The sequence below is a fragment of the Orrella daihaiensis genome, assembly GCF_022811525.1.
GTDB classification, from domain to species: Bacteria; Pseudomonadota; Gammaproteobacteria; order Burkholderiales; family Burkholderiaceae_B; genus Algicoccus; species Algicoccus daihaiensis.
The window spans coordinates 2703274-2759282 of the sequence record NZ_CP063982.1; the positions used below are offsets into that span (position 1 = coordinate 2703274).

59 protein-coding genes, 1 pseudogene and 1 riboswitch (2 of these 61 only partly in view) are annotated in these 56009 nt (G+C 53.0%); of the genes and pseudogenes, 39 read left to right on the forward strand and 21 right to left on the reverse strand.

Annotation, left to right across the window (positions count from 1 at the left end; translation table 11 throughout):
• Together DHf2319_RS12490 and DHf2319_RS12495 are read right to left on the reverse strand one after the other, a co-directional pair.
• Nucleotides 1-1073, reverse strand: the start of a protein-coding gene (locus DHf2319_RS12490; protein ID WP_243478683.1) for a putative bifunctional diguanylate cyclase/phosphodiesterase. The gene continues 1573 nt to the left of window position 1, outside the view; only the first 1073 of its 2646 coding nucleotides appear in the window; its start codon is at nt 1071-1073; the stop codon falls past the left edge of the window.
• Nucleotides 1070-2296, reverse strand: a complete 1227-nt coding sequence (locus DHf2319_RS12495) for an ABC transporter substrate-binding protein (RefSeq protein WP_243478684.1) — start codon at nt 2294-2296, stop codon at nt 1070-1072. The genes DHf2319_RS12490 and DHf2319_RS12495 overlap by 4 nt, the downstream gene beginning before the upstream one ends.
• A gap of 204 nt (nt 2297-2500) precedes the next feature.
• Here DHf2319_RS12495 and DHf2319_RS12500 point away from each other — a divergent pair, with 204 nt between their 5' ends.
• The 6 genes from DHf2319_RS12500 to DHf2319_RS12525 are packed head-to-tail and all read left to right on the forward strand — an operon-like array spanning nt 2501 to nt 6519.
• The gene (locus DHf2319_RS12500; protein WP_243478685.1) at nt 2501-3028 is read left to right on the forward strand and encodes a GNAT family N-acetyltransferase; all 528 of its coding nucleotides are present in this window, start codon (nt 2501-2503) and stop codon (nt 3026-3028) included.
• 55 nt (nt 3029-3083) lie between these two features.
• The gene (locus DHf2319_RS12505) at nt 3084-3791 is read left to right on the forward strand and encodes a Crp/Fnr family transcriptional regulator (protein ID WP_243478686.1); all 708 of its coding nucleotides are present in this window, start codon (nt 3084-3086) and stop codon (nt 3789-3791) included.
• Nucleotides 3792-3806: 15 nt separating this feature from the next.
• Nucleotides 3807-4409: a hypothetical protein gene (locus DHf2319_RS12510; RefSeq protein ID WP_243478687.1), complete on the forward strand. Its 603-nt coding sequence runs from the start codon at nt 3807-3809 to the stop codon at nt 4407-4409.
• A gap of 18 nt (nt 4410-4427) precedes the next feature.
• Nucleotides 4428-5120, forward strand: a complete 693-nt coding sequence (can, locus tag DHf2319_RS12515; RefSeq protein ID WP_243478688.1) for a carbonate dehydratase — start codon at nt 4428-4430, stop codon at nt 5118-5120.
• A gap of 21 nt (nt 5121-5141) precedes the next feature.
• Nucleotides 5142-5951, forward strand: a complete 810-nt coding sequence (locus DHf2319_RS12520) for a DUF3750 domain-containing protein (RefSeq protein ID WP_243478689.1) — start codon at nt 5142-5144, stop codon at nt 5949-5951.
• A 1-nt stretch (nt 5952) separates the two neighbouring features.
• Nucleotides 5953-6519: a cytochrome b gene (locus tag DHf2319_RS12525; protein ID WP_243478690.1), complete on the forward strand. Its 567-nt coding sequence runs from the start codon at nt 5953-5955 to the stop codon at nt 6517-6519.
• A 16-nt stretch (nt 6520-6535) separates the two neighbouring features.
• Here the strand turns inward: DHf2319_RS12525 and DHf2319_RS12530 are convergent, their stop codons facing one another.
• Together DHf2319_RS12530 and DHf2319_RS12535 are read right to left on the reverse strand one after the other, a co-directional pair.
• Nucleotides 6536-7234 (reverse strand): haloacid dehalogenase type II, encoded by a 699-nt coding sequence (locus DHf2319_RS12530; RefSeq protein ID WP_243478691.1) that lies wholly within the window; start codon nt 7232-7234, stop codon nt 6536-6538.
• 45 nt (nt 7235-7279) lie between these two features.
• The gene (locus DHf2319_RS12535; RefSeq protein WP_243478692.1) at nt 7280-7981 is read right to left on the reverse strand and encodes a glutathione binding-like protein; all 702 of its coding nucleotides are present in this window, start codon (nt 7979-7981) and stop codon (nt 7280-7282) included.
• 158 nt (nt 7982-8139) lie between these two features.
• Here DHf2319_RS12535 and DHf2319_RS12540 point away from each other — a divergent pair, with 158 nt between their 5' ends.
• Entirely contained in the window at nt 8140-9216 is a 1077-nt protein-coding gene (locus DHf2319_RS12540; protein WP_243478693.1) for a YeeE/YedE family protein, read from the forward strand.
• On the opposite strand, the gene DHf2319_RS12545 is transcribed toward DHf2319_RS12540, so the two are convergent.
• A complete protein-coding gene (locus tag DHf2319_RS12545; protein WP_243478694.1) occupies nt 9148-10182 on the reverse strand; it encodes a VWA domain-containing protein in 1035 nt (344 codons plus the stop codon). The two genes, DHf2319_RS12540 and DHf2319_RS12545, sit on opposite strands and share 69 nt — an antisense overlap.
• A gap of 63 nt (nt 10183-10245) precedes the next feature.
• On the opposite strand from DHf2319_RS12545, the gene DHf2319_RS12550 reads away from it, so the two are divergent.
• From DHf2319_RS12550 to DHf2319_RS12580, 7 genes are all read left to right on the forward strand, one after another.
• Nucleotides 10246-11160 (forward strand): S1C family serine protease, encoded by a 915-nt coding sequence (locus DHf2319_RS12550; protein WP_243478695.1) that lies wholly within the window; start codon nt 10246-10248, stop codon nt 11158-11160.
• 18 nt (nt 11161-11178) lie between these two features.
• Nucleotides 11179-12213 (forward strand): AAA family ATPase, encoded by a 1035-nt coding sequence (locus DHf2319_RS12555; protein WP_243478696.1) that lies wholly within the window; start codon nt 11179-11181, stop codon nt 12211-12213.
• A complete protein-coding gene (locus DHf2319_RS12560; RefSeq protein WP_243478697.1) occupies nt 12197-13195 on the forward strand; it encodes a DUF58 domain-containing protein in 999 nt (332 codons plus the stop codon). The genes DHf2319_RS12555 and DHf2319_RS12560 overlap by 17 nt, the downstream gene beginning before the upstream one ends.
• Nucleotides 13188-14207 (forward strand): vWA domain-containing protein, encoded by a 1020-nt coding sequence (locus DHf2319_RS12565; RefSeq protein ID WP_243478698.1) that lies wholly within the window; start codon nt 13188-13190, stop codon nt 14205-14207. Before DHf2319_RS12560 ends, DHf2319_RS12565 begins: the two co-directional genes overlap by 8 nt.
• A gap of 107 nt (nt 14208-14314) precedes the next feature.
• Nucleotides 14315-15175, forward strand: a complete 861-nt coding sequence (locus DHf2319_RS12570) for a DUF6279 family lipoprotein (RefSeq protein ID WP_243478699.1) — start codon at nt 14315-14317, stop codon at nt 15173-15175.
• A gap of 172 nt (nt 15176-15347) precedes the next feature.
• Complete coding sequence (locus DHf2319_RS12575) at nt 15348-15917, forward strand: TRAP transporter small permease subunit (protein ID WP_243478700.1); 570 nt, start codon at nt 15348-15350, stop codon at nt 15915-15917.
• 3 nt (nt 15918-15920) lie between these two features.
• Entirely contained in the window at nt 15921-17312 is a 1392-nt protein-coding gene (locus DHf2319_RS12580) for a TRAP transporter large permease (protein WP_243478701.1), read from the forward strand.
• Nucleotides 17313-17379: 67 nt separating this feature from the next.
• On the opposite strand, the gene DHf2319_RS12585 is transcribed toward DHf2319_RS12580, so the two are convergent.
• Complete coding sequence (locus DHf2319_RS12585) at nt 17380-18480, reverse strand: TRAP transporter substrate-binding protein (protein ID WP_243478702.1); 1101 nt, start codon at nt 18478-18480, stop codon at nt 17380-17382.
• A 302-nt stretch (nt 18481-18782) separates the two neighbouring features.
• Here DHf2319_RS12585 and DHf2319_RS12590 point away from each other — a divergent pair, with 302 nt between their 5' ends.
• The 6 genes from DHf2319_RS12590 to DHf2319_RS12615 are packed head-to-tail and all read left to right on the forward strand — an operon-like array spanning nt 18783 to nt 25954.
• Entirely contained in the window at nt 18783-19733 is a 951-nt protein-coding gene (locus DHf2319_RS12590; RefSeq protein ID WP_243478703.1) for a TAXI family TRAP transporter solute-binding subunit, read from the forward strand.
• 57 nt (nt 19734-19790) lie between these two features.
• On the forward strand, nt 19791-21692 hold the full coding sequence (locus DHf2319_RS12595; protein ID WP_243478704.1) for a TRAP transporter permease: 1902 nt from the start codon (nt 19791-19793) through the stop codon (nt 21690-21692).
• A gap of 21 nt (nt 21693-21713) precedes the next feature.
• Nucleotides 21714-22871, forward strand: coding sequence for an alpha-hydroxy acid oxidase (locus DHf2319_RS12600; RefSeq protein WP_243478705.1), 1158 nt, complete (start codon nt 21714-21716; stop codon nt 22869-22871).
• 21 nt (nt 22872-22892) lie between these two features.
• A complete protein-coding gene (locus DHf2319_RS12605; RefSeq protein WP_243478706.1) occupies nt 22893-24047 on the forward strand; it encodes an efflux RND transporter periplasmic adaptor subunit in 1155 nt (384 codons plus the stop codon).
• Nucleotides 24037-25239 carry an ABC transporter permease gene (locus tag DHf2319_RS12610; RefSeq protein ID WP_243480107.1) on the forward strand — a complete coding sequence of 401 codons (1203 nt, stop codon included), beginning with the start codon at nt 24037-24039 and terminating at the stop codon, nt 25237-25239. The genes DHf2319_RS12605 and DHf2319_RS12610 overlap by 11 nt, the downstream gene beginning before the upstream one ends.
• Nucleotides 25232-25954, forward strand: coding sequence for an ABC transporter ATP-binding protein (locus tag DHf2319_RS12615; RefSeq protein ID WP_243478707.1), 723 nt, complete (start codon nt 25232-25234; stop codon nt 25952-25954). Before DHf2319_RS12610 ends, DHf2319_RS12615 begins: the two co-directional genes overlap by 8 nt.
• 317 nt (nt 25955-26271) lie before the next feature.
• Here DHf2319_RS12615 and DHf2319_RS12620 read toward each other — a convergent pair whose 3' ends face one another.
• From DHf2319_RS12620 to apaG, 5 genes are all read right to left on the reverse strand, one after another.
• Nucleotides 26272-27360: an AI-2E family transporter gene (locus DHf2319_RS12620; protein WP_243478708.1), complete on the reverse strand. Its 1089-nt coding sequence runs from the start codon at nt 27358-27360 to the stop codon at nt 26272-26274.
• Nucleotides 27361-27474: 114 nt separating this feature from the next.
• Complete coding sequence (locus DHf2319_RS12625; protein WP_243478709.1) at nt 27475-28242, reverse strand: DsbC family protein; 768 nt, start codon at nt 28240-28242, stop codon at nt 27475-27477.
• A gap of 31 nt (nt 28243-28273) precedes the next feature.
• Nucleotides 28274-29449 (reverse strand): FAD-dependent monooxygenase, encoded by a 1176-nt coding sequence (locus tag DHf2319_RS12630; RefSeq protein WP_243478710.1) that lies wholly within the window; start codon nt 29447-29449, stop codon nt 28274-28276.
• 10 nt (nt 29450-29459) lie between these two features.
• On the reverse strand, nt 29460-30767 hold the full coding sequence (mltA, locus tag DHf2319_RS12635; RefSeq protein ID WP_243478711.1) for a murein transglycosylase A: 1308 nt from the start codon (nt 30765-30767) through the stop codon (nt 29460-29462).
• A gap of 20 nt (nt 30768-30787) precedes the next feature.
• Nucleotides 30788-31162, reverse strand: a complete 375-nt coding sequence (apaG, locus tag DHf2319_RS12640; RefSeq protein WP_243478712.1) for a Co2+/Mg2+ efflux facilitator ApaG/CorD — start codon at nt 31160-31162, stop codon at nt 30788-30790.
• Between the two features lie 103 nt (nt 31163-31265).
• Here apaG and rpe point away from each other — a divergent pair, with 103 nt between their 5' ends.
• From rpe to trpC, 6 genes are all read left to right on the forward strand, one after another.
• A complete protein-coding gene (rpe, locus tag DHf2319_RS12645; RefSeq protein WP_243478713.1) occupies nt 31266-31976 on the forward strand; it encodes a ribulose-phosphate 3-epimerase in 711 nt (236 codons plus the stop codon).
• Nucleotides 31973-32692: a phosphoglycolate phosphatase gene (locus DHf2319_RS12650; RefSeq protein WP_243478714.1), complete on the forward strand. Its 720-nt coding sequence runs from the start codon at nt 31973-31975 to the stop codon at nt 32690-32692. The genes rpe and DHf2319_RS12650 overlap by 4 nt, the downstream gene beginning before the upstream one ends.
• Nucleotides 32693-32934: 242 nt before the next feature.
• Nucleotides 32935-34461, forward strand: a complete 1527-nt coding sequence (gene trpE, locus DHf2319_RS12655; RefSeq protein WP_243478715.1) for an anthranilate synthase component I — start codon at nt 32935-32937, stop codon at nt 34459-34461.
• Between the two features lie 26 nt (nt 34462-34487).
• Nucleotides 34488-35075 carry an anthranilate synthase component II gene (locus tag DHf2319_RS12660; RefSeq protein ID WP_243478716.1) on the forward strand — a complete coding sequence of 196 codons (588 nt, stop codon included), beginning with the start codon at nt 34488-34490 and terminating at the stop codon, nt 35073-35075.
• A 13-nt stretch (nt 35076-35088) separates the two neighbouring features.
• Entirely contained in the window at nt 35089-36120 is a 1032-nt protein-coding gene (gene trpD / locus DHf2319_RS12665; RefSeq protein ID WP_243478717.1) for an anthranilate phosphoribosyltransferase, read from the forward strand.
• Nucleotides 36117-36905 (forward strand): indole-3-glycerol phosphate synthase TrpC, encoded by a 789-nt coding sequence (gene trpC, locus DHf2319_RS12670; protein WP_243478718.1) that lies wholly within the window; start codon nt 36117-36119, stop codon nt 36903-36905. Before trpD ends, trpC begins: the two co-directional genes overlap by 4 nt.
• Nucleotides 36906-36999: 94 nt before the next feature.
• On the opposite strand, the gene DHf2319_RS12675 is transcribed toward trpC, so the two are convergent.
• Together DHf2319_RS12675 and DHf2319_RS12680 are read right to left on the reverse strand one after the other, a co-directional pair.
• On the reverse strand, nt 37000-37194 hold the full coding sequence (locus DHf2319_RS12675; protein WP_243478719.1) for a YgaP family membrane protein: 195 nt from the start codon (nt 37192-37194) through the stop codon (nt 37000-37002).
• 39 nt (nt 37195-37233) lie between these two features.
• Nucleotides 37234-37560, reverse strand: a complete 327-nt coding sequence (locus DHf2319_RS12680; protein ID WP_243478720.1) for an ArsR/SmtB family transcription factor — start codon at nt 37558-37560, stop codon at nt 37234-37236.
• A gap of 97 nt (nt 37561-37657) precedes the next feature.
• On the opposite strand from DHf2319_RS12680, the gene DHf2319_RS12685 reads away from it, so the two are divergent.
• The 10 genes and pseudogenes from DHf2319_RS12685 (at nt 37658) to DHf2319_RS12730 (ending at nt 45991) form a co-directional block, all read left to right on the forward strand.
• Entirely contained in the window at nt 37658-38515 is an 858-nt protein-coding gene (locus DHf2319_RS12685; protein WP_243478721.1) for an MBL fold metallo-hydrolase, read from the forward strand.
• 9 nt (nt 38516-38524) lie between these two features.
• The gene (pap, locus tag DHf2319_RS12690; protein ID WP_243478722.1) at nt 38525-40009 is read left to right on the forward strand and encodes a polyphosphate:AMP phosphotransferase; all 1485 of its coding nucleotides are present in this window, start codon (nt 38525-38527) and stop codon (nt 40007-40009) included.
• A complete protein-coding gene (locus tag DHf2319_RS12695) occupies nt 39996-40451 on the forward strand; it encodes an HIT family protein (protein WP_243478723.1) in 456 nt (151 codons plus the stop codon). The genes pap and DHf2319_RS12695 overlap by 14 nt, the downstream gene beginning before the upstream one ends.
• A 2-nt stretch (nt 40452-40453) precedes the next feature.
• The gene (locus DHf2319_RS12700) at nt 40454-41368 is read left to right on the forward strand and encodes an HpcH/HpaI aldolase/citrate lyase family protein (protein WP_243478724.1); all 915 of its coding nucleotides are present in this window, start codon (nt 40454-40456) and stop codon (nt 41366-41368) included.
• Nucleotide 41369: 1 nt separating this feature from the next.
• Complete coding sequence (locus tag DHf2319_RS12705; RefSeq protein ID WP_369810254.1) at nt 41370-42110, forward strand: uracil-DNA glycosylase; 741 nt, start codon at nt 41370-41372, stop codon at nt 42108-42110.
• A 223-nt stretch (nt 42111-42333) separates the two neighbouring features.
• Entirely contained in the window at nt 42334-42558 is a 225-nt protein-coding gene (locus DHf2319_RS12710; RefSeq protein WP_243478726.1) for a ParD-like family protein, read from the forward strand.
• Entirely contained in the window at nt 42558-42839 is a 282-nt protein-coding gene (locus tag DHf2319_RS12715; protein WP_243478727.1) for a type II toxin-antitoxin system RelE/ParE family toxin, read from the forward strand. Before DHf2319_RS12710 ends, DHf2319_RS12715 begins: the two co-directional genes overlap by 1 nt.
• A 170-nt stretch (nt 42840-43009) precedes the next feature.
• Nucleotides 43010-44356, forward strand: a pseudogene (locus DHf2319_RS12720) (DEAD/DEAH box helicase); the annotation flags it as partial.
• The gene (locus tag DHf2319_RS12725) at nt 44304-45482 is read left to right on the forward strand and encodes a class I SAM-dependent methyltransferase (RefSeq protein ID WP_243478728.1); all 1179 of its coding nucleotides are present in this window, start codon (nt 44304-44306) and stop codon (nt 45480-45482) included. The pseudogene DHf2319_RS12720 and the gene DHf2319_RS12725, both read left to right, overlap by 53 nt.
• A 68-nt stretch (nt 45483-45550) precedes the next feature.
• Entirely contained in the window at nt 45551-45991 is a 441-nt protein-coding gene (locus DHf2319_RS12730; RefSeq protein WP_243478729.1) for an acyl-CoA thioesterase, read from the forward strand.
• On the opposite strand, the gene xth is transcribed toward DHf2319_RS12730, so the two are convergent.
• The 3 genes from xth to DHf2319_RS12745 form a co-directional block, all read right to left on the reverse strand.
• Complete coding sequence (xth, locus tag DHf2319_RS12735; RefSeq protein ID WP_243478730.1) at nt 45992-46771, reverse strand: exodeoxyribonuclease III; 780 nt, start codon at nt 46769-46771, stop codon at nt 45992-45994.
• 92 nt (nt 46772-46863) lie between these two features.
• A complete protein-coding gene (locus DHf2319_RS13120; RefSeq protein WP_305802160.1) occupies nt 46864-47988 on the reverse strand; it encodes a tRNA nucleotidyltransferase/poly(A) polymerase-related protein in 1125 nt (374 codons plus the stop codon).
• A gap of 9 nt (nt 47989-47997) precedes the next feature.
• Nucleotides 47998-49968: a lytic transglycosylase domain-containing protein gene (locus tag DHf2319_RS12745; protein WP_243478731.1), complete on the reverse strand. Its 1971-nt coding sequence runs from the start codon at nt 49966-49968 to the stop codon at nt 47998-48000.
• Between the two features lie 71 nt (nt 49969-50039).
• On the opposite strand from DHf2319_RS12745, the gene DHf2319_RS12750 reads away from it, so the two are divergent.
• Nucleotides 50040-50681, forward strand: a complete 642-nt coding sequence (locus DHf2319_RS12750; RefSeq protein WP_243478732.1) for a 5-formyltetrahydrofolate cyclo-ligase — start codon at nt 50040-50042, stop codon at nt 50679-50681.
• On the opposite strand, the gene metF is transcribed toward DHf2319_RS12750, so the two are convergent.
• Genes metF through ahcY form a run of 3 tightly spaced genes read right to left on the reverse strand, consistent with a single transcriptional unit; the run spans nt 50673 to nt 53326 of the window.
• A complete protein-coding gene (gene metF / locus DHf2319_RS12755) occupies nt 50673-51521 on the reverse strand; it encodes a methylenetetrahydrofolate reductase [NAD(P)H] (RefSeq protein ID WP_243478733.1) in 849 nt (282 codons plus the stop codon). The genes DHf2319_RS12750 and metF overlap by 9 nt on opposite strands.
• On the reverse strand, nt 51518-51856 hold the full coding sequence (locus tag DHf2319_RS12760) for a phage holin family protein (protein WP_243478734.1): 339 nt from the start codon (nt 51854-51856) through the stop codon (nt 51518-51520). The genes metF and DHf2319_RS12760 overlap by 4 nt, the downstream gene beginning before the upstream one ends.
• 54 nt (nt 51857-51910) lie before the next feature.
• Nucleotides 51911-53326, reverse strand: coding sequence for an adenosylhomocysteinase (gene ahcY / locus DHf2319_RS12765; protein WP_243478735.1), 1416 nt, complete (start codon nt 53324-53326; stop codon nt 51911-51913).
• A gap of 78 nt (nt 53327-53404) precedes the next feature.
• A riboswitch (S-adenosyl-L-homocysteine riboswitch) is annotated at nt 53405-53510 on the reverse strand.
• A gap of 164 nt (nt 53511-53674) precedes the next feature.
• On the opposite strand from ahcY, the gene DHf2319_RS12770 reads away from it, so the two are divergent.
• Nucleotides 53675-54082 carry a carboxymuconolactone decarboxylase family protein gene (locus DHf2319_RS12770; protein WP_243478736.1) on the forward strand — a complete coding sequence of 136 codons (408 nt, stop codon included), beginning with the start codon at nt 53675-53677 and terminating at the stop codon, nt 54080-54082.
• Nucleotides 54082-55002 (forward strand): NAD(P)-dependent oxidoreductase, encoded by a 921-nt coding sequence (locus tag DHf2319_RS12775; RefSeq protein WP_243478737.1) that lies wholly within the window; start codon nt 54082-54084, stop codon nt 55000-55002. The genes DHf2319_RS12770 and DHf2319_RS12775 overlap by 1 nt, the downstream gene beginning before the upstream one ends.
• A 43-nt stretch (nt 55003-55045) precedes the next feature.
• Here DHf2319_RS12775 and DHf2319_RS12780 read toward each other — a convergent pair whose 3' ends face one another.
• A complete protein-coding gene (locus tag DHf2319_RS12780; RefSeq protein ID WP_243478738.1) occupies nt 55046-55264 on the reverse strand; it encodes a DUF1289 domain-containing protein in 219 nt (72 codons plus the stop codon).
• Nucleotides 55265-55385: 121 nt separating this feature from the next.
• Nucleotides 55386-56009, reverse strand: the 3' portion of a protein-coding gene (gene metK / locus DHf2319_RS12785; protein ID WP_243480108.1) for a methionine adenosyltransferase. Its footprint extends 540 nt past the window's final position; only the last 624 of its 1164 coding nucleotides appear in the window; the start codon falls outside the window, past its right edge; the stop codon is at nt 55386-55388.

Consider the following 56009-nt stretch of genomic DNA (forward strand, 5'->3'; position numbering starts at 1 on the left):
AGCAACGCAGTGTTGACATCGACAACGACACCTTTGACGTCAGTAACCATAATGGCTTCACCTGCCGTCTCGTATACGCTGGCCGCTGTTTTTAACTGATCCAGCGTGGTGCGCTGATCTGTGAGCAGCTTAACCAGCGTATTCTGGATCTCGGAAATCTCATCAGAGGCTTGCTCTGACTGCAAGGACACACTCTCGCCCCGCACCACTGACCTCGATTGTGTCACTAGGGTCTCTAGTCGAGCCAAGGTACGTTTTGCAAACCCTGTTGACCAGGCCAGGCCAAGCCGACGGGCGTACAGCCCCACTAGCGCCACGGCGCACAACAGCAATATCAAAGTAAGCAACTGCTGCTGAAAGGAATCGGTAACAGTGAGATAAAAAACAAATTCGCCATTTGGAGTGTTAATCGTTTGTCGGCTTGTAGTGGACACTGTCAAGAGTCCAAAGTCGTACGTACCAAGAGCAGCCGGCCTGCGGAAATTAACTTTAATTGCAGTCTCTAGCCCAAATTGCAGCTGCATCAGCGAGCGATCAATTCCATAAGCACCGATGGCGTAACCCACAACACTGCGACTCATGGGAGAGACAATGGGCGCCACCATTAATACATGCAGACCAGACGACTCATTTTGTATGACTTCGAAATGCAACTGTGGACCTTCAAGCCAAGTAGTGTGGCTTTTTTGATACTCATGCTCTGTCAAAAAGAAGTCATCCGGGACAAGATATTCACGTCCCCGATAATCAAGCACACCGAAACGGAAGGTATCGGTACGATTCAGCCCGGCAAGCAGGGGTGCCAGATAGGCGTTGCGGTCAGTGGTATCGGTCAACGCGGTCCACAATACAGGCGAGTTTGCCAAACCCTCAAGGGCACTAGAAATCGTTGAAATTTCAGCACTGATACGGGCACCGATAATGTCTTGCTTGGATTTCAGATCTGAGGTCAATGCATAGAATCCACCGCCGACAGCGACCACAAACAACAAAGCTAGTGTGAAGGCCAATTGCAACCCGATCACCTTGGCAACGCCTTGTCCGACTTCAGATCGCAAAGATCTTTGTGTCATTTGCTTGGCCCATTCTCAGGAACCGGCAACAAAGCGCCATCAGGCTCAATATGGACAAACAACACTTGTTTTGCCGTCAATCCATCGTGATTGGTATCAGTGAATGGTCGGTCATAATCCCGAATGGCACCTGCAAATGGTGGCAATGTCTGTAAGGCAGCCTGAACCGCTGCTCTATCCGTTGAACCAGCCTGCTCTACACCGAGCGCCAGTAAATGCGTCATGTCATAGGCCTGTGCCACACCGACGGGGCTGGAGATTAGCGCAACATTCAGCACGCCGGTACGCTGCATCACCTCCCTTGCAAGCGCTTGAGCTGTAGGTCTGGGATTGTCCACAAAACTGAAGGTTTGAATAATATCGACATCTACCAGACCGGCACTTGGCTTAATGAGCTGATGTAACAGCCCACCAGTCACACCCCAGTGTGAGACGATTGGCAGGCGCTCCTTGTCAGGCAGGGTGGCCATGCTATTAATAATGGCAGCACCCTCACCTTCATTGGCGACCATAATGACCGCTTGACCACCGGCATCAATGCAATTTTGTAAGTCTGCAGCAAAATCAGTCTGACCCCACTGATACCATTTTGAGTGCACTAACTGCTGAGCAGTTTGAGCCAGATTCAGGTCTAAGGCATTAGCGCCAGACCGCCCCCAAGCAGTATTCGGAAAGAGGGCACATAATCGAGTGGCCGAATGAGCATCAAGCGCCTGCCTCATCATGGCCGGAATGGCCCAGCTATCCTTTAGAGAAAGCCGGTACACGTAGGGGTTTTTCAAAGGGTCATCCGTAATGGGATTGGCTGACCCCCACAAGCTAACAGAGACAACCTTCAGCTCGTTGGCCAGTGGCATCGTTTCCATAATGGTTGGACTGAACTTGCCACCATATATGGCAACCAAGTCAGGCATCACTGCCAAGGACTTGAAGTTGTCACGTGCCCGCGCAGAAATGCCATGATTGTCTTCGGTCACCAGCTTCAATGGGCGTCCATTCAGCACGCCGCCACGAGCGTTGATTTCATCGATAGCGATCTGTGCACCGAGCGTAATTGAAGCAGCTGATGTGCTTGACGGTTGTGTGAAGGCCCCATCAAAACCAATCAATACTGGCTGCTGTACTGCGCTAGTCGATTGCGCTAATACGAATGGCGCGACGAGGGCTGCACAAACCGCCGCAAACTGTTTTATGAACCAATTCGTCAGGTGCTGAGGTATCACATTACCCTCGCTTTCAAATTTCAGTGGGGCACCAAGCACCTCTGGTACGATCCTAGGGTACCCTTGTGTTCCCTTAGTGTAGCAGTCACCGCAAACATCAGAGCCGCGACTATCGCCATGATTTGGCTGACGTCTGATATTCTTGACGCGTGCTTGATAATCACAACATTTAACCAAACTTCGCGCCGTTGCCTGAGACAGCCTATGCCAATTTCCATTCAAAACTGCCGGATTGAAAGCGACATCGGCGAGATTCAAGCTATTCTGAATCACGTTATCGCGACCTCGACAGCGCTTTATGACTACCAGCCCCGATCACTTGACAACGTTCGCATCTGGGCCGAACAAAAGCTTGCCAACGGATTACCTTTACGCTGTGCATTTGACGCCACGGGGATACTCGTAGGGTTCGCAACATACGGCGCATTTCGCCCTCAGCCGGCATATAAGTACACGGTAGAGCACTCTATTTACGTCAGGGATGGATACCATGGACGCGGCATCGCCTCTGATTTGATGATGGATTTACTCAATCAGGCGACTATTGGCCAGTATCATGTGATGGTTGGGTGTATCGATGCTCAAAATGTAGGGAGCATTTCTTTGCACAAAAAATTTGGGTTCGAGTATTGCGGTACAGTCAAGCAAGCCGGTTTCAAGTTTGGCCGCTGGCTAGATGCATCTTTTTACCAAAAGGTGCTTGCGACACCTTACAACCCTGTTGATGGTTAAACAGCAGTTGTCTATGCTCGAGTGTTAATTGTGTAGTTGCGCTAGATTCAGACATATGATTCCTATCCAAATAGAATCCGCCTGGCGCGGCACTTCGGATTGCCGCCATTGTGGCATCCGCGACATGGTGCTGTTTGCAGATCTCAACGAATCAGATTTTGCGTCGATTCACGCACCCATCGACGACCTTGTATTTCACGCTGGCGACACTCTATTTCTGGAGGGTGATTCGGCTGAACATGTTTTCACGATCCGCAAGGGGCTAGTGAAAGTTGTGCGCAACACCCCTGATGGGCGCGTCCGAATTGTCAGGATCTTAAGAGCGGGTGATGTTGCAGGCCTGGAGGGACTATTTGCCCCGAGCTACGAAAGCGATGTAGTTGCAGCTAGCGAGGCGAGCGTCTGTCGCATCCCGATATCGATCATCAAAAATCTTTCAACCACTTCGCCGCGTTTGCATATGCGACTGATGGAGCGCTGGCACAAGGCTGTCAAAGATTCTGAAGACTGGCTGGCTGACCTGAATTTTGGAACAGCCCGACAACGTGTGGCCAACATCATTCTTAAAATGCGTCATGATGAAGACCCCTCATTGACATCGCTGTTCTCACGCGAGGACATGGGGGCAATGTCTGACCTAAAGCTCGAAACGGTTAGCCGGGAAGTTAGCCGCTGGGTGAAAGAGGGCGCTATTGAACCCATGGATCGGATTGGCCGCCTGTACCGAATCATCGACCTGCCGAAACTGAAGCGGGCCGACTGAGATGGTCACATCCACGTGATCGACAAAGCCTGGCTATCAGCCATTGCGACAGCGATCATGGTGCTCGCGATTTTTCCGTATTTGTTATCTACAGTTCGTGGCATCATCCGTCCGCATGTCATGTCTTGGACCATCTGGGGCATTACCACGTCAATCGTATTTTGGGCTCAACGAGAGGCCGGTGGTGGCGTGGGTGCATGGCCTGTCGGTTTTTCTGCGTTAGTCGCATTTCTAATTGCCGCGACAGCCTATACCAAGCGCGGTGACGTGCGAATTGTACGCAGCGACTGGGTTTTTTTCCTGACCGCACTGGCTGCCGTTCCGCTCTGGTATGCCACCAACAATCCTTTGCTGGCTGTGCTGTTAGTCACAACGGTCGACATCCTAGGATTCGGCCCCACATTGCGCAAAGCATATGATCGCCCCGAGTCGGAATCGCTATTGTTCTTTAGCCTGATCGTAGTGCGTAACGTGCTCGTGTTGATGGCACTTGAAAGCTACTCGGTGACCACGGCATTATTTCCTGCAGCCATCGGTACGATGGCTGCTACTGTTGCCGCCGTAGTAGTCACTCGACGACTTAAACTGAGACAGCGCAAAATCAGTCGTACTCATTAAATTCCTGGAACTTTGAGCATGCTCACTTCGACGACAACATCTGGCTCAAACAGTAGTTTGGCAAAACTATTTGAAAGCAACCGCCGTTGGGTTGCGGATGTAACCCAAAATGACAAAGACTATTTCACCCGCCTAGCGAACCAGCAGTCACCGGAATATCTATGGATTGGTTGCTCGGACTCGCGCGTACCGGCTAACCAGATCACGGGACTCGCGCCTGGCGAGGTGTTTGTCCACCGAAACATTGGTAATGTTGTGGTGCACACGGACTTGAATGTGCTGTCCGTCATTCAATTCGCCATCGAGGAACTTAAAGTCAGACATATCATTGTGGTTGGACACTATGGATGCTCGGGCGTGAAGGCGGCCATGCTAAACCGTAGGGTCGGTCTTGCTGACAACTGGATACGCCATATCCGCGATGTCCAACAAAAGCACTCGAACTACCTCGGGCATATTGTCAGAGACGATCAAAAACTCGATAGGCTCTGTGAACTAAATGTCATCGAGCAAGTCATACACGTTTGCCAAACCAGCAGTGTTCAACAAGCTTGGGCTGATGGTCAACCTGTGACTGTTCACGGCTGGGTATATGGTCTGCATGACGGCTTGGTGCGTGATTTGGACATCAGCATCACGTCTTCAGAAGAACTCACTGAACGGTACGAGTCTGTTCTTTCCATGCAATATCAACCTTTTGTTCGGCCGTAGTTTCGGAATTAGACTTTTTGCATGAAACTACTTTATCGAATCCTGCTGATTTTTTTGCTACTCGTGACTGCAGCTGCTGCGATCAAGTGGTGGCAAGACGGTGAGCGCATCGCGCATGCCCAGACACTGGGCTGGTATCAGCTACCAAGAGAGGCAACCAACCTATTGCCCGCCCCTGAAACGACGAAAGACGCAGTGGTGGCAGTATTGGCTGCCCCAACCTACGGTTGGCGTGGATACTTTGCAGTTCATCCATGGCTTGTTTATAAGCGCGCCGGCGAGACGACATACACCCGGCATGAAGTCATTGGCTGGGGCCGTACCAACGTCGTGCGGCGCAACCATGCCAGAGCTGATGGTCAATGGTACGGTGCAACCCCTAAGCTGCTGGTATTGCATCGGGGGCCTGTTGCTGAAAACATGATCCCGGACATCGAACGAGCGATTGCCAGCTATCCCTATGCCCAAACCTATCGAAGCTATCCTGGGCCAAACAGCAACACGTTTTTGGCTCATATCGGCCGTTCGGTTCCCGCTTTAGATCTGGACTTGCCGCCCACCGCCATCGGGAAGGACTATCGTCCTTTAGACGACCCATTCGGTTCCCCCCCCTCTGGCCGTGGCATTCAGTTATCGCTCGAAGGGCTACTGGGCTTGATTGCCAGCCCACAAGAGGGGTTTGAATTCAACCTGCTCGGCTTGGGGGTTGGAGTGGACTTCAATTGCCCTGCACTACGACTGCCTTTTGTGGGACGGCTAGGATTTGATGGAACAATAGCGCACAATGGTTGTCGTGATGTTTACTCAATCACAGAGGTGGAGGCTTCCTGACATGGACACACGAGGCACACTGGGTTTTTCTGCCACCCAACGCTGGCTGCACTGGATCGTCGCCATGCTGGTGTTGATCTTGTTACCGATTGGCTTCTGGATGGTGGATCGTGCCGAAGCAAATATTTGGGATGGCCTGACGGGCACGTTATATGCCTCGCATAAAACCTTCGGGTTTATTGTGTTGTGGTTAGTCATCTGGCGTTTGATATTGCGCGCAACCAACACTGCCCCGGACTACCCTGACAGCGTTTCGGTGCCCGTGCGCAAGCTTGCCAAGACAACGCAGTGGTTGTTGTACTCGCTGTTGGTAGCCATCGCGCTTTTAGGCTGGGCTGGCGTTACTGCATTTGGTGCCCTGAATATCCTGTTTGGAATCAATTTACCTGCCATGCCTGGTATCCCAGCTGACAAGGAATTCGCCAAAGAGATTTTCGCGATCCATGGCTGGTTGGCTGTCGCGTTGTGCGTGCTTTTGTTCTTGCATGTCGCCGGTGCACTCAAACATCGGCTTGTAGACCATGACGGTGTGTTCAATCACATGTCGTTAACCGCACGTGACAAATAACTGTCGATTTTCTGATCTATCTAAGCGCTGCTAGCACATCGAGCACCACGTTCAGGTTGCTCCCCTGAAACTCGGGTTCGGGCCCTAATGTTTCAGGCGGCAGTCCGGCCCGATTGATCCAGCATGTGCGAAAGCCAAACCACTGAGCCCCAAGGATGTCCCAGCCATTACTCGACACGAACAGCACCTCAGGCGGCTGAACGCCTAAGGTTTGCTCAACCAGACCGTATGCCTGCGGTGTGGTTTTAAAGTGCCTCACTTCGTCTACAGACAGTACATGATCAATCAATGACTCCATACCAGCACCAGTCACTGCACCCGCTAGCATGCCAGGATCACCATTGGACAAAATCGCAGTTCTAACCCCCTGCTGCTTTAAAGTAGCGAGTACCTTGGCGTTCTCGGAGAAGGCGTCAAGCGCATAGTATTGATCCAGCACCGATTTAATCTGTGCCTGGCTCAGCGACTGCTCAAATCGGCGCAGCGCATATTCAAGTGCCTTACAGGTAATGGTCCAGAAAGACTGGTAGTAGCGACTACCTTGTGGACTTGGGTCACTCAGGCTCACCAGCCGCGAATATTCAATTTGTTTGTCACGCCAAAGCTGTGCGATCGCATTACCCTGACCAGGGCAATATGAATCCAGACGTGCTGTCACTGCATACACATCAAATAAAGTGCCATAAGCATCAAATACCGCTGCCTTTACAGTCATCGCTTCACCAAAAAGACCGAAACGTTTTGCCCAAGTGAGGGCAGATTACCGCACGGTTTTAGCCGTTTGACCAAACAGAATTTTCTTGGCTTCATCGTCCACCGTAGGCTTGGTCGACACCGTTTCACCGACCTTATAAGCGGCAATGGTTGCCGGCCTAGCTGCGATGCGCTCAAACCAGGCTTTAAGTGCGGCGAAGTCATTTAAATCCTGTTGCTGGCGAACGTGAGGCACAATCCAGGGGTAAATTGCCATATCGGCAATGGAGTAATCCTGCCCAGCAACATATGCACGCCCATCGGAGAGGTGCTTATTTAAAACGCCGTAAAGCCTGCTGGTCTCATTCACATAGCGATCCATCGCGTAAGGGATCCGTTCAGGCGCGTATTGGACAAAATGATGATTCTGCCCCGCCATGGGGCCTAGGCCACCCATCTGCCAGAACAGCCACTGCAAAGCGACCCATCGCTGCCTAAAGTCACTTGGAAGAAATAACTGTGTTTTATCGGCAAGATAAAGCAAAATGGCGCCAGATTCAAATATTGGAATGGGTTCGCCACCACCAATTGGGGCATGATCAACGATCGCTGGCATGCGGTTGTTTGGAGCAATTTTCAAAAAATCAGGCTCAAATTGCTCGCCACGCCCTATGTTCACAGGCTTGATCTCATAGGATAGGGAGGCTTCTTCGAGAAACAAGGTGATTTTGTGACCATTTGGGGTGGGCCAGTAATAAAGATCAATCATTTCCAATTCCGAATAAGCTTTTTGCGAATCAGTATTTGTCTTGATACGTTCGATTATCGTAACGTCACCGTGTTGCAGTGACTCTTTTAACATTGCCTTGTTTTCATGGCTGCACTTTCACTGCCGCAATTCTTCTGGCTGTCTTAGGTTTCAAAGAAATGGAATTATCTGTATCAGAATGGGTTCTTTGGTTGGGTCTGGCGATCGGTTTGGCTTACGGTGTTATAGGTCAACTATCGGGCTTTTGCTTGAACAGCGCCCTGCGTCAACAGCTCACTTCCGGTAACGGTAACAAGTTGCGCGCATTTGCGCTAGCGATGCTCGTTGCCATTCTCGGTTCCCAGATGCTGAACACCGCTGGCGTGGTTGACCTGTCACAAAGCATCTACCAAATGCCGCAAGTATCCTGGCTATTAACCATCTTTGGCGGCATGCTTTTTGGGTTTGGAATGATTCGAGCGCGCGGCTGTGGCGCCCGTTCACTGGTGTTGCTTGGTCAGGGCAACCTTCGTAGCTTGCTTGTTTTGCTGATCATGGGCATCAGCGCTTTTGCGACGCTTAGCGGGGTACTTGGTCCATTGCGCAGCAGCATTACAGAAATGACGGCGGTAACCCTAGACAGCAGCAGTTTCTCAACTGACGCTGACCGCTGGACATTTATCGCCATATTTGGCGGTCTGCTATTCGCCTTTATCTGCAAGGACAAAGGTTTTTTACAACAACGACTTGACGTGATCTCCGGCCTTGTTATTGGCCTGTTGGTAGTGGCGGGATGGATCGTGACGGGGTGGATTGGATTTGATGAATTCGAGCCCACCCCACTGGTGTCCTTGACGTTCGTTGCTCCCGTTGGCTCGGCAATCCAGTACGCCATGATCGCCACAGGCATGACGCTGAGTTTTGGGGTTGTGGTGGTACTTGGCGTAGTGTTGGGATCGTTCTTCGCGGCTCGCGCCACCGGTCAGTTCAGCATCACTGGGTTTGATAAATCTGCGGATATGCCCAGGTATTTGCTGGGTGCGGCTTGCATGGGCATTGGCGGTGCACTGGCTTTGGGCTGCTCAATTGGGCAAGGCTTGACTGGCATGTCGACCCTGTCTTTTGCATCCATGATGGCATTTGCCGGCATTTGCGCTGGAGGCTGGTTGGCATTGCGCTTGGAACGCTTAAGCGTCGCGTCGTCTGAACCAATACAACGACAAACCGGCAGCGAGCAACACCAGCAAAGCGCTTGAAGCGGCAAACAACGCGCTGATTTCGGTCTGTTCGCGCTCAAGCGAAAATTGTGTGGAAAGTTGTTGGTAGATCTTGTTGAGTTCAGCGGCATTTTCTGCTTTAAAGAACTCCCCTTCAGTGATTAAGGCAATCGCCTGCAAGGTTCGCTCATCGACCGCCGCATAGAAAGAGCGCCCCTCAAACCCTGGGATAAAACCGTCGGGAGTGCCAAACGCCACGGTGTAGACCCGCACCCCTAACTGCGCTGCCAGTTGTGCGGCCGCAATGGGGTTCGGGCCAGTCGTGCGGCGGCCATCCGAAATCAGAATGATGGCACCCGATTCAAAAGCGCCTGGCGGGACTGGTTGACGACCCTCAAACAACGGAGCGCCGCCCCGGGCCCGCTCACCATCAAAACCGTAAATCAAAAGCTCGATATCTAAGGCCAACTCTGGCATTAATGTAGCTAACGCCATCAACAATCCACTGCCCGTAGCGGTAGCTCGTTGCAAGCGAAACCTGTCAATGGCATCCATCAGAGCTTGGCGGTCATCGGTAACCCGCTGGGCGACCTGAGCCGTGCCAGCAAACGTCACTAGCCCCACCCGGATATCATCGGGCAACCGATTGATAAAGTCCTTCACCGTGTCTTGAGCTGCTCGCAGGCGATTTGGTGGCACATCTTCGGCTGCCATACTCAAGGACACATCGACCGCGAGCACCAGCGTCATATAGTCAGCGGGCAGCACTATTTTTGCGGTCGGACGTGCCGCACCAACTAGCCCGACGGTGATGGCCGACAAAAGCAGAACTGGCGGCACATGACGTCGCCACCCCTGGCCCGGTGACATGGCCTGGCGCACGATCATCAACGTCGAGTAGCCAAACGCTTGTCGGCGTCTGCGTTTTAGCAACCATAGGTAAACCAGCACCAAAACGGGCACTAGCAAAAGACCCCACAAAGCCTGCGGCCAAATAAAGTGCATAAAAGTACCGTCGGCGTTAAGATGGTTTAACTGTATCACCGTCCGCCGCATTGAGGTCAGGTCATGAAACGCGCCACGCTATACAGCCGCAGCTCGCCGAGAACAGATTACGCCAAGCCGATTGCTCAGGCGTTGGCTGGTCATGACCACGCACCAGCACCCACCAAGCGTAATGTTGAATCGCTCAAGCCCTACCTTAAAAACCCATATTTACTGGTGGTATTTGGGCTACTTCTGGGTGCGGCCATTGTGTGGGCCATGCAACCTCGCCCTGCAGCCCAGACGCAAGCCCTGACCGAGAGCAAGGTTGAGTCGATTGTGCTTGAGACGCTGGCCACCAAAACGCTACCGTCCAAACCCGCCCAAGCAGCCGCTATCGTTTGGCCCTCCATCGTAAAAATCCGCACGCTCGATGGTGATCCACCACCACCAGGCTTAATCAGTGGTCCCGGCAAAGGCGCTGGGTTTGTCATTAAAGAAGATGGCAGCATCTTGACCAACTACCATGTGGTGGCCGGATCTGAGCGGATTTTGGTGACGTTTGCTGATGGGTTGGAATCACCCGCGGTGGTCGCTTCCTCTCAGCCCGAACGTGACTTGGCGGTGCTGGCCCCAGCCCGCATACCGGATGATTTAAAGCCAGCTGTGTTGGCACCAAGCGGTCAATTGGTGCCTGGCGATATGGTTGTTGCCGTTGGTTTCCCGTTCGGTATGGGACCCTCTGTGTCTGCCGGTGTGGTCTCAGGGCTTAACCGTTCCTACCAAATCCCGAATGGCGAACGACTTGAGGGGCTCATTCAATTCGATGCGGCAGTTAACCCAGGTAGCTCCGGCGGGCCGCTAGTGAATCAAGCTGGTGAAGTACTCGGAGTGGTCACTGCACTTTTAAACCCCTCACCCGATGGCGCATTTGCGGGTATTGGATTTGCGATCACCATGGAAAGCGCGGCCAATGCCGCCGGCATCCCACCCTTCTAAACAAGAGTCGATACATTCATGAACCAACCGGAAATCTGGCAAGCGCAAGACAGCCCCATCAATGAGGTCACTCAATCAGCCGCACTGATGGAAGGCGTGCTGTACGAAGTCAAAAAAGTTGTCGTTGGGCAAGATGCCTTTCTTGAACGCATCATGATTGCGATGCTTTCGGGAGGACACTTATTAATTGAAGGTGTGCCCGGGTTAGCCAAAACACTCACGGTCAACACACTGGCCAAAGTGTTACAAGGCTCATTCAAGCGAATCCAGTTCACCCCTGATCTCTTGCCTGCCGATCTGGTTGGCACCCGGGTCTATAACCAAAAAACCAGCGAGTTCACCACCGAGCTTGGACCGGTATTTGCCAACCTGTTGTTGGCAGATGAGATCAACCGTGCACCGGCCAAGGTGCAAAGCGCTCTGCTTGAGGTGATGCAAGAGCGCCAGGTCACTATCGCTGGTCAAACCCATACGCTACCTAAACCGTTCGTGGTGATGGCCACACAAAACCCAATTGAAAGTGAAGGCACTTATCCCTTGCCTGAGGCACAGGTCGATCGTTTCATGATGAAAGTTCTGGTCGGCTATCCACAGCCCGAGGAAGAATTTGTGATCGTGCAACGGGCCATTGGGGACTCAATCAATGTGGCAGCTCGCGCCAGCACCGAGCAGCTGGCTGAAATCCAAAAGCATTGCCGGCGTGGGTTCGTTGATTCGGCGCTGGTTCAATATGCCGTGGACTTGGTCAATGCCACACGCGATCCAGCTAAAGCAGGTCTGGGCAAGCTTGCGCCCTTCATCATGTTTGGTGCCAGTCCGCGGGCCAGTATCAGTCTGGTTGAGGGTGCCAGAGCATTGGCGTTTTTACGTGGCCGTGCCTACACGACACCACAAGACCTGATTGATGTTGCGCCAGACGTAATGCGACATCGTCTCGTGATGTCGTATGAGGCCCTAGCCGAGAACGTAACGGCTGATGACATCATCGCTGAAGTGCTCAAAGCGGTTGCTGCCCCCGAGCGGCCATTGCATCGCCATGTTCAAGTGGCTTAAACAGTCCAAACCACTGGCTGAGCCTGCCAACGAGGCGCCAGCGCCAGCACCTGGGGTTAGAGTGGGTGCTGGTATCAATGCTCGCGCTTTGCTCGCGCGCGTGACTTGGACAAGCGCGCGGCGTCTTGATGGTCTGCTGCAGGGTGACTACCGTACGCTCTTTAGAGGCTCAGGCATGATGCTGGCAGACCTGCGTGAGTATGAGCCTAAAGACGATGTGCGCCATATCGACTGGAATGTCACGGCCCGCATGCAAACGCCCTATGTGCGCCAGCATGAGGAAGACCGGGAACTGACCGCATGGTTTGTAGTGGATTTATCGCCGTCAGTAGATTTCGGGTCAGGCAGTATCAGTAAACGCCAAGTCGCTGCTGAAGCAATCGCCACGCTCGGGCACCTGTTGCAGCAACATGGCAATCGAGTGGGCGCCATTGTTGATCGAGGGCGCGCCAATGTTGATATTTTGCCTGCACGAGCAGGACGCAGACACTTACTGCATATCCTTGAACATGTCTTGACTGCACCCATTCAAACAACCAACCAAACGACCAGTCTCGCACGCTTATTCACGCGCGCAGCGCGCCTGATCAAGCAGCGCAGCACGGTCTTTATTCTGTCGGATTTCTATGCTGATCAAAGTTGGGACAAATCGCTGATGATGCTCTCGAGCCGCCACGATGTCGTCGCTATCCGCCTGGTGGATCCAATGGAGCAACAGTTGCCAGACATGGGTATGCTGACCATGCGTGACGCCGAAACAGGCGAGCAAGTATTTATTGATACCAGCGATCATCAATTTCGTCAGCGTTTTGCCAAACAAGCGGCCGATCATGAGTCACAGCTTATGCAGGCGTTCACCCGCAGCGGGGTAGATTGCCTGGAACTGGGAACTAACGACGCAGTCCATGAAGGCTTGATACGGTTTGTTCGACAACGCCAGCAACTCATGCGGCTGGCAGCGGGAGGCGTGCGCCATGCATGACTGGTTGAAGTCGTTGAGCTTGCCGCAGTTCGAGTTTGTCTGGCCCAGTATGTTGTGGCTACTGGTCATCGTGCCAGCGGCGATTCTTATCTATCAGCTCGCCCGTCGCTATGAACGATCAAACTTGGCGAGTGTATTTGCCGGACTACTGGTGGTCATCGGACTGGCGGCCGTGCTTACAGCGATTGCCCGACCAAAACTTCAGATCAATCTGCCCTCTCGTGCCGATCAACTGATGATCGTGCTGGATATATCCGGCAGCATGAGCGCTGATGATGTCAGTCCTACCAGACTCGATGCAGCCAAAGCCAAACTCAAAGATATGATCGCGGCTCAGCCAGGTGGCACCCGTATCGGGTTGGTCACCACCGCGGCTACTGCTACCTTGATTCAACCGCCTACGACTGAACATGATGCGCTTAACGAGGCCTTGGACACCATTACGATTCAAACGGGTTCCGCACTGGGCAGTGGCATCTTGATTGGCTTATCTGAATTGTTGCCGTCGGCTGGCATTGATGTGCAAACGCTCATGAATGATTCCATGCGGCAGAACCAAGCCGACAGCCAGCCTAGCTGGCGACCCGACCCGAACGTCACCAAACCGCCTGGCTCAAACCGATCTCAGGCCATGGTGCTGATTTCAGATGGCGGCTCCAACATGGGGCCTGACATTATGCAAATGGCTGATCTGGCATCACAGTTTGGTGTACGTATCCACACGATCGGCATCGGCACCAAAGAAGGTGCCGTGGTCAAGGCCGAGGGGGTGTCGCAAAGAGTACGACTTGAATCCGGAGTTCTGGCCGACATCGCCGATCTCACCCTGGGGACATATTACGAGAGCGTATCTAGTTCTGACTTGCTACAAATTTTTGAAGCGATCGAGGCTAGCGTGACCTTTGATCGGCGTCAGTCCATGGAAATCAGTGCACTGCTATTGCTTTCGGGTGTACTTTTACTGCTCGTTGGCATGGGAGCCAAACTCTGGCGACAGGGGCGGATTCTCTAAATTCCATGCGCGATGCTATGGATCTAGAGCCTCAAAGCAGTGTCTTGCGTACACTGAACCAATCGATGTCCCTCACAAACATATTCGTCTCGCATATCTGTTCTACGATGTTTTTACGCCTTCCTGTTCGCTTGGTGATGTTGTGCTCTATCACACTGCTAGCCGCCTGCAGTTCGGTGCAGTTGGCCTATAACAATGCACCTCTGTTGCTGCAATACCAGATGGACAGTTATCTGGATTTGGACGATGAGCAAGAGGCGCTCTTGGCTCAGGAGCTCAGAAGCTTTCAAGCTTGGCATCGCAAGGATGAATTGCCAGTTTATGCTCAGACGATGCGTCAATGGGCAGCCAAACTGGATCAGCCGCGAATTTTTACCGCGCAAGAACTCCTGGAAAAACAGCAACAGTTTCAGCAAGCCTTGCTGATTGTTGCCGAGCGCTCGGCTTATCGGCTTGCCCCGCTGGTACTTACCTTAAGCGAACGCCAACGCCTGCAATTGCAAGCCTCATTCGATGAGTCTAATGCCGAATACGCTGCAGAAAACCTTAACAATCCCGAAGCTGCAAGCGCTGAGCGGCTCGAACGATTTAGCGAGCGCTACGAAGACTGGCTGGGATCGCTCACCCAAGAACAGGAACAAATACTAGCAGGATGGCTCGCCCAACAACCCAGCCGGGCCAAGCTTTGGGGACAGGAGCGCATAGAGCGCCAAAAAGCGCTGCTGCAATTACTCGCTAATGCACAAGACCAACCTTCAGCACAAGTCGCAGCCACTGAGCTGCATAACTATTTTCAGAGCCTGTCTCGTTATCGTGTAGCAGAATTACAAGTAGATCGCGAGGCCCGCCTGCAATCGCTCGCGGAATTAACAGCGAGCATGCTCAACAGCATGACAGACAAACAGCGTCGTCATTTGCAACAAAGACTGTTAACGTATGCAGGCGATTTTGAAGCACTGTCACAATGAAATAAAGAAATACTGAGTGACAAAATTGATTGTCTGGCAATCCAATCGCGGCTTGCTGACTCAATTGAATTAGAATCCGGGGTTTTGCTGACGAAATACGTCAGATCAAGGTTCGTTTGCGTAGTGTTCCGTCAGACGTTTGGCACCTGACGCGCTGCGTTGGAGGATTGACATGCTAACAACGCTCGCCGCTTTAATGCGGTTAATCAATAGCATCAATAAAATCATCGGCAAAATAACGTCCTGGCTCTCGCTTGGAATTGTGCTGGTTTGTTTCTGGGTGGTGTTCGAACGCTATGTACTTGGTAGCACTCAACTTTGGGCGCAGGATTTATATGTTTGGTTAAACGGCGCGATGTTTACTGCCGTGGCAGCATTTGCCCTGTTTCGCGGGGATCACGTCCGCGTGGACATTTTTTATCGTCCAGCATCAACCCGATTCAAAGCAATTGCAGATTTAATCGGTGTCTGTGTATTTTTGCTGCCTTTTATGTGGGTGGTCTACTACTACGGCATGCCGTTTGTACAGCGTTCCTGGAATTTGCTTGAGAACTCGGCCAATGTTGGCGGCATGCCAGGTCTATACATCTTAAAGAGCTTCATCATCGTCTTTGCAGTCTTGGTTGCCCTGCAAGGGTTGGCAATGGCGATTCGATCATTGCTCGTACTTGGCAAACGGGAAGACCTCATCCCAAGTGACTTTAGCTACAGTGCCCATGGTGACGGCACCATCAAGGAATAATCCATGGATCCCATTCTGATCGGAGAAATTCTCTCCGGACTTATGTTCTTTGGTGTGATCGGCTTTTTGATGCTGGGCTTCCCGGTTGCGTTCACGCTCGCGGGCACCTCTTTGCTTTTTGCTGTCGTGGGCTACCACCTGGGCGTATTTGATTTCACCAACTTTTCTGCGTTGGCTGGTCGTTACATTGGTTTTATGACCAATGAGGTTCTGGTGGCTGTGCCGCTATTTATCTTCATGGGGGTCATGCTTGAACGATCACGTATCGCCGAGCAACTGCTCATGACCATGAGCAAACTATTTGGCAACCTTAGAGGTGGATTGGGCATATCGGTCATCATCGTCGGTGCCTTGCTGGCGGCATCCACGGGTGTTGTAGGTGCCACCGTGGTAACCATGGGGCTGATTTCATTGCCAGCCATGCTCAGAGCTGGCTACGACCCCAAACTCGCTTCTGGTGTTATCTGTGCTTCGGGAACCCTGGGACAAATTATTCCGCCTTCGACAGTACTTATTTTTATGGCGGATATGCTGGCTGGCATTAACGCACAGGTGCAAATGTCAAAAGGCAATTTCGCGCCGGACCCAGTTTCTGTCGGTGACCTTTTTGCTGGCGCTTTCATCCCGGGCTTACTGTTGGTCAGCCTGTATTTACTCTGGATGGTCTTCAAAGCGATTACATCACCGCAGTCCTGTCCGGCCACACCGTTTGTCAAAGAAGAGGGTAGCCACTCACTGGCCAAGGAGGTGCTGACAGCACTGGTGCCGCCACTGCTCTTGATCATTGCTGTGCTTGGTTCAATTCTCGGTGGCATTGCCACACCGACTGAAGCCGCCTCCGTGGGCGCCGTTGGCGCAATGGCACTGGCAGCAACACGGCGAAAGTTGTCGCTGACTGTTTTGAAAGAGGCTGTTGTCTCTACTGCGACAATCACTTCGATGATTTTTATCATCATCTTTGGCGCATCCGTGTTTTCAATCGTATTTCGCCAGATGGGCGGCGACAACCTGGTTCACGAGTTCTTGTCAAATCTGCCCGGTGGTGCGATTGGTGCCATGATCGTTGTGATGTTGATCATGTTCGTCCTGGGTTTCATACTCGATACGTTTGAGATCATCTTTATCGTTATCCCGATAACTGCGCCTATCTTGTTAATGCTGGGGCTTGACCCTGTGTGGCTAGGCGTGATGGTGGGCGTGAACTTGCAAACAAGCTTTCTAACGCCACCTTTCGGGTTCTCTCTGTTCTATTTGCGAGGGGTTGCTCCACCAAGTGTCACGACCGGACAAATATACAAGGGTGCGGTTCCATTTGTGATGCTGCAACTGATCGCAATCGCACTGCTCTTCGTTTTCCCCGAGCTCGTCACCTGGTTGCCCAGTTTGCTGTACTAAAAACACTAAGGCCCTGCGAATGCAGGGCCTTAGTGTTTATGCAACGATGCTTACTTGATGGAGCTCGTCAAAGTTTGAAGTACTTGGCACGCGCCTGAATGAATTGAGCATCGGTGCCATCGGTCTTGATTTTCACAATGTTCAGTCCCTTGATGAAGCTATCTAGCGTCTTCTTGGTCATGGCATCGCCCTTATCACCAATTTCGGTCAAGATTTCAGCAGAAGCTTTGGCAGCAGCTTCAACGATGCTATCGGGGAACTGTGGTATCGCTTTCACACCATGCTCTTTGATCAGCACTTCGAGCGCACGTGGATCATTAGCTGCAAAGTCAGAAGCCACTTGGTCGTACTCGGCCTGGCAAACATCACGGATAAGCGCCTGCAGGTCTTTAGGCAGTTCTTGATACTTTTTCTTATTGACCACGCACTCGGTAGCTAGACCAGGTTCAGTAAAGCTGCTGGTGTAGTAAATCTTGCAAACCTTGTAGAAGCCCAGCGCCAAATCGTTATAGGGACCCACAAACTCAGCCGCATCGAGCGTGCCGGACTGCAGTGCCTGGAAGATTTCGCCAGCAGCCATGTTGGTGACGGATGCACCAAGCTTGGCCCAGACTTTTCCGCCCAGACCAGGCGTACGGAAACGTAAACCTTTGAGATCATCAAGACCTGTGAGCTCTTTGCGGAACCAACCGCCCGCTTGAGTACCGGTGTCACCAGACAAAAAGCCCTGCAGGCCAAACTGATCATAAACCTCATCCCAAACTTGCTGGCCGCCCAAGTAGCGCACCCATGCAGCAAGCTCACGGCTGGTCATTCCGAAGGGTACTCCAGTAAAGAACGCGAGCGCTTGACTCTTGTTCTGCCAATAGTAAGCCGCACCATGAGACATTTCGGCACCACCATCAATCACAGCGTCGATTGACTGCAGTGGCGGAACCAACTCGCCAGCAGAGTACACCTGAACGGTCAGACGGCCACCTGATGCTGCCGTAATACGATCAGCAAGCCGCTGCGCGCCCACGCCCAAGCCGGGGAAATTCTTGGGCCACGTGGTCACCATGCGCCATGTGATTTTGTTTTGTGACAGCGCAGGCGTGGCCATGGTTGAGAGGCCAGCTACCCCGGCACCAGTCATACCAGCTTTGCGAATAAAGGAACGACGATCCATTCAGAGTCTCCGTTAATGAACGTTAAGAGTAACTACACGCAGCCGATTATAGACACGGCAATCGCCAGCGATCTCAATAGAAACCCTAGTCAATGCCGGTGAATATAGGAAGGACACAAACATATCGCAGCGCAACAATGTAGGACAAACACTTGCGACTCGAACTACTAGGCAAATGAGACCCCAAGGTTTGCTTTATTAGGGACATACCGGATGTTTGCTTAACTGATTCTTACAGATAGAATTGGTTCGCTCGGCAAAACATTCGCACGCCGATGTTGATTAATCAATTTGGAGACGTCATGAAAAAAATCACCAAACTCAGCCTTGCCGCTGCCGCTGTAACCGCAGCGCTCGCCTCGGCGCCGGCTGCCGCACAAAACGTCACGTTCATGACCGGCCCGCAGGGCGGCGTCTGGGTACCGCTCGGTGGGGCCTTGAAAGGCATGTGGGAGAAAGCGGTTCCTGGTCTGAACATCACCATCACCCCGGGTGCTGGCATTGCCAATGTCCGTGGTGTTGACGAGAAGAAAGCCCAAATTGGTATGTCCAATTCCAGTACCGCTGTCGATGGCGTGCAAGGCAAGCCTCCATACAAGAATAAAACCGAAGGTGTCTGCCAACTCGCCAACCTGTACCCTCAATACTTCCAGGTTGTTGCGCAAAAAGATGCTGGCATCAAGTCATTCAAAGACTTGAAAGGCAAGCGTTTGGTCACACAGCCCCGCGGCAACACGGCTGAAGTCTTGACCAGCACTGTGCTCAAACTAAACGGCATGACTTATGACGATCTGTCAAAGGCAAACTTCCAGGCTGGCTACACCGACGCAGTGTCAATGATGAAAGACGGTCACGCCGATGTCTTTACCTTGGGTACTGCTGCTCCTTCCTCAGCGGTGATGGACTTGGCTAACTCGCGCGATGTGGTCATGGTGCCAGTTGACGACGAAACCATGAAGGGTATGCGTGAAATGAACCCTGCCTATAACAAGCTGATAATCAAAGCTGGTACCTATCCGGGTCAGACTGAAGACGTGCCTGCGATCGGCTACTTCACGCACGTCATTGTCGCTTGTGATTTGCCAAATGACTTGGTCTACACCATGGTAAAGACGATGGCAGAAAACATTCCCGATATGGCTGCCGTGAGCAAGAGCATGGCTAACTTGACGCCACAAATCATGGCAACTGAGATGGGTGTGCCCATGCACCCGGGTGCAGTCAAGTACTACAAAGAAGTTGGTGCGATGTAAGACAACCTCGTTCCAACATCACCTTAAGGGCATCAACTTCACACCAGGACAACAAACATGAGTGAAGTCGTCTCAGACGAGAAAGCAGCACTTGATCCAACTTCATCGATCATGAAACGGATCATTACCGTCATTGCCGTCACCATGTCGCTCTACCACATGTGGGTGACGTGGTTCGGCCCCCCCGAGGCGGTGATCTATCGAGGCACTCACCTCATGTTTGCTCTGGCCCTGGTGTTTTTGTTGTACCCAAGTCACCGCGGATCTTCCAATATATGGTGGCGTTCGTACGATATGTTGCTACTTGTGCTTGGATTAGGGGGGGTCCTGCACATCTTCATCACCTATGAAGACTTTATTTACCGGATTATCTACATTGACGACCTGACCCCTGGTGACGTCACCTGGGGGATTATCACGGTCATCATCGTGCTCGAAGCAACCCGGCGCATCATCGGATGGGCCCTGCCGCTGACTGCGATGGTTTTTATTGGTTACGCCTTTTTCTTCACCAACGTAACTTGGCAAGTACTGTTAGAGCAGCTGTACCTGTCTACCGAAGGGATCTTTGGATCAACGCTCGGGGTATCTGCGGCCTATGTCATGTTGTTTGTGATCTTCGGTGCCTTCATGGAGAAAAGTGGCACCGGACGTCTATTCATGGACTTCTCCATGTCTCTGACCGGAAAGTCCGCTGGCGGACCCGGTAAAGTAGCCATCGTGAGCTCATCCATGTTTGGCACTGTGTCGGGCAGCGCCGTGGCCAACGTGATGGTCACTGGCCCCATCACGATCCCGCTCATGAAAAAAACCGGCTTCAGACCAGCTTTCGCAGCGGCTGTCGAGTCGGTTGCGTCAACAGGCGGTCAGATCATGCCCCCCGTGATGGGAGCGGTTGCGTTTGTGATGGCCGAATTCCTCGCTGTACCTTATTTACAAATCACCATCTGGGCTATCGTACCTGCAGCTCTGTATTACCTATCGGTATTTTTTGCGGTGCACTTTGAGGCCAAACGCTACAGGCTAGCTGGCATCCCGGAAGATGAGTTGCCCAAACTGTGGCAAGTCATGCTGGTAAGAGGCCAATTGTTCATACCGATGTTCATCATCCTGATAGGGCTGATTCTGGGCTATTCAGCGCCGATGTGTGCCTTGATCGCGGCGCTCAGTTGCTTGCCAATTGCCTTGCTTCGCAAAGAAACCCGTAAAAACATAACGTGGGCTACACCCATCCAGGCGCTGGAAGATGGCGCGCGTGGTGCCCTATCGGTTGCACTGGCTTGTGCATGTGCTGGACTGGTCATTGGCTCCATCAACATCACAGGTATGGGTATTGTCTTTACACAGGTCGTGGTGGACTTGGCCAGCAACCATATTTTCTTGGCGCTATTAGTGACTGCCCTGGCTGGCATCATTCTGGGAATGGGGATGCCAACGACACCCGCCTACATTGTGATGGTTGCTCTGCTGGTACCTGCTCTCATCAAAATGGGCATCGTAGATCCAGCCGCTCACTTGTTCGCGCTGTACTTTGCGATTCTGTCAGCCATCACGCCCCCGGTCGCGCTATCGGTGTTTGCAGCCGCTGGCATCGCCGGCGCTAACATGTGGAGTGCTGGACTTGCCGCAGTTCGAGCGGCAGCGCCTGCTTACATTGTGCCGTTTATGTTCGTCTATGAGCCTGCCCTGCTGTTTATCGTCGATGAGGGTCAGCACTGGTATCACGCACTGTGGCCAATCGCCACGGCGATGATTGGTGTAATTGGCTTGGCTGGCGGTTTGTTTGGCTGGTTGTTAAATTACGCGACCATGCCTCAGCGCATACTGCTAGTCGTGGGGGCTTTGTCATTGATCAAGCCCGGCGGCCTCACTGATTTGATTGGATTTGGTATTCTTGGTTTAGTGGTTGTTTGGCAGTTGGTGCTTCGCCGCCAACCACCTGTGGCTCGACCGACCTAAAATAACCAAGGAGTGGGACGCATGCCCATCATTACTAACATTGAGGATTTGCGGCGACTGGCTAAAAAGCGTGTACCGCGTATGTTTTACGACTACGCCGACTCGGGCTCATGGACCGAGTCGACGTATCGAGCCAACGAGGATGACTTCCAGAAAATCAAGTTCCGCCAACGGATCCTGATTGACATGGAGCACCGCTCCACAAGAACCACCATGATTGGTCAGGAAGTTGCCATGCCAGTGGCAATCGCGCCCACGGGCTTGACTGGCATGCAACACGCAGACGGCGAAATACTCGCCGCACGTGCAGCCAAGGCGTTTGGCGTACCGTTCACACTGTCGACCATGAGCATTTGCTCCATCGAAGACGTGGCGCAAGGCACGGACAATCACCCGTTCTGGTTCCAGCTTTATGTCATGAAAGACCGGGACTTCATCACCCGATTGATCGAGAGAGCCAAGGTCGCAAACTGCTCGGCACTGGTGCTCACACTAGACCTTCAGATCTTGGGTCAACGCCACAAAGATATCCGCAACGGCCTGAGTGCCCCACCAAAGTTAACGCTCGCCAACATGATTAATATTGCTACCAAGCCTCGTTGGGCTTTAGGTATGCTAGGGACCAAACGCCGCCAGTTTGGCAATATTGTCGGCCATGTCAAAGGCGTCACCGACATGTCCCGCTTGAGCGAATGGACTGCTTCACAATTTGATCCAAAGCTAAACTGGGATGATGTGCAATGGATCAAGAAACTTTGGGGCGGTAAACTGATCCTAAAAGGCATCATGGATGTTGAAGACGCCAGGCTGGCGGCTCAGTCCGGGGCCGATGCTTTGATTGTGAGCAATCACGGCGGCCGACAGCTCGACGGGGCAGATTCAAGCATCAACGCGTTGCCAGCCATTGTTGATGCGGTAGGAAAGCAAATTGAAGTGCACATGGATGGCGGTATCCGCAGTGGCCAGGACGTTCTCAAGGCAAGAGCCCTGGGCGCTCAAGGCTGTTACATCGGGCGCAGTTTCCTGTACGGGCTCGGCGCCATGGGGCAAGCCGGTGTGGCAAAAGCTTTACAGCTTATCCACAATGAGCTTGATCTATCGATGGCCTTTTGTGGGCTTACCGATGTCGAGAAAGTCGACAAACGTATCCTGTTGCCAGGCACTTTTCCAACCGTTTGATGCTTGTTCGGGGGTGCTGACATGAAGTCACCCCGCATCATTGCCGCTCTGATCATCGCCCTGGCCATCGGCGGCTGGCTGGGTTGGCGTGCCTGGCAAGGCCCCGCCGTTGAGGTGTATGTCACCAAGAACGAGCCCTTAATACAAACCGTGGTCGCTACTGGCAGGGTGATTTCAACGTCAACCTCACAGGTTGGGGCCGAAATCACAGGCGTTGTCGTAGACCGTCACGTACGCGATGGCGATATGGTAGCTCAAGGTGACCTGTTGCTGACGCTGCGTGCCGATGATTTAGCAGCGCGCGTGCGCGAAGCTAAAGCGGCACTGAACAATCTGCGTCAATCACGCCGCCTGCAAGCCAATGAGGCACTCAAGCAAGCCGAGTCGCAACTTGAGCAGGCCACCCGTGAGGCACAGCGTCGAGCAGACCTTTTAAAAAGTGACTCGATTTCACGCGAGATCGTCGAGAAGGCCGTTAACGCCCAGGTGGTTGCTGAGGCGAACTTGAGACAAGCCAAGCTTATCGCCGACGCTTTGGCACCCGGTGGCCCAGAGGAAGTTATTCTGGTTGAGCGCTTAGCTGCAGCACAGGCTGCCCTGGAAAAAACAGAGATCCGAGCACAGTTTCCGGCGATTGTCTTGACGCGCAACGTCGAGCCCGGCGATGTCGTGCAGCCAGGTCGCATACTCATGGAACTGGCTCGTCTTGGCGAAACGGAAGTGCTCGTACCAGTCGATGAACGCAACCTAGGTATCTTGGCCACCGGCCAGCCCGCTATTTGCATACCTGATGCCTATCCAGACGAGCAATTTGAAGCAAGCGTCGATCACATCGCACCAACGGTTGACACTGACCGTGGCACGGTGGATGTTAGGCTTGCCGTTACCAATCCGCCTGACTATCTGCGTCAGGACATGACGGTGACCGCCACGATTGTGACGGGTAGGCGTGACAATGCGCTGGTGATACCCAATGATGCGCTGCGTGCAGTCAAGGGTGCGGATGCCATGGTTCAACTCATCGAGCTAGGCCGGGTGACGGATCGTTCGGTCAAGCTTGGTCTACGAGGGTTGACGCACAGCGAAGTCCTTGAGGGTTTGTCACCAGGCGACGTGGTCATTCGCACGTCCGGCTTGTCCGTTGGCCAACGGGTGCGTGCCAGCGATGTGGATTGAGTTCAACATTGCGTTGAAATTCTTGCGGCAGGGATTTGCACAGACCCTGCTGATCCTGATTGGTATCGGGGTAGGCGTAGCGGTCATTGTATTCATCACCACCCTAGTGACCGGGCTACAAGCCAACATCGTCAATCGCACCCTGGGCACGCAGGCCCACATCCGGGTTGAACCCTATGAGGAAGTTAATCGGCAGGCAACGATTACTGAAGGCGTTCGGCAAATCGCACTTGAAGACAAGCGCTCTCAGCAGCTACGCTCAATCAACAATTGGCAACAAATCATTACTGCACTTGAAGCACTACCCGATGTCACGGCCGTCTCGCCCGTGGTCTCTGGACCAGCATTTGCCAAGCGGGGTGCTGCCACCATGTCGGTGTCAGTCATTGGTATCGACCCCGTGCGTTACGAGCGAATCATTTCGATCAGTGACGATATCATCAGCGGTCAGTTTCGGATCGGTGCTGGTGATACCGTCATTGGCTCAAAGCTGGCTAGCGACCTCGGCGTCCGGGTGGGTAGTAAGCTGCGGTTGGAAGCTACCGGTGGCCGAACCGCAGTGGTGACCATCACCGGCATATTTGATTTAGGCGTGCGCGAACTTGATTCACGGTTTGTATATCTGGAACTTAAACAAGCACAGGCACTGCTTGGGCTTTATGGTGGCGTCACCGTGATTGACCTGACGGTCAAAGACATCTTCGATGCCAGCCGCGTGTCTGACCAGATTGATCGCTTAACCAACCTGAAATCCGAGAGCTGGATGCAGATCAACAGTCAATTGATGAATGCACTCAAGTCCCAAAGTCTGTCATCTAGCCTGATCAGTTTCTTCGTGGCACTCTCAGTCGCATTTGGCATCGCCAGTGTGCTGGCCATTAGCGTGACACAACGCACCCGCGAAATCGGAATCTTGCGCGCCATGGGTGCGCGCAAAGAACAAATGCTGCGAGTGTTTCTAATTCAGGGTGCCATACTCGGTTTGTTCGGATCGTTTGCGGGTGCCGGTGCTGGCTGGGGCATGGTCTGGATTTTTAATGAGTTCGGACCACGGCTGTTTGATATCAGCCCCTCATTAACCATCATTCCGGTTGCGACCAGTATCGCCACCATCACTGGAGTGATCGCCGCCATTGCACCGGCCTGGCGTGCTTCTCGTCTTGATCCCGTTGCGGCAATTCGTTATGTCTAACATCAAGGATCCGACTGTCTTGCGGCTAGAGGACTTGCGCAAGTCCTACAACGTGGGTTTGCCCACCGAGCTTGAAGTACTGCACGGTCTAAACATGACACTGCGTGCACACGACTTTTGTGCCTTGGTTGGCCCCTCAGGCTCTGGCAAGAGTACGTTGCTCAATCTAATTGGTTTGCTTGATCAACCCACGAGCGGCGAACTGTACCTGCTTGATCAAGCCACACGTGAACTCGATGACGAGGGTCGCACCCAGATCCGGCGTGAATCAATCGGCTTTGTATTCCAGTTTCACCACTTGATCGAGGCGTTCACTGCGATTGAGAATGTACTAATGCCCCTGATGGTCAGAGGTGGCAAACCAACTGAAGAACAGACCGCTTGGGCCATGCATTTACTTGAAGCTGTCGGTCTGAAAGGTTTTGAGCGCAAAAAACCCAGCCAACTATCCGGCGGTCAACAACAACGAGTCGCGATTGCCCGGGCACTGGCCACACGCCCAGCATTACTACTCGCAGACGAACCCACAGGCAACTTGGACACACAAACGGCAGCTCATATCTTTGAGTTGCTTAGACACTTCAATCGTGAATTTGGCTGTGCAGTGCTGATTGTGACCCACGACCCAAGACTATCTGAAACGTGTGATCGTACCGTTACGCTCGTGGACGGCCAGTTCACGGGTGATGTGCGACATGAGCAAGCGGGCAAGTAAGGCATCCCTCGGTATAGCGCATCAGAAATCGGGAGATCGCCTGTCGAGTTGAAACGTTGGTTTTAACGATGAAGCAGGAACCATTGGGAAGTAGTGATACACGCCCAATCCTCGCGGCTTGAGAAAGCCAAGAGGCATCCTCGTCGCTCAGGACGGGGAGGACGTCAACGGAGCGAGTCAGAACCGTCGACATTAAGCCCGGCCATACATTGTCAGTCACTTTCGAAGACGGCACAGCAGGCGAGATTAACCTTGCAAACAGATTGTTTGAGCCGGTGCTTAACGATATAGGGGTTGAGTCATACGGCGACGTCGACTTAACCTTCTGTCGTCTGTTCTACCGCCTCTTGCTTGTCTAGCCGCAGGTTGTAGATCCACTCGCGCCAAATGGCGACCAACAAGGCCATTAGCACTGGACCCACAAAAAGGCCCACAACACCCATCGTTTGCACCCCACCCACCAACCCAAAAAACGTCGGCAAGAAGGGCAATTTCACTGGCCCGCCAACAAGCCGGGGTCTGAGTGTCTTGTCAACGATGAATAGTTCAATCGAGCCCCATAAAAATAAGCCCACGCCTTGAATCCAGTCACCCGATCCCACTAAATAAATGGATACCAGCGTAAAGCAAAGCGGCGCCCCGCCCGGCACCATGGCCATGACACCGGTGATCACGCCCATGAGCACAGGCGACGGAAACCCGACAATCCAGTACGCAATCCCCAACACCACACCTTCACCAATGGCGATCAATCCCATGCCGGTAACGGTTGAGCTAATCGTCGCTGGCACTACGCGCGAGAAATGCTGCCAACGGTTAGGCAGCAAACGCTCACCAGCCAGATCAAGCTGCCCTGCTAAAGTCTTGCCGTCTTTATAAATAAAGAACAGAGCAATCAGCATGAACAGCACCGTGAGCATGATTGAGGCAACGTTGGTCGTCGTATCGACGGCGATACGATAGATATCACCAATGTGTTGACCACTAAACGCCTGTACCCAGTCACCCAGAGCCTGCGGTTTGCCTAGATAGATATTCCAATATTTGCCGAGCTCATCGCCGACCAATGGCAGCGCCAATACCCACTCGGGTGCAACCATGCCCTCACGGTTGGCTAGTAGTAGCCATTCCACAAATGCCACCGCCTCAGTAACCGCGTAGTAAAGCGCAAATGAAAGCGGAATCACCAGCACCGCCAAAATAACCATTAGGGCAATGGAAGCACCCCAAATCGTGCTGCCACCAATCACCCCCACCAAGCGTTCATAGAGCGGCCAACTGGCAAAGCCAATAATGAGTGCCGCCAGAACTGGCACCAAAAATCCTGAAAAGAAATAAACAGCCGCAGCTAGCACGAGCAATAAAAGTACTCGCACAAGCGGCGGTATGGCGGTGGGGTTTTGCATTAGAAGCCCGATACCCAGAAAAGCGACAGTTTAGATGTCTGAAGCAACAGTTCTATAAACCTGTTCATCATGGTAGCTGCTATTGGCAGCCACCGCCGCAATTCTAAAGGTCGACTATTTCAGGCGCTTTTCCAGCTCGGCTTTTGAGATGGCGCCTGGCACTCGCGAACCATCCGCAAAAAAGATCGCTGGCGTTCCCTGCACCTGTAAATCTCGACCAAGCTGCACCAGGTCATCCAGCGGCGCTTCACAAGTCTTTTGTGCAGGGACCTTCCCCTGAAGCATCCAGGCGTCCCAAGTTGCACTTGGGTTGTCCGAGCACCACACATTCTTGACCTTCTCGGTTGAGTCTTCCGAGAGAATCGGCAACATGTAGGTATAGACCGTCAAATTGTCTATGCCCTCCATGCTGCGACGCAGTTGTTTGCAGTAACCGCAGTTAGGGTCTTCGAACAATGCCATCTTGCGCGAGCCGTCACCGCGAACTTGAGTGATTGCCAACTCTTTGGGCAATGCATCGAAATCTATCCGAGCCAACTCCTGCAAACGCTGTTCTGTCAGATCCTGACGGCTAGTGGCATCGATCAGATGACCATCAAGCACAAAATTAACGGCCTGATCAGTGTAGACAAGACTATTGCCGATCTGCACCTCAAAGAGTCCGAACGGCGCATACCTGACCTCTTGCACCGGCATGTTGCCAAACCGCTCACTGAATAGTTTTTTGATGGCATCGGTTGTGGCATCACTTTGGCCGATCTTGCTCTGGGCTGCCGGTGCGCTTGCAGCAGTTGCAGCAGCCGGCGCCTGTGTTTGAGCTACGACATGTGGCATTGCGACTAAACACGCCGCTGCCATTAAATAGTGTTTGAGCAATCTCATGGGGTCTCCAGGTAATCATTCATCGTCTTAACTAGGCCGAGCGCGAAGCTGCTTCAATGAGCAGGCGCTTAATCATCGGTATGCGATCGACCAAGCTCATGCCGGCATTTCTAAGCCACGGCAGTGGCGGCAATGTTTGGTCAAACAAGCGCTTCAATCCATCGGTTACCAAACGCATTTCCAACAGGGCCTGCGCACGCGAGCGTCGATAGCGACGTAAAACAGTTGGATCACCCACTGACAAGAAAGGTTCACGTTTAATCAGGACTTCGACTAAAGCTTGGGCATCGCCCAACCCCAAATTCAGCCCTTGACCTGCCAAAGGGTGGACGCGGTGCGCCGCATCACCCACTAGCGCCACGTTCTCACCGATCATCGGTGAGGATGCCAAGGTTAACGCAAACCCATGCAGCTGGCTGCGCAGTGTCATACGGCCCAATCGACCTCGGGTTGCCTTGCCAAGAGACTCGGCCAGTTCTTCGCGTTGACGCTCGGCAGACATCGCAAGCAAGGTTTCAGCGTAGGCTGTTTTTAGTGACCAAACCATCGACACCTGGTGGCCATCGTCGGTATCTGGCATCGGCAAAATCCCCAACACCCCCTCGGGTCTGAACCACTGAAACGCACTAGCTTGATGGGCGAACTCTGTCGTCAAATGACCAACCACACCCACCGCATCATAGGACGTCTCGTCATAGCGCAAACCGGCAAACTCCCGCAGTTTGGAGCGAGCGCCATCGGCTGCCACCCAAAGACTAGCCTGAAGTTCTGTGCCACGATTGGTCTGTCCGCATCCGCGCTCAAATGCTTCAAGGGTGTCCTCAATCCAATGCACCCCGTACACTTTAAGTGCCTGTTGCAACACTCGCTCAATCTCGCCCGACTCAACAATCCAGGTCAGCGACGTCTGAGCAGCCTGCCAGGCTCGCAGATAAAGCGCACCGAAAGCATCACCCTTGATTTCCATCGCCTCAACCCGAGTCACCCGCTCTGTATTCATGAGCGACCAGACGCCAAGTTCGGAGAGGAACTTCTCACTGGCAGCCGAAATCGCGTAAACCCGGGGATGAAATGTGTTGCGATCCATCAGAGGCAGCTTGGGCGCTGGCCCCAACAACATCACGTCTTTCACACCAGCACGCGCAAGCCCCAAGGCTGTCGCCATACCAACTATGCCAGCGCCGCAAACGATCATGTTCTGTTTCATGTCCAATCTTTTATTGAGCGCTTGGCGCCCCGGCAGACTTGGGCCACAGCAACCACATTTGGCCAGACTGCTTCATGCGCCCGGCCATGGCGCCAGCCTCTTCACCAAATCCCCAATAGTAGTCCGCACGAGCCGCACCTTTGATTGCGGTGCCTGTATCTTGAGCAAACACCATCCGGTCTAGTGGAGTTTTAGAGGAAGGCATGGTGGTCATCAAATACACCGGTGTACCCAGAGGCACAAACTCCGTATCCACTGCGATTGAGCGCTGCGCACCGAGTGGGATGCCATATGAACCTTTTGGCCCTTCGCTAGGATCAGCAATCAACTCTTCCCGGAAAAAAACCACGGCCGGGTTGGCATTGAGCATTTCCTGAACACGGTTGGGATTTTTTCTGGCCCAGGCACGAATATTTTGCATGGAAGCCTGATTCAGCTTGAGCTCGCCTTGATCAACCAGCCACCGGCCAATTGATCGGTAGGGATGACCATTATGATTGGCGTAGGCCAAACGGATAGTAGTGCCAGCACCCGGTCCTTCCTGGAGGTAGACACGGCCCGAGCCTTGCACCTGCAGAAAAAAGTTATCGACCGGATCGTTGACCCACACGATGGCTGGTGGCTGGCGGTTAGGATTGTTCAATTCGGTACGACTGTCATAAGGCACGACACGATTGCCATCGAGCTTGCCACGTACCCGTTTACCCGCAAGATCTGGGTAAAGCGCACCAAGATCAATATTCAATAAATCGCCCGGCACCTCAAATAGCGGCCACTGATAAGGACCTTGGCGCACCCGTGAACCGTAAACCAATGGTTCGTAGTAGCCGGTCACCATACCACTGGCCATTTTGCCTGGCGGGGATTCCAATTTCCAAGGTACCAAATAGGTCTGTAAAAAGCGTCGCACAGCCACTTCATCATTCGCGTTTGGCGCTGTCGCCGGGTTTAAGGCCGCTGAACAGACACCATGCCACACACGCGGATTGGCACGCGCCGGTCGAGCCAAATTACCGCCAGTCGGGCGCATCAGGCCCTGACAGTTACGTACAAAATTGGCCCAGTAGTTCTGTAAGTTGTCGCTTTGCCAACTCGGCATATCGTCCCAGGCAACTTGCACATACGTGCCTTTGAGCACTCTGGGCTTCTCGGCTGGCAGACTGCTTAACGGGGGCAACCGAAATGAAGTAGTCCGTGTGTCCGACACTGTCGGTGCAACAATCGGTGCTGGTTGTGGAGGTGCCGTCGAGCAGCCCGCCAGAATCGCTGAAACCGACACCACCAAACCAAGTGGTGACAGCCTATGTTTACTAGTCATTAAAAAACCCATCGTTAAACCTAGTGCAAAGTGCGTGGCATGGCCAACACAAACTCGGGGATCGTGGCCTCAAACGCTTGGCCGTCATCGCCAACGCACAAGTAAGTACCGTGCATGCTGCCGACCGGGGTTTTTAGAGGGCAACCACTGGTGTACTCAAACGTCTCACCCGGAGCGAGCAATGGCTGCTGACCAACCACCCCTAAGCCCCTGACATCTTGCCGCTGGTTATTGCCATCGACAATCACCCAGTGACGGCTGATGATCTGGGCAGGCTGCTGTCCTGTGTTGGTGATACGCACCGTATAAGCAAAAAAATAATGCTGCTGCGCTGGCTCAGACTGCTCTGGCATGAACTGAGACTGCACCTGAACTGTTATCTCATATGGTTTCACGCGGGTTTTCCCTGAAAAAACCGTTAGACGAACGCCGAACACACGCCAATTGGGACCGAATCACTGCGATAATCGAGCCTTCAATCAGTTACTGCATTACACCATGACTGCTTCCAGACCCTTACCTAAAGCCCGCTTGGCTCCCAGCATTTTATCTGCCGACTTCACACGATTGGGCGAGGAAGTCACCAATGTACTGAAAGCTGGCGCAGACTGGATCCATTTCGACGTGATGGATAACCACTTTGTTCCCAACCTGACGTTTGGTCCCATGATCTGTGAGGCAATACGGCCCATTACGGACGCCACCATCGATGTACATCTCATGGTTGAGCCCGTTGATGCCCTCGTACCCATGTTTGCCAAGGCAGGCGCCAACGTGATCACCTTCCACCCGGAAGCCTCGCGGCATGTACATCGCACTTTGGCCCTGATTCGGGATCATGGCTGCAAAGCTGGCTTGGTATTCAATCCAGCCACGCCATTGTCGTGGATGGATCACGTCATGGACCAGCTAGACATCATTTTGCTGATGTCGGTGAACCCGGGATTTGGTGGACAATCATTTATCGAATCTACGCTGGCCAAGCTAACAGATGCGCGCCAGCGGATCGATCGGCATTTGGACGCCGGCGGACAACCAATCGCCCTTGAAGTGGACGGTGGAGTCAAGGTAGACAATATCGGTCGGATTCGAGCAGCTGGAGCCGACACCTTCGTGGCGGGCTCTGCCATCTTTGGCAAGCCAGACTATGTGGCGATCATCGCCCAGATGCGCCAAGCCATTGCCAATGCAGACGCCGGACAAGCATGAACGCATCGGAAAAAGCTGCCAACGGTTGGCAAGGCGTTTTGCTCGATCTCGATGGCACATTGCTAGACACCCTGCCAGACCTGGCGGCCTCAGCCAATCAAGTACGAGCAGCACTTGATATGCCCTTGTTGGATGAGCAGCTCATCCGAACGTTCGTTGGCAAAGGCGCAGACAACCTGATTAAACGCACACTGGCAGGCAGCCTCGAAGCACGTGAAACTGATCCAACCTTATTTGAGAAAGCCCGGGCCGTGTTTTTTGAGCATTACCGGGCAACCAATGGTGACAAAGCCCTCATCTACCCCGGCGTGCTGGAAGGACTCCAGGCCCTCAAGGACTTAGGCATTCCAATGGCAGTTGTCACCAATAAGCCTTATGACTTTAGCGTCCCGCTCCTAGAGCGCACTAATCTGATGCAGTTCATGCAAACTGTTATTGGCGGTGACACGTGTACCAGGCGCAAACCCGACCCTGAACCTATCTTGCAAGCCTGTGAACAGCTAAACAGCAGACCAACGGCCACCTTGACGATTGGCGATTCAATCAATGATGCTTTGGCTGCCAAAGCTGCAGGTTGTGGGGTAGTGGCGGTTCCTTATGGCTACAACGAAGGCAATCCCGTCACAGACTTGCCTGTCGATGGTATAGTTGAGTCCGTGTTTGAAGCTGTCGTTTGGTTACAGAACAATCGGCCAGACAACAGACCAAACGAGTAATGGCGAATGAAACTTTTAATGTGCTGATTCGATAACTGATCATGAAACTGAAATGTCTCCCGCTTACGATGTCTGGTGCCTGGTGGTGCTGGTGGCGTTCGTCTAACGGGTAGGCCCACGGCACTGGTCAAGCAGCAAGATCAACACAACGTACACGAGCCCGCCCCTTAAACAGGTCGGGCTTTTTTATTGACAGACAGTTAGACCCGGCCCCTGAAGCAAACCAACAAAGTGATTGCACCATGACAGAAATTGAATTCAATGCACTGGCCAAACAGGGATACAACCGGATACCGCTGGTAGCTGAGACCTATGCAGATCTGGACACACCACTGGCGATCTATCTAAAACTCGCCAATTCAGGTCCTAATGCAGGTAAATACACTTGTTTGCTTGAGTCCGTGGTGGGTGGTGAACGATTTGGACGATATTCGTTTATTGGTCTGCCAGCCCGAACCATCATTCGTGCTCGGGGACACAAAACCGAGGTACTGACAGATGACAAGGTGGTCGAAACCCATGAGGGTGATCCACTGCAGTTCATCTCCGAGTTTCAAAAGCGATTCAAAGTGGCGTTACGCCCGGGTATGCCTCGATTTGCTGGTGGCTTGGCCGGCTATTTCGGATATGACACCGTCAGGCACATTGAACCGCGCTTAGGTCCAGCCAACAAACCATTTCCAGAGGGCATGGGTGAAGGGCCACCGGACCTCTTGCTGCTGCAAATCGATGAGCTCGTGATCGTAGATAATGTGGCCGGTCGCACCTATCTATTGGTTTATGCCGATCCCAGCGTACCTGAGGCCTACAACAAAGCACAGCAGCGCCTGAAAGAATTACGCATCAAACTGCGCAAACCAGTAGACATCCCATACAGTCATGCTAGTGTAGTCACCGAAGAAATCCGAAGTTTTGACAAGGAAGACTATCTCGCAGCTGTTAGACGTGCCAAGGCGTACATTGAAGCTGGCGACCTGATGCAAGTCCAGGTTGGTCAGGTAATTGCCAAGCCATTTCGAGATTCGCCATTATCGCTATACCGGGCTCTGCGCTCGCTGAACCCCTCGCCATACATGTACTTCTGGAATTTTGGGGATTTCCAGGTCGTCGGTGCATCACCAGAAATTCTGGTCAGACAAGAACATGTGCCTGGTACCGAGTCTGCAGAAGCAGAAACCGAGGTCACGATACGGCCCCTGGCTGGTACACGTCGCCGGGGCGGCACACCCGAGGAAGATGCTGCGCTTGCTGAGGAGTTGCAGGCTGACCCCAAAGAGCGTGCCGAGCATGTGATGCTGATCGATCTGGCCCGCAACGATGTTGGCCGTGTTGCCAAGACCGGGTCGGTCAAGGTCACCGACACCATGGTCATTGAACGTTATTCCCACGTGATGCACCTGGTATCCAACGTCACGGGCAGGCTCGCGCCCGAGATGAGCAATATGGATGTGTTACGCGCCACCTTCCCCGCTGGCACCCTGACTGGCGCGCCCAAGGTGCGCGCCATGGAAATCATTGATGAACTCGAGCCGGTCAAACGCGGCATATATGGTGGCGCCACCGGGTACTTGAGCTACGGCGGCGAAATGGATGTAGCCATCGCGATTCGTACCGGCATCATTCAGGATGGCATGCTGTATGTTCAAGCAGCCGCCGGCATTGTGGCTGACTCTGACCCAGAAAAAGAATGGATGGAAACCGAGGTCAAGGCACGCGCGGTGTTGCGCGCAGCCGAACAAGTTCAAAACGGCCTTGACAGCCCCATCTAAGCCCTGACTAGACAAGCGAGACCATCATGTTGCTCATGCTCGACAACTACGATTCATTTACCTACAACCTGGTGCAGTATTTTGGGGAGCTCGGTGAAGACGTGCGTGTTTATCGCAACGATCAGATCACTCTTGAAGAAATCGAGGCACTCGCGCCAGACCATATCTGTGTCTCACCAGGTCCTTGTTCACCAGCCGAGGCTGGTATCTCGGTGCCATTGATCAAACACTTTGCTGGCAAAGTACCGATTCTTGGCGTCTGCCTCGGTCATCAGTCAATTGGTGCAGCGTTTGGTGGTCGAATCATTCGTGCCAAAGAATTGATGCACGGTAAAACCTCTGAAATCACCCACCAAGGTACAGATGTCTTTGCCAATCTGCCATCACCTTACACGGTGACTCGCTATCACTCACTGGCCATTGAACGTGAAACGCTGCCCGAGTGCCTGATTGTCACGGCCCAGACTGCCGACGGTGAAATCATGGGTATCCGACACCGCGACCTCCCCATCTACGGGGTGCAGTTTCACCCGGAATCCATTCTGACAGAACACGGCCATGCGCTTTTACAAAACTTTCTAAAACTGCCCACTCCTGCGGCAAGCGCAGCCTGACACGGAGATAACCATGACCATCACACCGAGCGAAGCCCTGTCGCGCTGCATTGAACATCGCGAGATCTTTCATGATGAGATGTTGCATTTGATGCGGATGTTGATGCGTGGCGACATGTCACCCACCTTAGCCGCCGCTTTGATCATGGGGTTGCGTGTCAAAAAAGAAACCATCGGCGAAATCACTGCGGCAGCCACCGTCATGCGAGAGTTTGCTACGCCCGTGCAGACACCGAACGCAGCCGATCTGCTTGACTTGTGCGGCACCGGTGGAGACGGTTCAAATACCTTCAATATTTCAACCACTGCCATGTTTGTAGCAGCCGCCGCCGGGGTGCCGGTGGCCAAGCATGGCGGTCGAAGTGCCTCATCCCCTAGCGGCAGCGTTGACATCCTTGAAGCCCTTGGTGCACGCGTTGATCTATCGCCCGAACAAGTGGCGCAATGCATCTCGGAAATCGGCATTGGTTTTATGTTTGCGCAGGCCCATCACAGTGCCATGAAACACGTCGCGCCAATCCGTAAGGAACTCGGCGTGCGCACCATGTTCAATATTTTGGGCCCGCTGACCAATCCGGCTGGCGCCAAGAACCAGATGATGGGCGTGTTTCACCCAGATCTTGTTGGCATTCAAGTGCGCGTTTTACAGTCGCTAGGTTCACGCCATGTTCTCATCGTTCATGGTCGCGATGGCATGGACGAGGCATCTCTCGGGGCAGCCACCATGGTCGGTGAACTTAAGGACGGTGAAATCCATGAGTACGAAATCCATCCAGAGGATTTTGGGTTAAGCATGACATCGAACCGTAGCATCCGAGTGACTTCCCGGGATGAGTCCAAAGCATTTGTACTTGAAGCACTGAACAACACTGATGGTCCAGCCCGCGACATCGTGGCCTACAATGCGGGCCTTGCAATTTACGCGGGAAATCGCGCCAGCAGCATGGCAGACGGCATCAAGCAGGCATTTGATCTCATTGCCAGCGGTGCTGCCCGTGACAAACTCGAACAATTCTGTGCGCTAACTAGGAAATTGGCAGCATGAGTAATATTCTGGACGAAATTCTGGCCGTCAAGGCCGAGCAAATCAAAGCTGCCCGTCAGCTGCGTAGCGAAGCGGATCTTCTACGCGAGGCGCAAGCCCGCCAGGATCTGCGTGGGTTTGCCGCTGCCATCGAGAATCAAATTGAAGCTGGCAAGCCAGCGGTCATTGCTGAAATCAAGAAAGCTTCCCCGTCAAAAGGCGTAATCCGCGAAGATTTTCAGCCGGCCCAGATTGCTGCCTCTTATGCAGCCGCAGGCGCTACCTGCCTGTCTGTACTGACTGATGTAAAGTTTTTTCAGGGCTCGCATGACTACCTGCGCCAGGCCCGAGCTGCCTGCACTTTGCCCGTACTGCGCAAAGACTTCATGATCGACCCCTATCAGGTGATTTCGGCGCGTGCCATGGGTGCGGACTGCATACTGCTGATTGCCGCAGCCCTCGAAACCACACGCATGCAAGAACTTGAAGCGTGCGCCATGGAGTTATCTTTAGATGTACTCGTTGAGATTCATAACGCCCAAGAGCTCGAGCAGGCACTGACCTTAAAGACCAAGCTACTCGGCATCAATAATCGCAACCTCAAGACTTTTGATGTGTCGCTAGACACCACGCTTGGACTACTCGATCAGATTCCAGCTGGCAAACGGGTGGTTACCGAGAGCGGCATTCTGTCTCGTGAAGATGTGAAACTCATGCGCGAGCACAACGTAGACGCGTTTCTAGTTGGGGAAGCCTTCATGCGGGCACCTGATCCGGGTACCGCTTTGGCAGAACTATTTTTCTAGATAAAGCAAGACAGAGTTTCGCGTGCCTATGAACAAGGGGTTCAGAAGACCGGTCTTCTGAACCCCTTGATTTGTGCGCAGAGGTGTCGCCAGCTTACGATTTCTTCAGGGGACACGTATTCACACCAATCAGTGAGTAAGCTGGGCAAATACGAAACAGACCGGTGGCCAATGGCACCACGCCAATCCAGCCCCACGCACCAATCGTACCGGCTAACGTCAAGGCAATCAGTGCAATGCCAACCACTATTCTCAAAACTCGATCGATACCGCCAACGTTTACTTTCATGGTGCTCTCCTAAAAAGTCTTGCTACGTTTCAATTGCCCTCATGACTTCTGACCGCAATACAACCCGTAAAGCGTCTGCATCATCAGCAAGACAGCTGGACTTGCCAGCTTGTAATAGATGTACTTACCTTCACGGCGTGTGGCGACCAACTTTTCATCACGCAACACGCCAAGTTGCTGCGACAACGTAGGCTGGCGAATCCCGGTTAAAGACTCTAGCTCACCCACATTTAGCTCGGTATCGATCAGATGGCATAGAAGCATCAAACGATCCTCATTTGCCATTGTCTTAAGAAGTGCGCAGGCTTTGCCTGCGGAAGTGCGTAGCTCTTTTACAGTTGAAGGCGTCAGACTGACAGCATTCATGGCTATTCTCTATTGGTATGATGACTATATTATATTTGTAAATAAACTATTCTTCAATATAATAAGCATATAGCTGATTTGTATATGGAGTAACAAGATGCGCGTACAACCGTTTTTTGACAATGACACCTCGACCTTTACCTACGTCGTTGACAATGGTCCTGGCACCGCCTGCGCCATCATCGACTCTGTTCTGAACTATGACCCCAAATCAGGTCGCACGAACACCGCAGGCGCCGATGCTGTCATGGCTTTTGTCAGAGACAACCACCTCAAAACAGAGTGGCTGCTCGAGACCCATGCGCACGCTGACCACCTGTCAGCCGCACCTTATTTGAAACGCGAGCTCGGTGGCAAAATCGCCATCGGTGATGCGATCAAGACCGTTCAAGGTGTTTTCAAGAAGATCTTCAATCTTGAACCCGAGTTTGAACTCGATGGCTCCCAATTCGATCACTTGTTCAAAGCTGATGAAACATTCAAGATCGGTGATATCGAAGCACAAGCTTGGCACGTACCAGGCCATACACCGGCTGACATGGCTTATGTCGTCAACGGCGATACCGTGTTCGTGGGTGATACGTTGTTCATGCCAGATGTGGGTTCGGCTCGTTGCGACTTCCCCGGCGGCAACGCCAACACACTGTACAAATCGGTGCAACGCCTTTTGGCGCTACCGCCTGAGACCAAGCTGATGATGTGTCACGATTATCCGCCAGCTGGGCGTGAGGTACGTTGCGAAACCACGGTGGCCGAGGAGCGCGAGAAAAACATTCATTTGCACGATGGCATCTCGGAAGATGAGTTCGTCAAGATGCGTAGCACACGCGATGCCACGCTGGCCATGCCAACGCTGCTGTTGCCCTCGATTCAGGTCAATATACGTGCCGGTGCTCTTCCCCCCGCAGAGGATAATGGCGTAAGCTATCTGAAGATCCCTCTGAATGCGGTGTAACCCAATTGCATGTTTGAACTGGCCGAGTCTGACCCATCACTTTCTGACAGCGAGGCCAAGCGCCTGATCCCCCAACTGCGCACGCGATTATTGCGGGCGCAGTACAAGTTTTTAGAAAGAAAGGAGCGGGCACTATTAATTCTGATTGGTGGAATTGATGGCGCGGGCAAAGGCGACACGATCAATCTGCTAAACGATTGGATGGATGCTCGTCATATCCATACGATGGCATTTACGCGCCCAACCGAACAGGACCGCGTGTATCCCCGGCAATACAGGTTTTGGCGGGCGTTACCCGCCAAAGGTGACATTGGAATTGTGTTTGGGTCAGGCTATGCACCCTTGATGGAAGAGGCCTTAAAGAAACGCCCCAATCCTGACTTGTTCGAGGATATGATCTTGGCCGCCAGGCGCTATGAAGCTGATCTGGTCGCCAATGGCGTGCAAGTCATCAAACTCTGGTTTCACCTGTCAAAGAAAGCGCAACAGGCGCGCATGCAGGAACTTTTGCAGAACCCATCGACCGCCTGGAAAGTTGCCCCGGAAGACCGGGATGTACCCAAACGATTCAAGCATCTGCGTCAAGCAGCACAGCGAATCATTGAATCGACTGACTCGGCTCATGCTCCCTGGATCATTATCCCGGCCGCTGACGAAAACGTGCGCATGGTCAGAACCGGGCAAGCAGTGCTTGAAGCGCTGCAAAGGCGAACCGTTCGAGTTCCCCCGTTACATGACCCGGCCGTTTTACCGACACTCAAACGGCAGCGTAACCCGCTGACTGAATTGGACTACAGCGCCCAACTTTCAAAAGATGATTATCAAACTGCGCTGCTTCACTGGCAGAACCGTCTAGCCAGACTCGTGCGCAGCAAAGGGTTTGTCCAGAAACATGCGCTGATGATTGTCTTCGAGGGCTCGGACGCGGCAGGCAAAGGCGGTGCCATTCGTCGCATCACTCAGGCCATCGATGCACGGCAATACGACATCATGCCAGTGGCTGCACCCAAACCATTTGAGCTTGATCGCCCTTATCTGTGGCGCTTCTGGCGTCGTGTGCCTCGGCTTGGCCAAATTTCCATCTTCGATCGCTCCTGGTATGGCAGGGTGCTAGTTGAGCGAGTAGAAAAACTCATCCCACGGTCGGTTTGGCATCGTGCCTACGCAGAGATCAACGGTTTTGAGCATCAACTCGCGCATAGTGGCGTGATCGTCGTGAAGTTTTGGCTCGCGATTACACCTGCCGAACAGTTAAAGCGCTTCAAAGAACGCGAATCGCACCCTTACAAGCAGTACAAGCTGACACCGGAAGATTGGCGCAATCGCCGCAAATGGAAAGCCTATGAAACAGCGGCAGCTGATATGCTGGTACACACTGACACCAGTCATGCTGGCTGGCATCTGATTTCTGCCAATGACAAGCGTCACGCACGAATTGAAGTGCTTAAACAACTCGTTAAACGTATTGAGCAGGCTATTGATGATGACGACTAAGCCAGATCCAGCGTCATCGATGTGCCCCTTGTGTATCGTGCCTTTGCCAGGAGAATTGGTGCGCACCGAGAACTATGTGGTGATCGATGCACAGGACCCAACGTACCCGGGATTGACCCGAGTTGTGTGGCTAGCTCATGTTGCTGAAATGACTGATTTACCCAACCCGCAAAGGCAAGCCCTCATGCAGGTTGTCTTCACGGTTGAAGTCACCATGCGCGAGATACTGCATCCAGATAAGGTCAATCTTGCCAGCTTGGGCAACCAGGTACCCCACTTGCATTGGCATGTGATTCCTCGATGGCGTGATGACGCCACTTTTCCTGGCTCGATCTGGAGCCCAGCAAACGACACAGAGCCGGCGCAACAGCGCCTAGTCGATATCCAAAGGTCGCTGAAGGATTATCATCAGGCCTTGATTCAACGCCTTAATCAATTCTGACTATGACTACAAACAACAATGTGACCTGGCGCTCCATGCTCTTTGTGCCAGCCAATAGCGACAAGTTTCTGCAAAGCGCACTCAAGCGTAATGCTGATGCCATCCAGCTTGATCTCGAAGATGCCTGCCCACCCGACTTGAAGGCTCCGACCCGCCAACGCATCGGTGAACTTGCGCAAACATGTGCCAATGCCGGGTTTGATGTGATCGTACGAGTCAATCGTCCTTGGCGACTATTGCTGCGCGACCTTGAGGCATGCGTGCATCCGGCCATCAAAGCACTAACTTTACCTAAGGTGCCCGATGGCTCATTTATCCGGTCTGTCGCTGAAGTTCTTGCTGAAGTTGAACAAGAAAAAGGTCTGCCGATTGGCCATACGCAATTGATTGCCATGGTTGAAGACGCCGATGGCTTGGCCAACATGGATGACATCGCCCGTGCTCACCCAAGGGTATACGGCATGATCGTCGGTGCGGAAGACCTCGCGGTCTCTTTGCGAATGGCCGTAGATACCGATGGGTTGTATGTCCCAAACGTGATGGCAGTCGCTGCCTGTCGTAGGGCCGGCATTGTACCGATAGGCTTTGTTGGTTCCGTCGCCGACTTTGCCGATCAGGACAAGTTCAAGCAAACGGTGCAACGGGCTGCGCGCCTCGGGTTTGAAGGTGCGTTCTGCATCCACCCATCACAAGTCGATCCAGCCAACGAGGCATTTAGCCCTGACCCTAGGGCCGTTGAGCGCGCGCGCGCATTGATCAAGACATTTGAACAGGCTCGTGCTGCCAACCAGGCAACCTGTACGTTTGAGGGTCGCATGGTTGATGCACCAGTCGTGGCTCAAGCGCAGCTTCTAATTGAACGCGACAATGCCTTGCAGGCACTGATTTCACGTCGCCATCCGACTGGCCGTGAGTGAAATCGGTAACTCAGCAGGCAATCGGTTAAAGGACCTTTCTGCGCTCGGCATTGATAGCCTGCCCAAGCGCTGGCAGGCTGTTCTATCAACACCACCTGCCAGCACACAACTGGTCCGGACCACCGCGGCGATCAAGGCAGAACTAACTGCTGGCGCCATCATTTACCCGGCAGACCCCTGGCGCGCACTAAGACTGACCGAGCTCGATGACGTCAAAGTCGTGATCCTCGGGCAAGACCCCTATCACGGACCCGATCAAGCACAGGGGCTCGCGTTTTCAGTTGCGTCACACTGCAAGATACCGCCAAGCTTGCGAAACATTTTTCTAGAAATTTCGCAGGACCCACTGCTACAGACCGACACGCTAAAACCTCAGCCAGATCCAGATCTAAGCCGCTGGGCTAGACAGGGTGTGCTGTTGCTCAACACCTCCTTGACAGTCCGAGACGGACAAGCAGCCTCGCATGCCAAGCTTGGTTGGCAAGTCGTGACCGATGCGATTATTTCGGCAGTTGCCAAACGCCAAACGCCCACGGTGTTCATGCTTTGGGGAGCACATGCACAAGCCAAAGCCGAGATGATTAAGTCGTACAGCAGGCAGCACTTCATTCTGGCAGCCAACCATCCGTCACCGCTGTCAGCGCGCCGGCCGCCTGTGCCGTTTCTGGGCTGCGGGCATTTTGGGCGGGCGAACGAGTGGCTCGAGGCGCAAGATTTACTAGCGGTTCAATGGTCAAACTAAAAGTCACTAGTTTCTGCACTCCAGACATAAATTGAGTCTGCCAGTTAGGCATATCGTGAAAGCCACAATAGATAGTTCCTGCCTGACCCATTAAAGTTCTGCATTGATTTACCCTAAACATATCAACGTCTCTACTTTCGCCATTTGCATTGCAGAGTTTGACATCACCAGCTGATTTACTACAATAGTAGCAATACGTTTCAACATGATTTTTAAACACACCATGAGCATGCCAGTACGCATTGACGACCAACTATACGAGCAAGCCAAAGCGCATGCGCACGCCGAGCGGCGTACCATTGCAGGCCAGCTCGAATTTTGGGCGCTGGTTGGTAAAGCAGCACTTGACAATCCAGACCTACCTATCGAATTTGTGCGCGATCTATTAATCGCTCGCGCAGAAGGTTCCACACTCGCCACTGAATTTGTATCTCAGGGCAAGCGTTGATGGCATCTCGTGAAATCAAAGTTATCCAGTCAGCTGCATTTGCTAGAACATACAAGAAGCTCTACAACCAGCAAAAAATCAAAGTTGATGATGCGGTTCAAGAGATAGTCAACGACCCAGAGATTGGTACCCAAAAGCGCGGTGACTTGAGCGGTGTGTATGTTTACAAATTTAAAGTGCAGACTCAGGAAATGCTGCTCGCCTACGAGTACGACCCGCAAACTCGCTATTTGTTATTACTGGGGAGTCATGAAAACTTCTACCGAGGACTAAAACGGTAAGCGCTGATTTCACGCTCCTAGGGTTTTCACTAGCATTACATGCAGAAATAGACTACACTGCCGCTTCACGTTAATTTTTAATCGCTCCCTGACCCTCTTTCCTTTCGCGGCTGACTATAGCCCTAGTATGCGTTCGGTTGTCCCGGTCGGCACGATTCAAAGGAAAGAAGATGTCATTTCAAGCACTCGGGCTTGCAGCCCCGTTGCTGGCCGCTATTTCGCGCGCCGGTTTTAAAGAAGCCACAGCCGTACAACAACAAGCCATCCCTGCCGCTTTGCAAGGTCAGGATCTCATGGTTTCTGCTCAGACTGGGAGCGGTAAAACAGCAGCCTTCATGCTGCCTGCACTGAATCGACTGAGCCAGCAAGCTGGCAAAGGTGGCCGTGGCGTGCAGGTACTTGTGCTGACGCCAACGCGCGAATTGGCCATGCAGGTCAGCGAAGCTGCTGGCCTACTCGGCAGTCAAATCAAGGGGCTACGCACCGCTACTGTGGTGGGCGGCATGCCCTATGGCGCACAACTGAAGGCTCTATCCCAACGCGTGGATGTGCTGGTTGCCACACCTGGTCGCTTGATGGATCATCTTCAAAGCAAGCGGGTTGATCTATCAACCGTGCATACCCTGATTCTGGATGAAGCCGATCGCATGCTCGACATGGGATTTATCGATGACATCAAGACCATCGTTGCACGCACGCCTGCAACGCGCCAGACGCTGCTGTTTTCTGCGACGTTTGATGGCAGTGTCGCCAAACTCGCTGAGACCATGATGCGTGATCCAGTCAGAATCCAGATCTCTGCACCCAAAGAGCGCCATGCCCAAATCGAACAGCATGTGTTTTACGCCGACAGCAAGGAACACAAGCTGCAGTTGCTAGACCACATGCTGCGCGATGCCAGCATGGATCAAGCGATCGTCTTTACCGCCACCAAACGTGGCGCTGATGATCTGGCTGATGTTCTGAACGAGCAAGGATTCCATGCGCAGGCTTTGCATGGTGACATGAATCAACGCCAACGCACCCGCGCATTGACCGCCATGCAACGCGGTCGGGTCCGTGTACTGGTAGCCACCGATGTCGCTGCGCGCGGCATCGACGTGCAGACCATTAGTCACGCCATTAACTTCGACCTTCCGATGCAAGCCGAAGACTACGTACACCGGATTGGTCGTACAGGACGTGCCGGCCGTCAGGGTACGGCGATCACCCTGTGTGAACACCGCGACCGCTTCAAAGTTCGCCGCATCGAGAATTTCATCGGCCATGGTATCGCTGCTAGCGAAATCGCAGGTCTTGAGCCCAAGCGTGTAGCGCCTAAAAAGCCGCATGTTAAAAGCGCCAAACCGCGTCGCCCTGGGTTTGGTGCGAAGGCAGCTGTTAAAACTGGCAGCAGACCAGGCGGCTCCGCCAAAACAGGGTTCGGCGCCAAGCCACGTACCGCTAAACCTTATACTGCAGGACATGCAAAACCCGCACGGCCAACGACCCGATCCCGCACAGATTCATCTGAGCGCAGACGCGCTCGCGCATAGCGAGAAACTGACTACCCGCTTGCGCGATCAAATTGCTCAAGCGGGTGGTTGGATGTCGTTCGCGCAGTGGATGCAGCAAGCACTGTACGAACCCGGGTTGGGGTACTACTCGGCTGGCCTAGCCAAACTAGCTACGCGAGACACACTGCACTGCCCCAGCTCAGCGTCTGGAGATTTCGTCACGGCTCCTGAGCTTTCTGCGGCATTTGGCTACACCCTGGCACAGCAAGTTGCACAAGTACTACGCGAACAAGACAAGCCCACTATCCTCGAGTTTGGAGCAGGCTCGGGACAGCTGGCTCACGACGTACTTACAGCACTCGCTGATCAGGAACTCCACCCCCACTATCACATCCTCGAGGTATCAGCCGACCTTAGAGAGCGACAACAACTGAAGCTCGCGCACTGGGGTACACAAGTGCAATGGCTAGACCAGTTACCCGACACATTCATTGGGGTGGTGCTGGCCAACGAAGTACTCGATGCCATGCCCGTGCATTTAGTAGGCTGGACATCTGACGGCACGGTGTTTGAACGAGGCGTCGCCTGGGGCACTGATGGGTTTGTCTGGGAAGATCGGCCAGCAGGCGAAGTCCTCGCCAATGAATTGGCAGGGAAGATGCCGCCTTTGCCCGGCTACCTGACAGAAATTAATCTAGCGGGCCGAGCCTGGATCAACGAAGTCAGTCAAAGGCTTCAGTGGGGTATAGCGCTATTAATTGACTATGGATTTCCTCAAGCCGAGTACTACCATCCGCAGCGCCGAGAAGGTACGTTAATGTGCCATATCCAGCATCGTAGCCATGCACAACCGCTGATCCTACCGGGACTGCAAGATATCACCGCACACGTCGATTTCTCTGCCATGGCTAGTGCCGCGTTTGATGCAGGTCTGAATGTACTGGGTTATACCAGTCAGGCAAGATTCTTACTGAATGCTGGCCTGCTTGATATCCTGCCCAAGCTAGACATCAATACGCAACGTGGCATTGACAAACTCATTTCAGAAGCGGAAATGGGTGAGCTCTTTAAAGTGCTTGCAGTTGGCCGAGGTATCGACAGTGATTTAATTGGCTTTAGCCGTGGCGACAGACGCCACCAACTCTAGAAAAAGTGTGGCTGGATAACGTTCTAGGAACTCTATCAATTTACTAATTTGAATTAGCGAGGCAAATAGTGGCAGAACGCAAACAGAGACAAACGTTGTCAGACTATGTATTTTTTCATGAGATAGAGACCCGCTGGAAGGACAATGACATCTACGGCCATGTCAATAATGTCGAGTACTACTCCTACTTTGATACAGCCGTTGCTGCATTCCTGGTATCAAAGCTTGGCTTGTACTTCAAATCCAGCCCTGTCATCGCTTATGTGATCGAAACGGGTTGTACGTATTTTGAGTCAATTGCGTTTCCGGATCGCATCAAGGTCGGTGTGCGTATCGTCAAGCTTGGCAATAGCAGCGTCAAGTACGAACTCGCAATCTTTAAGAATGATGGTCATGATGCGTGCGCGCAAGGTCATTTCATTCATGTTTACGTTGACCGCACCACTGATACGCCAACACTTATTCCTGATGATGTGCGCACCGCCATGCAAGCGATCACCATCGCTTAACTAAACAGTAATCGTCGCGACTACCGGCGCATGATCTGAGGGCTGCTCATTCTCGCGAGGTGCGCGATCCACCACACAGCCGTGACAACGATCAGCCAGCGGCTTAGACAACAACACGTGGTCGATACGAAGACCTGCATTGCGCTTATATGCATTTAGCCGATAGTCCCACCAGCTAAATGACTTCTCTGGTTGATCAAACTGACGAAATGAATCTGTCAGTCCCAAACCAAGCAAACGACGAAATGCCTCACGTTCGGGTTCAGAAACCAGCACCTGATCTTTCCAGCGTTTGGGGTCATGCACATCCTCATCAGCTGGCGCGATGTTGTAGTCGCCCACGATAGCCAAGTTTGAATAGGTTTTAAGCTCATCAGACAACCACTTCGTCAAACGATCGAACCACGCGAGCTTGTAGGGATACTTCTCAGAGTCCAGTGACTGTCCGTTGGGACAATAGACATTGACAAACCTGAACGGGCCTAACGGTGTATCGAACGTCGCTGCAATCAAACGCTTTTGTGGGTCATCATCGCCTGGAATATTAAGCACCACATCCTGAGCTGGAATTTTTGAGAGGATCGCCACCCCGTTGTAGGTCTTTTGTCCAAGCCAGACCGCCTGGTAACCGGCTGCCTGAATCGCATCAAGCGGAAACTTGTCCTGGTCAAGTTTTAGTTCCTGCAGCCCCACAAAATCTGGCTCAGCGATAGAGAGCCATTCCAGAACTTGTGGCAAACGGACTTTGAGTGAATTGACATTCCAGGTAGCTAGTTTCATAACAAGACTTTCGAGAAGATTAATTAACCGTACTGTACTAGAAGCAGTTAATAGATGCTTCGCGATAATTTGCTCGGTTCAGTGATTCAGATCTATACAGAAGACGCGAGCGCCTGCGCAATCGCTTCGCGTCTGGCCGCACGCACCGCAGTCGATATAGCTTGCGGTCCGTGTTCTTGAAGGGGTTTGGCAATGGCACCCGCATCGATTGACCGGGCTGCTTGCAAAGCAGTTTGCCAACGATCGAGTGGGCACTGAACCAAATGACTGGCCATGTTCAGCAGTGTCGCAAGCCTGTCTGGGCGTCGAATAGCATCCGTCTTTTCGAGTAAACCGAGCGCCTGCTCAGGCCACTGGCTCAGCTCCCAATGGTTCGAATCCCGGCACGCTGCTTCTATCAGTGGCAATAAGTCAGCCCATTGCGCGCAATCACTCGGTGCTCTGAGCCGTTGGGCCAATTGCTTGCGCTCTTCGGTTAGATGCATGCACAAGGCATACATGCCCGGTAACGTGCGCTCAGCCCAGGTGGCAGCACTATCGAGGTAGGATCCTAGTTGTGGGGAGTACACATAATTTGGCATCACCACTGGCAGCGCCTCGCAATCGAGTAGCACCTCAAACATGCGCGAAGGTTGCTCACTGATCAAGCCACGAGAGACCTCTTGCCACACCCGTTCGGGTACAAGCGCATCCGCTTCACCGAGCGCCACCATACGACGGCACAGGCTGATTGTCTCGGGTGCGACTTCGAACTCAAAGAACCGCGCCGCAAACCGGGCTAAACGCAGAATACGAACCGGATCCTCTTCGAAAGCCGGGCCGATGTGTCGCAAGACTTTGTTGTGTAGGTCATTGCGCCCACCGAGCGGGTCAATCAAGTCGCCACTTGGCGTTTTAGCCATGGCATTGACTGTGAGATCTCGCCGTTTCAAGTCATCTTCTAATGTGACATCGGCGCCAGCATAAAACGTAAAACCCTTGTAGCCCTTGCCAGACTTTCGCTCGGTGCGCGCCAAGGCATATTCCTCCTTGGTTTGCGGATGCAAAAACACCGGGAAATCCTCACCCACCGGGATAAAACCACGGCTAACCATGTCCTCAGGAGAGCTACCAACCACGACCCAATCGCGGTCACCCGCAGTCCGACCAAGCAGCTCATCTCGAACTGCGCCACCAACCACATAAACCTGTAAACCCGCTAGGATGGGATCAGACATGGCGCTGACTCATGGTGGCGAGATTTCACCAAGCCTAGCCTTCAAGGACTGTGGCTCACCGGTAAAGACAGCCGCATAGTAAGTAGCGTTGGACAATACGTGTTTAACGTAATCCCGCGTTTCACTAAATGGTATGGTCTCTGCAAATATAGCGCCCTCTACCGGACGACCCAAGGTCTTACGCCACTGCACAGGACGACCAGGCCCTGCGTTATAGCCGGCACTGGCCAGAACTTGGGATCCATCAAGATCTTCCAGCACCATTCGTAGGTAATGGGTGCCTAGGGTCGTATTGACATCAAACTCATTGACACGCGATGGCCTGAAGTCATTCATGCCTATTTTGCGGGCCACATACTTGGCTGTGGCTGGCATTAATTGCATCAAGCCAGAAGCACCCACTACAGACCTCGCATCCATCACAAACCGTGATTCCTGACGAATCAATCCGTATACCCAAGCAGGATCAAGATCAATTGAATTCGCTTGTGCTTTGACCTTGTCTTCAAATGGCGCAATAAATCGTTGTGAGAAATCGACCTGCTCCTGAGTACGCTCAGAGGTGTTCACAACGCGATCATAGATCTGCTGTTCACGCGCAAATTCAGCGGCCGCGAGCAACTGACGATCATTCAAACCCCGCAAACCAAAGTTCCACTGCGGTACCGCTTCACGACGAAGCCCAAGCTTGAACAATGCCACTGCTTGTTGCAAATGCAGATTGTTACGTGCCTCATCAAGCTCGGCGGTGGTAACTGGCGTCGGTGCAGGCGGAGCCACAATCGACTGCCCAAGCTCTTCAAGTGCAAGTTGCCCGTAAAAATGGAATTCGTCTGAGATCTCTTGATAGATTGCTTGCGCTTGCTCGGTTTTACCTTGAGCAGCCAGGGCACGCGCAAGCCAATACTGCCAGTCGACTTGAACACGCTGATCTGATGGCATCCATTCGATCGCCGTCTGCACCCAGTCCCATTTGATAATGGGCTGACGCAACGCAGCTCTCACCCGCCAAGCATTGCCATCTTCTGACAACCTGACGTTACCAGCACGCTGATACCAGGCATCGGCCCGAATCTCATGGTCCAGTGCAGCCTGAAATGCCAATTGTGACCAAGCCCACCCGGCATCCTCTTTGGGTAGGCGTTTACTCCACTTGGTCTCAAGTTCACGTGCTGCGGTAGTGGGATTGTCTCGACCCATGCGCACGAGTCCAATCGAGACCAACAAGCCGTCATCACCAGTCGCCTTGCCTTTATATTGTTTGACCCAGTTAGCAGGTGAACTCATCATGGCGCGATAACGGCCAAGCGTCTTGGCATCAAACAGCAAGGTTGCCACGCGATCAGCGGTCTTGGTGTGATTGCGCTCAAGCGCATCTTGCAACAAAAGCACCAAATCATCGCGTTTCATCACACCGTCAGCCACAAACTGGGTGAGCATTGCCCAGCAGGCTTTGCCAGGCCGGAAATCTGCCATTGCCTCTTCAGAGGTAGCACGTTGCCCCGTCATATGACGGGCCTCTAGCTTGGCGCATCGAACTTCCCGGTTGTACCAAACAAATTCACCAAGATCGCGGATTTTGTTGAAGGCGCCAGACTCATCAGCTGCGATCACCCAATCAGCCCTGAGCTTATCGGCCATATAAGTGCCGTCGTAACGATTCAAAAAAGCGTCGGCCAATGGCACATCAAACACGTTTTTAGCCGACTGCACCGCTTGCTCGGCAATCCAATAGTCAGCGTAGACCTGCAATATATCGCCTTGCGTCTGCGCTGCTAGCGCTGGCAGCTTGTTCCATTGCTTGGCATCGGCTGCATCTTTAGCAGCCAGAACCGCTTGCGCTGCCGCACTATCAGCGTTGTATGTAAATGAGGCTGCCCATGGAGTAAACAACAACGCAGGCAATGCGATCGAAACCGTTTTTAAAACTTTTTGCAGCACAGCAACACCTCTTTGACAGCGGTCAGTGATTCGGTTCATGATAGGCGTCAGTACAGTTCGACATCAACCTTGATTTTTAGTTGCACTTCGGTGACAAACACGGCGATCGCATGACACAGAATAACGCAGACGATTTAAGGGCGCGCCTGAAACAGGCACGCAAGACGCTACCCGTTGCAGATCGTCAACGTGCAAGCCTTTTGATACGCGCCAGGCTATTTACCTGGTTAGCCACCACCCATACGGCTTGTCTGACAGCCGGGCTTCACTCACCCAACATTGTGGCTGGTTTTTGGCCGCTGGCTGACGAACCTGACCTGACACCACTTTTTCGGCAATGGCACGAGCAGGGCGTTGTTGTCGCACTGCCAGTCATGCGACAGCCTGAACAGATACTCGAATTTCATCGTTGGCAGCCACACAGCGAAATGAATCAGGCAGGTTTTGGGGTGATGGAGCCAACAGCCACCACCCCCCTTGTACCCGATGTCGTACTGGTACCCACCCTAGGTTTCACACCCCAAGCAGACCGCCTGGGCTACGGCAAAGGGTTTTACGACCGAACGCTCGCGGGGCTTGCGGCAAGCCATCATCACCCAACCACGATCGGCGTCGCGTGGGACAACGCCAACTTGCATGATCTAGATCCAGACTATCAGGCAGCTGCTCACGATCATCCGCTTGATGCGATCATCACACCAACCCAGTGGTATCCAGATGCACCTAGTTGGCGTGGGACCAGCCTAGCCTGACAAGCCCCGCCAGATCGCCATGGTGGCAGCTGCATTATTCAGTGTGTAGAAATGTAGCCCTGGCACCTGGTTTTCCAAGAGGGTCTGGCACATTTCCGTGACCACATCGGTACCAAATGCCCGAATCGATTCCCGATCATCACCAAACTCTGCCAGGCGTAAACGAATCCATCGTGGGATTTCAGCACCACACATTTCCGAGAACCGCATCAACTGGCTGTAATTAGTGATGGGCATAATCCCGGGAACGATAGGTACAGCAACACCAAGCATCTGCGCGCGATCAACAAAATCAAAATAGGCATCCGCGTTATAGAAATATTGCGTGATCGCACTACTGGCACCCGCTTGGATTTTCTGTGCGAAATGCCGCAGGTCGGCCTGTGGACCAGCGGCCTGCGGATGCATCTCTGGATAGGCGGCGACTTCAATGTGAAACCAGTCACCGCTGTGCTCTCTAATCAACTGGACCAGCTCAACTGCGTAGCGCAGCATGTCCGAGCCACCGGCAGCACCCATCCCAGAAGGCAAGTCACCTCGCAGTGCAACGATTCTCCTGACACCCGCTGCTTTGTACTGATCGAGCAGATCACGCAACTGCTGTCTGGTCGAACCGATACAAGACAAATGCGGTGCAGCATCAAAGCCCATGGACTTCAGATGCCTTACCGTCTCCATGGTGCCCTCCCGCGTGGTGCCACCTGCTCCAAATGTCACACTGACATATCCAGGATTGATGGCGGCAAGCGCTTGGGCGCTTTCGGTCAAACGGGTTTGGGCCGCATCGTCACGCGGCGGAAAGAATTCCAGGCTAAAAGCCTGCCCACTAAGTTTGGTCATTGTTGAAATATCAGCATGGAGAACAGGCTAGAGACAACGCTGTAGAGGATGGCACCGGCCACAGCCCACCAGAATCCCTCAACCTGAAACCCTTTAAACAAGGAACCTGCCAACCAAAAAACCAGGGCGTTAAGCACCAACAGAAAAAGGCCTAACGTCACAATCGTGATTGGCAGGGTCAACAAAATCAACAGCGGCTTGACCAGCGTATTGAGTAGCCCCAGCACAAGGGCGGCCATCATCGCCGACCAGAAACTACCGATCACGATACCCGGCAGTACATATGCCACAGCCAGCAGTGCTACCGCATTCAAAATCCACACAACGATCAACATCGCACATCTCCAGAAAGCGGTGGCAACTGCCGTTGCCGTTTATACAAAAGCGACTTAATAACGGTAATGCTCAGGCTTGTATGGGCCTTCCTGATTAACGCTGATGTATGCAGCCTGCTGCGGCGTAAGCTCTGTCAGCTGGGCACCAATTTTTTTCAAGTGCAGACGCGCGACCTTTTCATCGAGATGCTTGGGTAACACGTAAACCTCACCAGCCTTGTACTCGTCGTTGCGCGTGAAGAGCTCAATTTGCGCGATGGTCTGGTTGGTAAAGGAGGAGGACATCACAAATGACGGGTGACCCGTCGCGCAGCCCAAGTTCACCAGACGCCCTTGCGCCAGCATGATGATGCGCTTGCCATCGGGAAAAATGACATGATCAACCTGTGGCTTGATCTCTTCCCACTTCAAGTCTTCGAGGCCGGCAACGTCAATCTCGTTATCAAAGTGACCGATGTTGCAAACAATCGCCTGATCCTTCATGCGCTCCATATGAGCCCGAGTGATGACATGATAGTTGCCCGTTGCTGTCACGAAGATATCAGCCTTGTCACACGCTTCATCCATGGTCACCACTTTGTAGCCTTCCATGGCAGCCTGCAGGGCACAAATCGGATCGATCTCGGTTACCCAAACCTGGGCACGCAAAGCGGCGAGCGCTTGGGCTGAACCCTTACCCACATCACCATACCCACAAACTACGGCAATCTTGCCGGCAACCATGACATCAGTTGCTCGCTTGATACCATCAACCAAGGATTCGCGGCATCCGTAAAGGTTGTCAAACTTGGACTTCGTCACTGCATCATTCACATTAATCGCAGCAAATGCGAGCTCGCCGCGCTTGGACATTTGGTACAGGCGATGAACACCGGTGGTGGTCTCTTCGGTGACACCACGGATTTGCGCCAAGCGAGTGGAGTACCAGGAGGGATCACGCTTAAGCTGATCTTTGATAGCGGCAAACAGTGCAACTTCTTCTTCGGAGCCGGGCTTATCCAATACGGTGATATCTTTCTCTGCCTTTGAACCCAAGTGCAATAGCAAAGTTGCATCGCCACCGTCGTCGAGGATCATGTTGGCATAGTGCCCATCTGGCCACTCAAAAATGCGATGGGTATAGTCCCAGTACTCGGCTAGCGTTTCGCCCTTCTTGGCAAAGACAGGTGTGCCATTGGCTGCGATCGCAGCAGCAGCATGGTCCTGCGTTGAAAAGATGTTGCAAGAGGCCCAACGAACTTCGGCACCTAGCGCCTGCAGGGTTTCAATCAGCACAGCCGTCTGGATGGTCATGTGCAAACTGCCGGTGATGCGCGCGCCCTTTAAGGGCTTGACCATCTCATATTCTTCACGCACAGCCATTAAGCCAGGCATCTCGGTTTCGGCGATCTTGATCTCACGACGACCCCACTCGGCCAGGCTGATGTCGGCAACTACATAATCGGTAAATTTTTCTGTCACAGCGTTCATGTCAATGAGCTCCACTCGTTCATCTGACAGCAACGCAACAGAACCGGCTAGTCCCACCGCAATCGCTGTCGTTTCAGGATTGGGTGAGCGCCGTTTGGATGAGGCAGATTACTCTGCCTGCATACCAGCTCACCTGAGCCTGGCGGGTGGAAAGCTCCACACCGTCGCAACGCTCCTCAAGTGAACTTTTGTAAATAACAAACTGAATTGTAGCCTTTTTGAGGGCTGTTGCCTAACGCCCCCCCAAAAAAGCATCTTAGGCTAGACAGCAATTTACCCTGCATTGACAACAGTTTGACCACGAACGCATACTGCGGGACTACTTTCATGCACACTGAGGAGACCATCATGACCAGCAAACAAGAAACCGCAAAACTTTTTGAAGAAGGACTTCAAGTACGCCGTGAGGTGCTTGGCAAGGAATACGTCGATGGCGGCATAGCCAAGGCAGACGACTTCATGATGGCCTTCCAGCACATCACCACCGAGTGGTGCTGGGGTTATGCATGGACCCGTGACGGATTGGACAAAAAAACCCGTAGCATGCTCAACCTTGCGATGCTCACAGCCTTGAAATGCCCCAACGAGATCAAGCTGCACGTGCGTGGCGCCTTGCACAATGGCGTGACCGTCGACGAAATCAAGGAAATTTTGCTGCATGCCACCGTCTACTCCGGCATTCCTGCCGGCCTTGAGGCCTTCAAGGCCGCGCACAGCGTGCTCATCGAAGAAGGCGCTATTCCAGGGAAGAAGTAATGAAACAGCAAACAACGGCTGACAAACCTCGAATCGGCTTTATCGGTTTAGGCAAAATGGGCTGGCCCATGGCCAGCCGACTGGCCCAGGATGGCTATGCTTTGACGTTACTCGATGCCAATCTAGAGCTGGCCACTCAGTTGGCGCAGGAAATCGGCGCCAACCCTGCCACGAACGCCAAGATGCTTGCGCAGCAATCAGAAATAATCATCACCATCTTGCCCAACAGCTCAATTGTTCAATCTGTGCTAGATGGATCTGAGGGTCTACTTGCCGGTTTGAATCCAGGCTCAATCATTATCGACATGACCTCTGGGGTACCCAGCATGACCCAGACACTGGCCGCACAAGTCGCAAATGCCGGCGGTCATTTGGTAGACGCGCCGGTCTCAGGCGGCGTGCCACGCGCTAAAACGGGTGAGCTGTCGATCATGTTTGGTGGATCCGAACAATTGCTTGAAACGGTGCGTCCAGTGTTAGCCACCATGGGCAATGCGATTGAGCGTATTGGTGACGTCGGTTCTGCTCACGCCATGAAGGCCTTAAACAACCTGGTATCAGCAGGTGGGTTTTTAATTGGCATTGAAGCCCTGATGATTGGCAAACGGTTTGGCCTGAGTCCCGACAAAATGGTGGACGTTCTGAATGCATCGACCGGCATGAACAATTCCACCCAGAAAAAATTCAAGCAATACGTCCTTTCGGGTAAATACAACTCTGGTTTCGGGCTTGATTTAATGGTCAAGGACTTGGGAATTGCCCTCGGGCTGGCGCACGAGACCCAGACGCCTGCGGCATTTTCTGCGTTGTGCCATGAAATGTGGTCGGCTTCAGCACGAATGCTGGGTGCCGGCAATGACCACACGGCTGTGGCCAAGCTGGTTCAGACGCTAGCAAACGACAGTATCGAAGATCGCTAGCCACAAAGGATATCGGCGGTGAACCGTCACCGCCGAACTTCCGCTATTTCGGTGCACGGCGGTTGTCTGGTGGCTTGGGAAATCCCTGCGCCAGAATTCGTTCCCAGACAGCGTCTTTCTCCTCTTGGGTCATGAACACCCAATTGGACACTTCCATCACGGTTCGGCCACAACCGCGACAGATTTCGTCAAATAGTGTCGAGCACACCGCCACGCACGGCGAATCGGGGCGAACCGACTTGGCATTGTCAGAAAAGCTCATCGTGGGCGAATGTGCGTACATATCATGATGTGGCGCAGTGTAGCCACCTTTGTTACCTTGATATCAAAAAACCCGCCCAAGCGGGCGGGTTCAGACCTCAACTGAGAAAAAACAGTTGCGTTTAGACAGCTTTCTTAAGCTCAGCCGCCTTATCCGTCGCTTCCCAGCTGAACTCCGGTTCGCTACGACCAAAGTGACCGTAGGCCGCGGTCTTGGAATAGATCGGACGCAGCAGATCGAGCATGTTCACAATGCCGCGCGGGCGCAGGTCAAAGTGCTCACGCACCAACTTGGCCAATTGATCGTCTGGAACAACGCCCGTGCCTTCTGTGTAGACCGTGATGTTGATAGGATCTGCAACCCCAATGGCATAACTGACCTGTACTTGACACTGTTTAGCCAAACCCGCTGCCACGATGTTCTTGGCCACATAGCGTGCGGCATATGCCGCTGAACGATCCACCTTCGATGGGTCTTTACCCGAGAATGCGCCGCCACCATGGGGGCAAGCACCACCATAAGTATCAACAATAATTTTTCGGCCGGTCAGTCCGCAGTCACCCTGCGGGCCACCGATCACAAAGCGACCTGTCGGGTTCACTAAAAACTTCGTCTTAGGCGTAATTAATCCATCAGGGAAACTCGGACGAATGATGTCCTCAATTACCGCCTCATGGATAGCCGTTTGAGAGATTTCAGGTGCATGTTGCGTTGACAACACCACCGTATCAACTTCTACAGGACG

Coding starts and splice junctions, on each gene's coding strand:
- DHf2319_RS12590 (WP_243478703.1), top strand. CDS start 18,783: ATGAAAAAAATCACCAAACTCAGCCTTGCCGCTGCCGCTGTAACCGCA.
- DHf2319_RS12770 (WP_243478736.1), top strand. CDS start 53,675: ATGACCAGCAAACAAGAAACCGCAAAACTTTTTGAAGAAGGACTTCAA.
- DHf2319_RS12585 (WP_243478702.1), bottom strand. CDS start 18,480: ATGGATCGTCGTTCCTTTATTCGCAAAGCTGGTATGACTGGTGCCGGG.
- DHf2319_RS12530 (WP_243478691.1), bottom strand. CDS start 7,234: ATGACTGTAAAGGCAGCGGTATTTGATGCTTATGGCACTTTATTTGAT.
- DHf2319_RS12745 (WP_243478731.1), bottom strand. CDS start 49,968: ATGAACCGAATCACTGACCGCTGTCAAAGAGGTGTTGCTGTGCTGCAA.
- DHf2319_RS12675 (WP_243478719.1), bottom strand. CDS start 37,194: ATGAAAGTAAACGTTGGCGGTATCGATCGAGTTTTGAGAATAGTGGTT.
- DHf2319_RS12780 (WP_243478738.1), bottom strand. CDS start 55,264: ATGAGCTTTTCTGACAATGCCAAGTCGGTTCGCCCCGATTCGCCGTGC.
- DHf2319_RS12565 (WP_243478698.1), top strand. CDS start 13,188: ATGCATGACTGGTTGAAGTCGTTGAGCTTGCCGCAGTTCGAGTTTGTC.
- DHf2319_RS12630 (WP_243478710.1), bottom strand. CDS start 29,449: ATGAAACAGAACATGATCGTTTGCGGCGCTGGCATAGTTGGTATGGCG.
- DHf2319_RS12680 (WP_243478720.1), bottom strand. CDS start 37,560: ATGAATGCTGTCAGTCTGACGCCTTCAACTGTAAAAGAGCTACGCACT.
- rpe (WP_243478713.1), top strand. CDS start 31,266: ATGACTGCTTCCAGACCCTTACCTAAAGCCCGCTTGGCTCCCAGCATT.
- DHf2319_RS12580 (WP_243478701.1), top strand. CDS start 15,921: ATGGATCCCATTCTGATCGGAGAAATTCTCTCCGGACTTATGTTCTTT.
- DHf2319_RS12610 (WP_243480107.1), top strand. CDS start 24,037: ATGTGGATTGAGTTCAACATTGCGTTGAAATTCTTGCGGCAGGGATTT.
- trpD (WP_243478717.1), top strand. CDS start 35,089: ATGACCATCACACCGAGCGAAGCCCTGTCGCGCTGCATTGAACATCGC.
- DHf2319_RS12625 (WP_243478709.1), bottom strand. CDS start 28,242: ATGAGATTGCTCAAACACTATTTAATGGCAGCGGCGTGTTTAGTCGCA.
- pap (WP_243478722.1), top strand. CDS start 38,525: ATGTTTGAACTGGCCGAGTCTGACCCATCACTTTCTGACAGCGAGGCC.
- DHf2319_RS12505 (WP_243478686.1), top strand. CDS start 3,084: ATGATTCCTATCCAAATAGAATCCGCCTGGCGCGGCACTTCGGATTGC.
- DHf2319_RS12535 (WP_243478692.1), bottom strand. CDS start 7,981: ATGATTGATCTTTATTACTGGCCCACCCCAAATGGTCACAAAATCACC.
- DHf2319_RS12550 (WP_243478695.1), top strand. CDS start 10,246: ATGAAACGCGCCACGCTATACAGCCGCAGCTCGCCGAGAACAGATTAC.
- DHf2319_RS12650 (WP_243478714.1), top strand. CDS start 31,973: ATGAACGCATCGGAAAAAGCTGCCAACGGTTGGCAAGGCGTTTTGCTC.
- DHf2319_RS12700 (WP_243478724.1), top strand. CDS start 40,454: ATGACTACAAACAACAATGTGACCTGGCGCTCCATGCTCTTTGTGCCA.
- can (WP_243478688.1), top strand. CDS start 4,428: ATGCTCACTTCGACGACAACATCTGGCTCAAACAGTAGTTTGGCAAAA.
- DHf2319_RS12595 (WP_243478704.1), top strand. CDS start 19,791: ATGAGTGAAGTCGTCTCAGACGAGAAAGCAGCACTTGATCCAACTTCA.
- trpC (WP_243478718.1), top strand. CDS start 36,117: ATGAGTAATATTCTGGACGAAATTCTGGCCGTCAAGGCCGAGCAAATC.
- DHf2319_RS12545 (WP_243478694.1), bottom strand. CDS start 10,182: ATGCACTTTATTTGGCCGCAGGCTTTGTGGGGTCTTTTGCTAGTGCCC.
- DHf2319_RS12500 (WP_243478685.1), top strand. CDS start 2,501: ATGCCAATTTCCATTCAAAACTGCCGGATTGAAAGCGACATCGGCGAG.
- ahcY (WP_243478735.1), bottom strand. CDS start 53,326: ATGAACGCTGTGACAGAAAAATTTACCGATTATGTAGTTGCCGACATC.
- mltA (WP_243478711.1), bottom strand. CDS start 30,767: ATGACTAGTAAACATAGGCTGTCACCACTTGGTTTGGTGGTGTCGGTT.
- DHf2319_RS12615 (WP_243478707.1), top strand. CDS start 25,232: ATGTCTAACATCAAGGATCCGACTGTCTTGCGGCTAGAGGACTTGCGC.
- DHf2319_RS12575 (WP_243478700.1), top strand. CDS start 15,348: ATGCTAACAACGCTCGCCGCTTTAATGCGGTTAATCAATAGCATCAAT.
- metF (WP_243478733.1), bottom strand. CDS start 51,521: ATGACCAAACTTAGTGGGCAGGCTTTTAGCCTGGAATTCTTTCCGCCG.
- DHf2319_RS12660 (WP_243478716.1), top strand. CDS start 34,488: ATGTTGCTCATGCTCGACAACTACGATTCATTTACCTACAACCTGGTG.
- xth (WP_243478730.1), bottom strand. CDS start 46,771: ATGAAACTAGCTACCTGGAATGTCAATTCACTCAAAGTCCGTTTGCCA.
- DHf2319_RS13120 (WP_305802160.1), bottom strand. CDS start 47,988: ATGTCTGATCCCATCCTAGCGGGTTTACAGGTTTATGTGGTTGGTGGC.
- DHf2319_RS12695 (WP_243478723.1), top strand. CDS start 39,996: ATGATGACGACTAAGCCAGATCCAGCGTCATCGATGTGCCCCTTGTGT.
- DHf2319_RS12685 (WP_243478721.1), top strand. CDS start 37,658: ATGCGCGTACAACCGTTTTTTGACAATGACACCTCGACCTTTACCTAC.
- DHf2319_RS12620 (WP_243478708.1), bottom strand. CDS start 27,360: ATGCAAAACCCCACCGCCATACCGCCGCTTGTGCGAGTACTTTTATTG.
- DHf2319_RS12560 (WP_243478697.1), top strand. CDS start 12,197: ATGTTCAAGTGGCTTAAACAGTCCAAACCACTGGCTGAGCCTGCCAAC.
- DHf2319_RS12555 (WP_243478696.1), top strand. CDS start 11,179: ATGAACCAACCGGAAATCTGGCAAGCGCAAGACAGCCCCATCAATGAG.
- DHf2319_RS12600 (WP_243478705.1), top strand. CDS start 21,714: ATGCCCATCATTACTAACATTGAGGATTTGCGGCGACTGGCTAAAAAG.
- trpE (WP_243478715.1), top strand. CDS start 32,935: ATGACAGAAATTGAATTCAATGCACTGGCCAAACAGGGATACAACCGG.
- DHf2319_RS12605 (WP_243478706.1), top strand. CDS start 22,893: ATGAAGTCACCCCGCATCATTGCCGCTCTGATCATCGCCCTGGCCATC.
- DHf2319_RS12760 (WP_243478734.1), bottom strand. CDS start 51,856: ATGTTGATCGTTGTGTGGATTTTGAATGCGGTAGCACTGCTGGCTGTG.
- DHf2319_RS12520 (WP_243478689.1), top strand. CDS start 5,142: ATGAAACTACTTTATCGAATCCTGCTGATTTTTTTGCTACTCGTGACT.
- DHf2319_RS12725 (WP_243478728.1), top strand. CDS start 44,304: ATGCAAAACCCGCACGGCCAACGACCCGATCCCGCACAGATTCATCTG.
- DHf2319_RS12540 (WP_243478693.1), top strand. CDS start 8,140: ATGGAATTATCTGTATCAGAATGGGTTCTTTGGTTGGGTCTGGCGATC.
- DHf2319_RS12525 (WP_243478690.1), top strand. CDS start 5,953: ATGGACACACGAGGCACACTGGGTTTTTCTGCCACCCAACGCTGGCTG.
- DHf2319_RS12570 (WP_243478699.1), top strand. CDS start 14,315: ATGTTTTTACGCCTTCCTGTTCGCTTGGTGATGTTGTGCTCTATCACA.
- DHf2319_RS12750 (WP_243478732.1), top strand. CDS start 50,040: ATGACACAGAATAACGCAGACGATTTAAGGGCGCGCCTGAAACAGGCA.
- DHf2319_RS12715 (WP_243478727.1), top strand. CDS start 42,558: ATGGCATCTCGTGAAATCAAAGTTATCCAGTCAGCTGCATTTGCTAGA.
- DHf2319_RS12710 (WP_243478726.1), top strand. CDS start 42,334: ATGAGCATGCCAGTACGCATTGACGACCAACTATACGAGCAAGCCAAA.
- DHf2319_RS12775 (WP_243478737.1), top strand. CDS start 54,082: ATGAAACAGCAAACAACGGCTGACAAACCTCGAATCGGCTTTATCGGT.